This is a genomic window from Acidithiobacillus ferriphilus (assembly GCF_028215975.1).
Lineage (GTDB): Bacteria > Pseudomonadota > Gammaproteobacteria > Acidithiobacillales > Acidithiobacillaceae > Acidithiobacillus > Acidithiobacillus ferriphilus.
The window spans coordinates 2,246,747-2,302,422 of record NZ_CP116458.1 but is presented as its reverse complement, the minus strand read 5'-3'; the positions used below and the strand labels follow the sequence as shown (position 1 = coordinate 2,302,422).

59 protein-coding genes (2 of these 59 running past the window's edge) are annotated in these 55,676 nt (G+C 58.7%); 30 read left to right on the top strand and 29 right to left on the bottom strand.

Going from position 1 to position 55,676, the window contains the following annotated elements:
- Window positions 1–1,188 carry the 3' portion of a lipid IV(A) 3-deoxy-D-manno-octulosonic acid transferase gene (gene waaA, locus PJU76_RS11555; protein ID WP_271779636.1) on the top strand. It extends 66 nt beyond the left edge of the window, so the window shows 1,188 of its 1,254 coding nt (coding positions 67–1,254); the start codon falls outside the window, past its left edge; its stop codon occupies window positions 1,186–1,188.
- Window positions 1,189–1,193: 5 nt separating this feature from the next.
- On the opposite strand, the gene PJU76_RS11550 is transcribed toward waaA, so the two are convergent.
- From PJU76_RS11550 to PJU76_RS11530, 5 genes are all read right to left on the bottom strand, one after another.
- The gene (locus tag PJU76_RS11550) at window positions 1,194–2,102 is read right to left on the bottom strand and encodes a lysophospholipid acyltransferase family protein (RefSeq protein WP_271779635.1); all 909 of its coding nucleotides are present in this window, start codon (window positions 2,100–2,102) and stop codon (window positions 1,194–1,196) included.
- A 103-nt stretch (window positions 2,103–2,205) separates the two neighbouring features.
- Entirely contained in the window at window positions 2,206–3,363 is a 1,158-nt protein-coding gene (locus PJU76_RS11545; protein WP_271779634.1) for a PatB family C-S lyase, read from the bottom strand.
- Window positions 3,360–5,468: a 5-histidylcysteine sulfoxide synthase gene (gene ovoA / locus PJU76_RS11540; protein WP_271779633.1), complete on the bottom strand. Its 2,109-nt coding sequence runs from the start codon at window positions 5,466–5,468 to the stop codon at window positions 3,360–3,362. Before ovoA ends, PJU76_RS11545 begins: the two co-directional genes overlap by 4 nt.
- 164 nt (window positions 5,469–5,632) lie before the next feature.
- Entirely contained in the window at window positions 5,633–6,130 is a 498-nt protein-coding gene (gene trmL, locus PJU76_RS11535; RefSeq protein ID WP_334212463.1) for a tRNA (uridine(34)/cytosine(34)/5-carboxymethylaminomethyluridine(34)-2'-O)-methyltransferase TrmL, read from the bottom strand.
- Window positions 6,120–6,833: a ComF family protein gene (locus PJU76_RS11530; RefSeq protein ID WP_271779632.1), complete on the bottom strand. Its 714-nt coding sequence runs from the start codon at window positions 6,831–6,833 to the stop codon at window positions 6,120–6,122. The genes trmL and PJU76_RS11530 overlap by 11 nt, the downstream gene beginning before the upstream one ends.
- A 115-nt stretch (window positions 6,834–6,948) precedes the next feature.
- On the opposite strand from PJU76_RS11530, the gene bioF reads away from it, so the two are divergent.
- From bioF to PJU76_RS11475, 11 genes are all read left to right on the top strand, one after another.
- On the top strand, window positions 6,949–8,118 hold the full coding sequence (gene bioF / locus PJU76_RS11525; protein WP_271779631.1) for an 8-amino-7-oxononanoate synthase: 1,170 nt from the start codon (window positions 6,949–6,951) through the stop codon (window positions 8,116–8,118).
- The gene (locus PJU76_RS11520; RefSeq protein ID WP_271779630.1) at window positions 8,115–8,876 is read left to right on the top strand and encodes an alpha/beta fold hydrolase; all 762 of its coding nucleotides are present in this window, start codon (window positions 8,115–8,117) and stop codon (window positions 8,874–8,876) included. The genes bioF and PJU76_RS11520 overlap by 4 nt, the downstream gene beginning before the upstream one ends.
- A complete protein-coding gene (bioC, locus tag PJU76_RS11515) occupies window positions 8,873–9,751 on the top strand; it encodes a malonyl-ACP O-methyltransferase BioC (RefSeq protein ID WP_271779629.1) in 879 nt (292 codons plus the stop codon). The genes PJU76_RS11520 and bioC overlap by 4 nt, the downstream gene beginning before the upstream one ends.
- The gene (bioD, locus tag PJU76_RS11510; RefSeq protein ID WP_271779628.1) at window positions 9,748–10,452 is read left to right on the top strand and encodes a dethiobiotin synthase; all 705 of its coding nucleotides are present in this window, start codon (window positions 9,748–9,750) and stop codon (window positions 10,450–10,452) included. The genes bioC and bioD overlap by 4 nt, the downstream gene beginning before the upstream one ends.
- 116 nt (window positions 10,453–10,568) lie before the next feature.
- Window positions 10,569–11,465: a protease HtpX gene (gene htpX / locus PJU76_RS11505; RefSeq protein WP_271779627.1), complete on the top strand. Its 897-nt coding sequence runs from the start codon at window positions 10,569–10,571 to the stop codon at window positions 11,463–11,465.
- A 46-nt stretch (window positions 11,466–11,511) separates the two neighbouring features.
- Window positions 11,512–12,237: a leucyl/phenylalanyl-tRNA--protein transferase gene (gene aat, locus PJU76_RS11500; protein WP_271779626.1), complete on the top strand. Its 726-nt coding sequence runs from the start codon at window positions 11,512–11,514 to the stop codon at window positions 12,235–12,237.
- Between the two features lie 2 nt (window positions 12,238–12,239).
- Window positions 12,240–12,950: an arginyltransferase gene (locus PJU76_RS11495; protein ID WP_271779625.1), complete on the top strand. Its 711-nt coding sequence runs from the start codon at window positions 12,240–12,242 to the stop codon at window positions 12,948–12,950.
- A complete protein-coding gene (locus PJU76_RS11490; protein WP_271779624.1) occupies window positions 12,947–13,726 on the top strand; it encodes an ABC transporter permease in 780 nt (259 codons plus the stop codon). The genes PJU76_RS11495 and PJU76_RS11490 overlap by 4 nt, the downstream gene beginning before the upstream one ends.
- 7 nt (window positions 13,727–13,733) lie before the next feature.
- Window positions 13,734–14,339: a ribonuclease T gene (gene rnt / locus PJU76_RS11485; RefSeq protein ID WP_271779623.1), complete on the top strand. Its 606-nt coding sequence runs from the start codon at window positions 13,734–13,736 to the stop codon at window positions 14,337–14,339.
- A gap of 30 nt (window positions 14,340–14,369) precedes the next feature.
- Entirely contained in the window at window positions 14,370–15,428 is a 1,059-nt protein-coding gene (locus PJU76_RS11480) for a CDP-6-deoxy-delta-3,4-glucoseen reductase (protein WP_334212462.1), read from the top strand.
- A 62-nt stretch (window positions 15,429–15,490) separates the two neighbouring features.
- Window positions 15,491–15,859, top strand: a complete 369-nt coding sequence (locus PJU76_RS11475) for a hypothetical protein (RefSeq protein WP_271779621.1) — start codon at window positions 15,491–15,493, stop codon at window positions 15,857–15,859.
- 94 nt (window positions 15,860–15,953) lie between these two features.
- On the opposite strand, the gene PJU76_RS11470 is transcribed toward PJU76_RS11475, so the two are convergent.
- On the bottom strand, window positions 15,954–16,250 hold the full coding sequence (locus PJU76_RS11470; RefSeq protein ID WP_271779620.1) for a zinc ribbon domain-containing protein: 297 nt from the start codon (window positions 16,248–16,250) through the stop codon (window positions 15,954–15,956).
- 7 nt (window positions 16,251–16,257) lie between these two features.
- Window positions 16,258–17,196: a hypothetical protein gene (locus PJU76_RS11465; protein WP_271779619.1), complete on the bottom strand. Its 939-nt coding sequence runs from the start codon at window positions 17,194–17,196 to the stop codon at window positions 16,258–16,260.
- Between the two features lie 189 nt (window positions 17,197–17,385).
- Between PJU76_RS11465 and PJU76_RS11460 the strand changes: the two genes are divergently transcribed.
- Together PJU76_RS11460 and argB are read left to right on the top strand one after the other, a co-directional pair.
- The gene (locus tag PJU76_RS11460; protein WP_271779618.1) at window positions 17,386–18,033 is read left to right on the top strand and encodes a TetR/AcrR family transcriptional regulator; all 648 of its coding nucleotides are present in this window, start codon (window positions 17,386–17,388) and stop codon (window positions 18,031–18,033) included.
- Window positions 18,030–18,893 (top strand): acetylglutamate kinase, encoded by an 864-nt coding sequence (gene argB / locus PJU76_RS11455; RefSeq protein ID WP_271779617.1) that lies wholly within the window; start codon window positions 18,030–18,032, stop codon window positions 18,891–18,893. The genes PJU76_RS11460 and argB overlap by 4 nt, the downstream gene beginning before the upstream one ends.
- A 9-nt stretch (window positions 18,894–18,902) precedes the next feature.
- On the opposite strand, the gene PJU76_RS11450 is transcribed toward argB, so the two are convergent.
- A complete protein-coding gene (locus tag PJU76_RS11450; protein WP_271779616.1) occupies window positions 18,903–19,916 on the bottom strand; it encodes an HlyD family secretion protein in 1,014 nt (337 codons plus the stop codon).
- Window positions 19,917–20,154: 238 nt separating this feature from the next.
- On the opposite strand from PJU76_RS11450, the gene PJU76_RS11445 reads away from it, so the two are divergent.
- Window positions 20,155–20,724, top strand: a complete 570-nt coding sequence (locus tag PJU76_RS11445; protein WP_215880127.1) for an acyloxyacyl hydrolase — start codon at window positions 20,155–20,157, stop codon at window positions 20,722–20,724.
- A gap of 41 nt (window positions 20,725–20,765) precedes the next feature.
- On the opposite strand, the gene bioB is transcribed toward PJU76_RS11445, so the two are convergent.
- From bioB to PJU76_RS11420, 5 genes are read right to left on the bottom strand one after another with little or no spacing between them, the layout of a single operon-like run.
- Window positions 20,766–21,716 carry a biotin synthase BioB gene (gene bioB, locus PJU76_RS11440; protein WP_215861233.1) on the bottom strand — a complete coding sequence of 317 codons (951 nt, stop codon included), beginning with the start codon at window positions 21,714–21,716 and terminating at the stop codon, window positions 20,766–20,768.
- The gene (locus PJU76_RS11435) at window positions 21,713–22,063 is read right to left on the bottom strand and encodes a DUF167 domain-containing protein (protein ID WP_271779615.1); all 351 of its coding nucleotides are present in this window, start codon (window positions 22,061–22,063) and stop codon (window positions 21,713–21,715) included. The genes bioB and PJU76_RS11435 overlap by 4 nt, the downstream gene beginning before the upstream one ends.
- Before the next feature lie 27 nt (window positions 22,064–22,090).
- Complete coding sequence (locus PJU76_RS11430) at window positions 22,091–22,369, bottom strand: YggT family protein (RefSeq protein ID WP_064219961.1); 279 nt, start codon at window positions 22,367–22,369, stop codon at window positions 22,091–22,093.
- Window positions 22,366–23,193: a pyrroline-5-carboxylate reductase gene (proC, locus tag PJU76_RS11425; protein WP_215861232.1), complete on the bottom strand. Its 828-nt coding sequence runs from the start codon at window positions 23,191–23,193 to the stop codon at window positions 22,366–22,368. Before proC ends, PJU76_RS11430 begins: the two co-directional genes overlap by 4 nt.
- Window positions 23,190–23,861, bottom strand: coding sequence for a YggS family pyridoxal phosphate-dependent enzyme (locus PJU76_RS11420; RefSeq protein ID WP_271779614.1), 672 nt, complete (start codon window positions 23,859–23,861; stop codon window positions 23,190–23,192). Before PJU76_RS11420 ends, proC begins: the two co-directional genes overlap by 4 nt.
- 97 nt (window positions 23,862–23,958) lie before the next feature.
- Between PJU76_RS11420 and PJU76_RS11415 the strand changes: the two genes are divergently transcribed.
- The 3 genes from PJU76_RS11415 to PJU76_RS11405 are packed head-to-tail and all read left to right on the top strand — an operon-like array spanning window position 23,959 to window position 27,320.
- Window positions 23,959–25,011 (top strand): type IV pilus twitching motility protein PilT, encoded by a 1,053-nt coding sequence (locus tag PJU76_RS11415; RefSeq protein WP_269194872.1) that lies wholly within the window; start codon window positions 23,959–23,961, stop codon window positions 25,009–25,011.
- Between the two features lie 9 nt (window positions 25,012–25,020).
- Complete coding sequence (locus PJU76_RS11410; protein WP_271779613.1) at window positions 25,021–26,151, top strand: PilT/PilU family type 4a pilus ATPase; 1,131 nt, start codon at window positions 25,021–25,023, stop codon at window positions 26,149–26,151.
- Window positions 26,133–27,320, top strand: a complete 1,188-nt coding sequence (locus tag PJU76_RS11405) for a glycosyltransferase (protein WP_271779612.1) — start codon at window positions 26,133–26,135, stop codon at window positions 27,318–27,320. Before PJU76_RS11410 ends, PJU76_RS11405 begins: the two co-directional genes overlap by 19 nt.
- Window positions 27,321–27,554: 234 nt before the next feature.
- Here the strand turns inward: PJU76_RS11405 and PJU76_RS11400 are convergent, their stop codons facing one another.
- The 4 genes from PJU76_RS11400 to trmB form a co-directional block, all read right to left on the bottom strand.
- Window positions 27,555–27,896: a type II toxin-antitoxin system YhaV family toxin gene (locus tag PJU76_RS11400; protein WP_271779611.1), complete on the bottom strand. Its 342-nt coding sequence runs from the start codon at window positions 27,894–27,896 to the stop codon at window positions 27,555–27,557.
- Window positions 27,897–27,994: 98 nt separating this feature from the next.
- Complete coding sequence (locus tag PJU76_RS11395; protein WP_271779610.1) at window positions 27,995–28,546, bottom strand: hypothetical protein; 552 nt, start codon at window positions 28,544–28,546, stop codon at window positions 27,995–27,997.
- 184 nt (window positions 28,547–28,730) lie between these two features.
- The gene (locus PJU76_RS11390; protein WP_271779609.1) at window positions 28,731–28,982 is read right to left on the bottom strand and encodes a hypothetical protein; all 252 of its coding nucleotides are present in this window, start codon (window positions 28,980–28,982) and stop codon (window positions 28,731–28,733) included.
- A gap of 302 nt (window positions 28,983–29,284) precedes the next feature.
- Entirely contained in the window at window positions 29,285–29,968 is a 684-nt protein-coding gene (trmB, locus tag PJU76_RS11385) for a tRNA (guanosine(46)-N7)-methyltransferase TrmB (protein ID WP_271779608.1), read from the bottom strand.
- Window positions 29,969–30,018: 50 nt separating this feature from the next.
- On the opposite strand from trmB, the gene purE reads away from it, so the two are divergent.
- Entirely contained in the window at window positions 30,019–30,516 is a 498-nt protein-coding gene (purE, locus tag PJU76_RS11380) for a 5-(carboxyamino)imidazole ribonucleotide mutase (RefSeq protein ID WP_215849030.1), read from the top strand.
- Window positions 30,513–31,646 (top strand): 5-(carboxyamino)imidazole ribonucleotide synthase, encoded by a 1,134-nt coding sequence (locus PJU76_RS11375; protein ID WP_271779607.1) that lies wholly within the window; start codon window positions 30,513–30,515, stop codon window positions 31,644–31,646. Before purE ends, PJU76_RS11375 begins: the two co-directional genes overlap by 4 nt.
- A 33-nt stretch (window positions 31,647–31,679) precedes the next feature.
- On the opposite strand, the gene PJU76_RS11370 is transcribed toward PJU76_RS11375, so the two are convergent.
- The 3 genes from PJU76_RS11370 to smpB are packed head-to-tail and all read right to left on the bottom strand — an operon-like array spanning window position 31,680 to window position 34,353.
- Window positions 31,680–32,192, bottom strand: a complete 513-nt coding sequence (locus PJU76_RS11370; RefSeq protein ID WP_271779606.1) for a disulfide bond formation protein B — start codon at window positions 32,190–32,192, stop codon at window positions 31,680–31,682.
- Window positions 32,193–32,222: 30 nt separating this feature from the next.
- Window positions 32,223–33,896 (bottom strand): ArnT family glycosyltransferase, encoded by a 1,674-nt coding sequence (locus PJU76_RS11365; protein WP_271779605.1) that lies wholly within the window; start codon window positions 33,894–33,896, stop codon window positions 32,223–32,225.
- Window positions 33,889–34,353: an SsrA-binding protein SmpB gene (gene smpB, locus PJU76_RS11360; RefSeq protein ID WP_064219295.1), complete on the bottom strand. Its 465-nt coding sequence runs from the start codon at window positions 34,351–34,353 to the stop codon at window positions 33,889–33,891. Before smpB ends, PJU76_RS11365 begins: the two co-directional genes overlap by 8 nt.
- A gap of 127 nt (window positions 34,354–34,480) precedes the next feature.
- Here smpB and PJU76_RS11355 point away from each other — a divergent pair, with 127 nt between their 5' ends.
- Together PJU76_RS11355 and PJU76_RS11350 are read left to right on the top strand one after the other, a co-directional pair.
- Window positions 34,481–35,650, top strand: a complete 1,170-nt coding sequence (locus tag PJU76_RS11355) for a phospholipase D-like domain-containing protein (RefSeq protein WP_271779604.1) — start codon at window positions 34,481–34,483, stop codon at window positions 35,648–35,650.
- A 9-nt stretch (window positions 35,651–35,659) separates the two neighbouring features.
- Window positions 35,660–36,124 carry a type II toxin-antitoxin system RatA family toxin gene (locus PJU76_RS11350; protein ID WP_064219297.1) on the top strand — a complete coding sequence of 155 codons (465 nt, stop codon included), beginning with the start codon at window positions 35,660–35,662 and terminating at the stop codon, window positions 36,122–36,124.
- A gap of 16 nt (window positions 36,125–36,140) precedes the next feature.
- Here PJU76_RS11350 and PJU76_RS11345 read toward each other — a convergent pair whose 3' ends face one another.
- Complete coding sequence (locus PJU76_RS11345; RefSeq protein WP_064219298.1) at window positions 36,141–36,488, bottom strand: outer membrane protein assembly factor BamE; 348 nt, start codon at window positions 36,486–36,488, stop codon at window positions 36,141–36,143.
- 66 nt (window positions 36,489–36,554) lie between these two features.
- On the opposite strand from PJU76_RS11345, the gene fur reads away from it, so the two are divergent.
- Window positions 36,555–37,028, top strand: a complete 474-nt coding sequence (fur, locus tag PJU76_RS11340) for a ferric iron uptake transcriptional regulator (protein ID WP_271779603.1) — start codon at window positions 36,555–36,557, stop codon at window positions 37,026–37,028.
- On the opposite strand, the gene proB is transcribed toward fur, so the two are convergent.
- The 5 genes from proB to PJU76_RS11315 form a co-directional block, all read right to left on the bottom strand.
- On the bottom strand, window positions 37,025–38,155 hold the full coding sequence (gene proB / locus PJU76_RS11335) for a glutamate 5-kinase (protein ID WP_215849024.1): 1,131 nt from the start codon (window positions 38,153–38,155) through the stop codon (window positions 37,025–37,027). The two genes, fur and proB, sit on opposite strands and share 4 nt — an antisense overlap.
- Window positions 38,152–39,276 (bottom strand): Obg family GTPase CgtA, encoded by a 1,125-nt coding sequence (cgtA, locus tag PJU76_RS11330; RefSeq protein WP_064219301.1) that lies wholly within the window; start codon window positions 39,274–39,276, stop codon window positions 38,152–38,154. The genes proB and cgtA overlap by 4 nt, the downstream gene beginning before the upstream one ends.
- Window positions 39,277–39,331: 55 nt before the next feature.
- Window positions 39,332–39,592 (bottom strand): 50S ribosomal protein L27, encoded by a 261-nt coding sequence (gene rpmA, locus PJU76_RS11325; protein ID WP_009565803.1) that lies wholly within the window; start codon window positions 39,590–39,592, stop codon window positions 39,332–39,334.
- Between the two features lie 11 nt (window positions 39,593–39,603).
- Window positions 39,604–39,915 (bottom strand): 50S ribosomal protein L21, encoded by a 312-nt coding sequence (rplU, locus tag PJU76_RS11320; RefSeq protein ID WP_064219302.1) that lies wholly within the window; start codon window positions 39,913–39,915, stop codon window positions 39,604–39,606.
- A gap of 69 nt (window positions 39,916–39,984) precedes the next feature.
- Window positions 39,985–40,422 carry a YaiI/YqxD family protein gene (locus tag PJU76_RS11315; RefSeq protein WP_215891950.1) on the bottom strand — a complete coding sequence of 146 codons (438 nt, stop codon included), beginning with the start codon at window positions 40,420–40,422 and terminating at the stop codon, window positions 39,985–39,987.
- A gap of 167 nt (window positions 40,423–40,589) precedes the next feature.
- On the opposite strand from PJU76_RS11315, the gene PJU76_RS11310 reads away from it, so the two are divergent.
- The 7 genes from PJU76_RS11310 to PJU76_RS11280 all read left to right on the top strand — a co-directional run bounded on the left by PJU76_RS11310 (window position 40,590) and on the right by PJU76_RS11280 (window position 51,917).
- Window positions 40,590–43,733, top strand: coding sequence for a type I restriction endonuclease subunit R (locus tag PJU76_RS11310; RefSeq protein WP_271779602.1), 3,144 nt, complete (start codon window positions 40,590–40,592; stop codon window positions 43,731–43,733).
- On the top strand, window positions 43,723–44,952 hold the full coding sequence (locus PJU76_RS11305) for a restriction endonuclease subunit S (RefSeq protein WP_271779601.1): 1,230 nt from the start codon (window positions 43,723–43,725) through the stop codon (window positions 44,950–44,952). Before PJU76_RS11310 ends, PJU76_RS11305 begins: the two co-directional genes overlap by 11 nt.
- The gene (locus PJU76_RS11300) at window positions 44,949–45,737 is read left to right on the top strand and encodes a hypothetical protein (RefSeq protein WP_271779600.1); all 789 of its coding nucleotides are present in this window, start codon (window positions 44,949–44,951) and stop codon (window positions 45,735–45,737) included. The genes PJU76_RS11305 and PJU76_RS11300 overlap by 4 nt, the downstream gene beginning before the upstream one ends.
- Window positions 45,734–48,898: a DEAD/DEAH box helicase gene (locus PJU76_RS11295; protein WP_271779599.1), complete on the top strand. Its 3,165-nt coding sequence runs from the start codon at window positions 45,734–45,736 to the stop codon at window positions 48,896–48,898. The genes PJU76_RS11300 and PJU76_RS11295 overlap by 4 nt, the downstream gene beginning before the upstream one ends.
- 90 nt (window positions 48,899–48,988) lie before the next feature.
- The gene (locus PJU76_RS11290) at window positions 48,989–49,258 is read left to right on the top strand and encodes a hypothetical protein (protein WP_271779598.1); all 270 of its coding nucleotides are present in this window, start codon (window positions 48,989–48,991) and stop codon (window positions 49,256–49,258) included.
- Window positions 49,255–50,298, top strand: a complete 1,044-nt coding sequence (locus tag PJU76_RS11285; RefSeq protein WP_271779597.1) for a PDDEXK nuclease domain-containing protein — start codon at window positions 49,255–49,257, stop codon at window positions 50,296–50,298. Before PJU76_RS11290 ends, PJU76_RS11285 begins: the two co-directional genes overlap by 4 nt.
- On the top strand, window positions 50,295–51,917 hold the full coding sequence (locus PJU76_RS11280; RefSeq protein ID WP_271779596.1) for a type I restriction-modification system subunit M: 1,623 nt from the start codon (window positions 50,295–50,297) through the stop codon (window positions 51,915–51,917). Before PJU76_RS11285 ends, PJU76_RS11280 begins: the two co-directional genes overlap by 4 nt.
- Before the next feature lie 174 nt (window positions 51,918–52,091).
- Here the strand turns inward: PJU76_RS11280 and PJU76_RS11275 are convergent, their stop codons facing one another.
- The 3 genes from PJU76_RS11275 to metE form a co-directional block, all read right to left on the bottom strand.
- Window positions 52,092–53,642, bottom strand: a complete 1,551-nt coding sequence (locus PJU76_RS11275; protein ID WP_271779595.1) for a SulP family inorganic anion transporter — start codon at window positions 53,640–53,642, stop codon at window positions 52,092–52,094.
- A 9-nt stretch (window positions 53,643–53,651) separates the two neighbouring features.
- Window positions 53,652–54,281, bottom strand: a complete 630-nt coding sequence (locus PJU76_RS11270) for a carbonic anhydrase (protein WP_064219309.1) — start codon at window positions 54,279–54,281, stop codon at window positions 53,652–53,654.
- Window positions 54,282–54,444: 163 nt separating this feature from the next.
- Window positions 54,445–55,676: the 3' portion of a 5-methyltetrahydropteroyltriglutamate--homocysteine S-methyltransferase gene (metE, locus tag PJU76_RS11265; RefSeq protein ID WP_271779594.1), read on the bottom strand. The gene runs 1,123 nt beyond the window's last position; 1,232 of the gene's 2,355 nt are visible here — the last part of the coding sequence; the start codon falls outside the window, past its right edge — the gene reads right to left on this strand; it ends in the stop codon at window positions 54,445–54,447.

Sequence of the window (55,676 nt, the reverse complement as noted above, 5' to 3'; positions counted from 1 at the left end):
CTCTGGCGGGCCTGGCGACGACCTGCCTACCGGGAGCGCTGGTGGGAGCGTTTCGGTTGGGGGCCGCGCCGTTCGGATCGGCCCATCTGGATTCATGCGGTGAGTGTGGGGGAGACCATTGCGGCGATTCCCCTGGTGCGGGCTTTGCAGGCACGTTATCCGGAGGTGCCCATTCTGATGACCAGCACAACGCCGACGGGAGCTGCTGTAGTCAGTCAGCGTTTGGGTACGGAAGTGCTGCAGTATTACCTGCCCTATGACCTGTCCGGGGCGGTCACGCGCTTTTTGCGCCGCCAGCGACCGCGTCTGGGAATCATCATGGAAACGGAGATCTGGCCCAATCTCTGTCATGCGGCCAGCCGCGAGGGCGTGCCCCTGATGCTGGTCAATGCCCGGCTCTCGCAGCGCTCGCTTCGGGGTTACGCCCGTTTCCGGACGCTCTTTGCCCCCGCATTGGCCAGTATGAACGCCATTGCGGCCCAGAGTTCGGAGGATGCGGCGGCTTTTCGCCGCCTGGGGGCAAAGCATGTGGTGGTGACCGGTAATATCAAATATGACCTGCCGGAACCCGTCGCCGCGCGGGAGCATGGGCGCCAGTGGCAGCAGCGTTTCGCTGGGCGGCCGGTCTGGGTATTCGCTTCTACGCATGCCGGTGAGGAGCAGTTGGCGCTGGCGGCGCTGGAAGACTTGCAGCGTCAATGGCCGGATCTGCTGCTGGTGCTGATTCCCCGTCATCCCTCGCGGCGACTGGAGGTGATGGCACGGATGCAGGCAAAGGGGGTGTCCTTTGCCTTGCGCTCGCGTGCTGAGGACGTGGGCGCGCGCGCGGTTTTTCTGATAGATACACTGGGTGAGGTGATGGACTTCTACGCGGCGGCAGATGTGGTGACCATCGGTGGCAGTTTTGTGCCGGCGGGGGGGCATAATCCCTTGGAGGCTGCAGCACTGGCCCGCCCGGTTACCTTCGGCCCGTATATGGATAATTTTAAGGGCATCACCCAGGATTTGCTGGCGGCCAACGCTGCGGTTCAGATTCTGGATGTCGAGGCCCTGGTAGCGCAGTTGGGGGCGTGGTTGACTACCCGGGAGCCAGCGACAGAGATGGGCGACCGGGCCTTGGCGTTTCTGCAGCAGCAGCGTGGCGCGCTGGGGCGTACTTTTGCCTTGCTAGATCGTATTGTTCCGTAGGCATTTTAATAGGGGTAGTCCCAGCCTTCCGGCTGATCCTTGAAACGACGATGAACCCACCAGTATTGTTCAGGGGCTTTGCGGATGGCGGTCTCCAGTGCGACATTCATCGCCGTGGCATCCGTCTCCGCATCGCCGCTCGGGAAAGATTCAGGCATAGGCACAATCTCGATGCGAAAACCCTCACCGTCCGGTAGCCGATAGGCAAAGAGTCCGAACACCGGGCTTCCGCGCCGCGCCGCCAGCCGGCCCAGCAAAGGTGTCGTGCAGGCAGGACGGCCAAAGAACGGGGCATAATCCCCTTCGCGCGGATCGACGTTCTGATCCGGAAGAATGCCGATTACTTTTCCTTGCTGCAGTGCGTGGAGCAGGGGGCGGATACCCCCCTCCTTGGGGACCAGTTGCGCACCGCTGCGCCCGCGGCCAGCCACAATGCGTGCGTTGACGGCCGGATTGCGGGTTTCCATGTAGAGTACGGTTACCGGCCAGCGTTGCCCGATGTAGAGCACCGCGGCTTCCCAGGCCCCGAGGTGCGCGGTGAAGAGAATAACCCCACGTCCTTTGGCTAAAGCGGCGTCCACCAGATCGTCCCCACGCACTTCGCGGATCAGTCCGAGGGCGCGGGGCAAGGGCCAGTACCACAGTGGTCCCAACTCCAGGGCCGCCTGGCCCAGTGCCCGGAAATGCGCGCGCCGCAGGGCATGCCGCTGGGCCAAACCCATCATGGGGAAAGCAATGGCGAGGTTGGCGTCCACCACCCTGCGCGCCCGTGTCATACTGAGCCGCACCAGATCACCGAGCATCGCACCGAGAGCCGCACGCCAACGCCGCGGCAGGTAACCCGCCCCGCGCAGAATGCCCGCTGCCAGCGAGGCTACTGTCTTTTGCCGCAGACTTACCTGTACCTCAGCCACTTTCCCCTGGTCTCCTCCATTCTGTGGCAGGTATTGTAGGGCAGGGCGGGGCGTTCGGATACCATTGTTCGCATGGTATTGCCCGCGAAGAGGCTCTCCCGGACTACCGGTGCAGCGCCCGCCGCAGGCGGTCCAGGCCTTCCTCCAGCACGCTCCGCGGTGCAGCGAAATTCAGTCGCACAAAACCTTCGCCGCCCGGCCCGAAACTGGGGCCGGGATTGAGGCCGAGACCTGCTTGCAACAGGCGCCGCGCCAGCACGGCGTCGTCGCCGTAAGGGTGCACATCCAGCCAGGCCAGATAGCCGAACTCCGGTTGCCGGTAGCCGACTTCGGGTAATTTTTCGGCCAGAAAATCGGCGATGAGGCGGGCATTATTGCTCAGATACTGGCGCAATGCGGCCTGCCACTCCGCACCGTGTCGCCAGGCGCTGGTCATGGCGGTCAGGGCGAAGAGGTTGGTGTGCTGAATCTGGCTGCGCTGGACTTCATTCAGAAAGGCGCGACGCAGCCCAGTATCGGGGATGACGCTGACTCCGCCACCCAGTCCCGCCAGATTGAAGCTTTTGCCGGCAGAGGTCAGGAGGATCGCGCGCGGGAAGCGGCTGGGGAGGGGGCGGTGCGGATGCTGGCTGAGGTCGGCATGAATTTCATCGCTGACGATCACGCAGCCCGCTTCAGCGCAGAGAGTACCCAGTCGTTGCAGCTCTTCCGGTGTCCAGACCCGCCCCACCGGATTGTGGGGCGAGCAGAGGAAAAGCAGTTTCGCCCGCTGGACGGCGATTTCCAGGACATCCCAATTCATGCGGTAATGGCCGGTGTCATCCGCGATCAGCGGGGCCAGCAGCAATTCCCGCCCGTTGTCCTCCACTGCGGTCATGAACGGCGGATAAATGGGAGGCATGACGATGATTGCCTCGCCCGGTCTGGTGAAGGCGCGCACGGCTGCGTAAAGAGCAGGAACGACACCGCTGATACAGGCGAGCGCGTCGCTTTCCGGCCGCCAGTTATGGCGTCTGGCCAGCCAGTCGGCGGCGGCCTGCAACATGGTTCCTTCGTTGCCCGGATAACCGAAAACGGGGTGATTCAGGCGTTCCTGCAAATCGGCCATGACCGTGTCGGGTGCGGCGAAATCCATATCTGCCACCCACATGGGCAGCACTTCAGCGCCAAAACGTTCTGCCGCACCATCCCATTTGAGGCATCCGGTTCCGCGTCGTGGCATGACCCGGTCGAAGTCGACGCTGTTCTGTGCCGCGCTCACAAGCGCTCCCAGATGGTCACCTGCGCGATACTATGCTGATATTTGCGCGCCGTTTCGCGGATGACAAAGGACAAATCCTGCGGGCTGTCATCGCGCAGACGGAATGCTCCGGACAAAATTTCACGCAGGGCGTCGAAGGTGCTCAGATTCTCCCCATCCCGTTTGAAACCGCCGAGCCATTCCGTCCGCGCGGTATGTTCTTCCAGCCAGGTATAGGGTGAAGTGATGACCAATAAACCGCCGGGAAGGATGCGGTCGGCAATGTCCTCCAGAAATTTGCGGGGATGGTGCAGGCGGTCAATGAGGTTGGCTGCCACCACCAGATCATAATCCCGATACAAAGGCTTCAGATTGCAGGCGTCGGCCTGGAAGAAGTGGACCCGGTCCGCCGTCCCGGTCAGGCCCAGGGTGGCGAGGTCCGCCGTTTGATAGCTTTGCAGTTCACCCTCTTCGGTCAGCGTGTAGGAGAAGTGCCCGCGCTCGCGCAGTTGCACGCCTACGCTGATGAAGCGTGCCGAGAAGTCGAGGCCGGTGACCTCGGGGCAGTGCTTTGCCAGTTCAAAACTACCACGGCCTACGGCACAACCGATGTCCAGAGCGCGACGCAAAGGCCTGCCGGCCATAGCCTCCACCGCGATCCCTACGACCTTCGCCGCAAAATTGGCCACCCCATAGTATTCGCGCCCATAATGAAATTCCGCATACTGGGAGACTAGGGCGTCACTCTCATAGACCGGTATCTCAGGCAGCGCATTGGGCGAGGCCACATAACGGAATCCCGCGTGCTGGAAGAAATGGCGGCGGAAGGCATAGCGGGCTTCCTGCTGCGTTTCGTTGCCGAGACTGATGAATGAGCCGCCCTTGATGAGATTGTGCTGCTGGTCGAAGGTGGGCACTGTGAAGTCATCATAAAGTGGATGCACCTCGAAACCGGGAAAGGGATAGATGGGTGTCGCGGTCCATTGCCAGACGTTGCCGACCACATCGTAGAAATCCCCCTGTTTGAATTGATCCACGGGGCAGGGCGAGCAGCCTGCGGCGAGTCCGATATTGCCAGGCACCGCGTCGTCCCAGGCATCACTGTCCGCCAACACGCAGAAATCACGCAAACGCCGCCATTCATCCTCGCTGGGCAGGCGCAGGTTCTGACCGGTCCGGGCCGATTTCCAGCGGCAGAAGGCATCGGCCTCCAGCGCATTCACCTCCACCGGCCAGCTCCACGGTAGGGGTCGCTCCTCCGCGATCAGGCGCAGCCGCCAGGTGCCCTGATCCGGGACCCAGAAAGTCGGGTGCCGGGCCTGGCTGAAGCGGCGCCAGCGATCTCCCTCCGCGGTCCACCAGCGACTCTCGCTGTAGCCATCCTGCTCCACGAAGGCCAGGAACTCCTGATTGCTCACCAAAAAACGGGAGGCATGAAAGGGCTGCAACGCCGCTTGATGAAGGCCATATTCATTATCCCAGCCATAACGAGGATCGGCGCGTTCTTTGCCCAGACGAACGGTGCCGCCGGCCACGGCCTGCAGGATATTATCCGGCGCGGCTCCTGCGGGGGTCCAGGAATGGAAGGCTTCCACAGGCCGGACGCGGGACAGAGGCAATTGCCGCATGAGCACCGAACTGGTCTCCAGATGGATGTTTTCATGCTCAATTCCCATGAGGATCACCCACCACGGTGAATCCCAGGTGATGGGCAGGGACAGGGGCATCTCGCGGATCAGACCGTCCACCAGTTCCCGCACCCGCTGCCGGTACTGACGGACGTCGTCGACGGAGGGCCAGTCGTAGTGGGTTTCGTCCAGGTCGTCCCAGGACATTTCATCGACGCCGACCGCAAAAACGGACTCTAAACGTGGATCGAGGTGCTGTCCGATCAGTCCGGCTACCTGGAGTTTGTTTACATAGAAGGTGGCGCTATGACCGAAATAAAAGATCAGAGGATGACGCAGGGGAATGGCCTTTTCATACCACGCCGCCGGTTCTGCCAGGTGATCGAAAAGCTGTTCATACAGCGAAAAGGTCTCGTGAAAGATCCTGCGGATCTCTTCTCGCTTCTGCTCAGCATGCTCGCCGTCGAGACGGAGCGCAGCGATACGTGTACGCGCCATGGATTCCCCTTCTGTACGTTCTTGGTGTCTTGGTGAGCCAGTTTAACACAAGATACCGTCCGGTCGGATGCGTGGGAAGGGGCGGTGTCAACTGTGGGCGACGGTTGAGGCGATATATCGCCAGTAAATACCTGCGGCAGTTACCATCTGATTCACGTGCTGATTCACGTGCCGCCACGGTAATCCATTTGCCGCCAAGCCTCGAAGACCGCGACAGCACAGGCGTTGGACAGATTCAGGCTGCGCTGGCCGGGGCGCATGGGCTGGCGCAGTACCTGCGTAGCGGGCAGGCTGTCCAGAAGGCTGGCAGGCAAGCCGCGGGTCTCCGGGCCGAAAAGCAGCGCATCGCCGGGCTGGTACGCGACGTCGTGATAAAGCTGCGTTCCCTTGGTGCTGAATGCAAAGACGCGCGCATTGTCTAAAAGTGCCCGGCAGGCTGCCCAGTCCGCATGGCGATGCACCTGCGCGAACTCGTGATAATCCAGCCCGGCGCGGCGCAGGCGGCGGTCGTCCCAGGCAAAACCCAAGGGTTCCACAAGGTGCAGGGTGGCTCCGGTGTTGGCGCAGAGGCGAATGACATTGCCGGTGTTGGGAGGAATTTCCGGCTCATACAGGATGACGTGCAAAAATGGCTCAGGCGCCAACGGACTCTCAGAGGGCACGGGCGAGCACCCAGATGTCAACGCGCTGTACGCCGGCGTCCCGCAGGGTGCTGGCAATCTGCGCGGCAGTGGTTCCGGTCGTGAGCACGTCATCGACGATGGCGACGTGATCCGGAACGCGCCCGCGCAAGGCGAAGGCCGCCTCCAGATTGTCCCGTCGGGCGGTTGCGCTCAGTCCGAGTTGGTGGCCGGTATTGCGGCGACGTTGCAGCACTCCGGGGATGACCGGGATTCTCCAGCGTTTGCCCCAGTGACGGGCGAGCAGCATGGATTGGTTGTAACCACGTTCGCGCAGGCGCTGGCGATGCAGAGGCACGGGCAGCAGCGCGTCCGGGCGGGACGGCGGATGCCCGCCCCAGGCACTGGCCCACGCATCGGCCAGTGGCCTGGTCCAGTCCAGACGCTGCTGAAACTTCCACGCGATGATGGCGGTGTTCAGGGGTTCGGCATAGATAAACGGGGTATGGACATGGTCATAGGTGGGGGCTTCCACCGAGCAGGCCGGGCAGTCCCCGTTGTCTGACAAAGGTAGCGCGCAATAACTGCAACGCTCGGCGGGCAGTCGCGGCCAGTCGCCGAAACAACCGGCACAGAGCGGGACACCGGGCGCGGCACAGGCGCGACAGCATTCCGGAAATAGCCAGTGGCTGAAGTGCCCCACTGCGTCGGGTAGCCGATACAAGTGTGAAAGGATCCGTTGCAAGAAGTTCCTTTGCTTAAGTTAAAGCCGTTTGGCAACGCCAGTCGTTGTCACCGGATCTGATTCTCTCGCCTCCGCCCTCCATTGACAAGGCGCAGGCCTCTCCCTATAAGAAGCTATGCATAGCGAACGGGAAGAATCATGGCGCGCTGAATTGTCCGCCTTGCGTGCGCAGGACCTCTGGCGGGAGTTGCAGGTTCTGCAACCTGCGCCGGAGCGTGGGCCGCCCACTTTTGTGGGGGCGCAGGGCGAACCGCTCTTGTCCTTTGCCAGTAATGATTATCTGGGTCTGAGTGCAGAACCGGCCTTACGTGACGCCGCCATCGCCGAAATCCAGCAGGGCGGGGTAGGGGCTGGTGCGGCGCCGCTGCTCGGTGGCGAGCGGCCCGCCCATGCGGCGCTGGCAGACGCCCTGGCCCGCTGGCTGGGGGTGGAGGCGGTGCTGCTCTTTGGTAGCGGTTATCTGGCCAATCTGGGGGTCATCTCCGCGCTGGTCGGACGCGGTGATCGCGTCTATGCCGACCGTCTCAATCACGCCTCGCTGGTGGATGGGGCGCGCCTCTCAGGCGCGCGCCTGCATCGCTACCGGCATGGCGACATGACGCATCTGGCGCAATGGCTGGAACGCGGCGGCCGGGGACAGGCCTGGATCATCACTGACGGGGTGTTCAGCATGGATGGCGATATCGTCCCGCTCCCTGAACTCGCCACCCTGGCGCGGCAATATGATGCAGGGATCATCCTCGACGAAGCCCATGCTTTTGGGGTGCTGGGGTTGGAGGGAAAAGGTACGGTGGCGCACTGGAACATGAAGCTCCATGAGGTAGACGTCATCATGGGCACTCTGGGTAAGGCCTTCGGTGTTTATGGTGCCTTCGTGGCTGGCAGTCAGGACTTGGTGGATCTCCTGCGCAATCGCGCCCGCAGCTTCATCTATCATACCGCCCTGCCCTCGGCCTTGGCGGTTGCCGCCTTCGCCGCACTGGATCTTCTCCGGTATGGCGATGCCCGGCGCGAGCGCCTGACGCAGCACCGGCAGCATCTGCGTGCGCAAGTGCCCGACGCTCCCTGGCTGGCCAGCGAGACACCTATTCAGGGCCTCTTGCTGGGCGATGCGCGGCGGGCGCTGGCTGTCAGTGCCCAATTGCGCACCGCCGGCCTCTACTGCCCGGCGGTGCGGCCACCGACGGTGCCTGCCGATAGCGCGCGCCTGCGTATCACCCTCAGCGCGGCGCACAGCCACGATGATATCGAGCTTCTGGCTGCCGCGCTCCGGGGCATCTTATGAGTTGGGCGCGTCAGGTCAGTGGTCAGGGGCGCCCGTTGGTGTTGCTCCACGGCTGGGGGATGGAAAGTCGGGTCTTCGCTTCCTGGCGGCCCTTCCTGGATGCGCATTTCACCTGTATCAGCTACGATCTGCCCGGTCACGGGCAGACACCCTGTGCGCCCTCCGGCCTGGCTTGGTCAGGCAGTCTGGAAGGTCTCCGCCAGATGCTTGTCCAGGAGGCCCCCAAGCCCCTGTTGCTCGGCTGGTCCCTCGGGGGTTTATTGGCCTTGGGCATCGCTTTGCAGCACCCTGAATTGCTGGATGGACTGGTGCTGGTATCCAGCTCCCCCGCCTTTTGTCAGCGCCCCGACTGGTTCCCGGCCATCCCTGCCGCGACTCTGGAGGATTTCGCTCAACGCCTGCGCGAAGACCCGCAGGGTACCCGGCGGCGTTTCCTTGCCCTGCAGGTGTTGAACGATCCACAGGGACGCCGCGCTCTGGAAGGCCTGAGTGCCTGGCCTATGCCGGATCAGCGCTGCCTTGCCGATGGGCTGGGGCTGTTGCGGGAGGTGGACTTGCGCGCGCAATTGACGGCGCTGCCCATGCCGGTGCAACTCCTGCACGGGCGACAGGACCGTATTGTGCCCATCGGTGCCGCCGACTATCTCCACACGCGGTTGTCTGGCAGTCGGATCACCCGGTTAGGGCAGGCAGGCCACGCCCCTTTTCTGGCGCAGCCGCAAGCCTGTACCCAGGCGTTGCTGGAGACCTGGGGATGAGTTCCGAAAACCCTGCCTTCCACATGGAAAAAGGTGCCGTGCGGCGGGCCTTTGAGCAGGCCGCAGCGGCGTATGAAGCCAGCGCCGTCTTGCAGGATCGAGTCGGCGCACAGCTCATTGAACGGTTGGACCTCGTCAAACTGGAACCGCAGTGGATACTCGATGTGGGCAGTGGTACCGGTCTGCAAAGCCGCCGTCTCAATCGCCGCTATCCCAAGGCGCGGCTGCTCGCCCTGGATCTGGCGTCGAATATGTTACGGCAGGCTCGACGTCGCAAAGGCTGGCGGCAGCGTCAACATTTTTGTCAGGGCGATGCGGAAAGCCTGCCGCTGGCGACGGCCACCATCGACCTGCTCTACGCCAATATGTCCATTCAGTGGTGCAATGATCTGGATCAAGTGCTGCGCGAGTTTGCCCGGGTGTTGCGCCCTGGGGGGCTGCTGATGTTCAGCACCCTCGGTCCTGACACGCTGAAAGAACTGCGTCAGGCCTTCGCGGCGGTGGATGAACGTCCCCACGTCAGTCATTTTATCGATATGCATGATATTGGTGATGCCTTGGTGCGTCAGGGCTACGAAATGCCGGTGTTGGATGTGGAATGCTATCAGCTCACCTATGCGACGGTGGATGATCTCCTCCGCGACCTGCGTAACATCGGTGCCACCAATGCCGCTTCAGGGCGCGCCCGCGGTCTGCTTACTCCGCGCCGTCTGCAGGTGCTGCGCCAAGCCTATGAGCGTCTGCGCGCCGATGGTCGGCTGCCGGCCACCTATGAAGTCGTCTATGGGCATGCCTGGAGCAGCGGCTCGCTTGCCTTTTCGCGCGCAGACGGCAGTGTCGCCATCCCCTTGACCCAACTGCGCCGCCGCCCGTGACGCGGGAACAGCGATCGCAAGGCCAACAAGCGCGCCCTGCGCGCGGAATTTTTATTACCGGCACCGACACGGGCGTCGGCAAAACTGCCGTCACGGCGGCATTGGCCCGCCTCTGCGCCAGTCACGGCATGCGAGTTGCGGCCCTCAAACCCGTTGTCTCGGGGGCCGAGGCCGACGGTACCTGGGAGGACGTGGAAATTTTGCGCGCCGCCAGCCAGCCCCCGCGCAGTATTGCCGAAACCAACCTCTACGCCTTCGACCCGCCGCTGGCCCCCCACTGGGCGGCGCGGCAAGTGGGCGTCACCCTGGATCGTGGGCGTATCGCAGCCTTCGTCCGGGCGCAATCCGTGGCGATGGACTGCGTACTGGTGGAGGGCGCGGGTGGGTTTCTCGTGCCGTTGGGTGCTGACTGGGGCTTTGCAGAACTGGCTGAGGACCTGCGTTTCCCGGTGCTGCTGGTGGTGGGCTTGCGGCTGGGGGCCATCAACCATGCCCTGCTGAGTGTCGAGGCCATCCGCGCACGGGGGCTGCCCTTCGCCGGATGGGTGGCGAACACCCCGAATCTTGCGGTCGCAGAGGGTACCTTGGAGACCTTGCAACAGTGTTTACCGGGGCCTTGCCTGGGGGTGTTGCCTTATATACCGCACTGGTCCGCCGCCGTTCTAAGTCCTTATCTGTCTCTTTCGGCGTCCTTATATTGATGTTAGACTGACTCCGCATTGTCAAAAAAACATTAAAGACAATCAGCCGCGATGTCGGGATGAAAATTCACGGCCTCGCGGGAGGGGTCAAGATATTCTGATGGAGCGTGCGTGTCATGAAGTCATTCAAGAGCATATTGCTGTTGGTGGTGACAAACCTGCTGATATTTGTCAGCCTGTCGATCAGTTTTGCCATTCTGGTTAATTTTGTTCTACCCTTGTTTGGGGTGGATCTGCGTGGCTCGGTGAGCAACACGGACCTGCTCTGGGCGTTGGTGATCGGTTTTGGCGGCGCCTTTATTTCGCTGCTGATGTCGAAACATCTGGCGCGTGCGGGGCTGCAGATGCAACGTATCGACACACCGCAGTCGGCCAAGGAGCATTTGGTGTACGACTCGGTTGCGCAGTTCGCCAATCGCCTGGGCATCCGCATGCCGGAAGTCTGGATGTATTGGAATGATGAGCCTAATGCCTTCGCTACCGGACCGGGCCGCAATCATAGCATGGTTGCGGTAAGCAGTGGTCTGGTCAACTTGCTCGGCGACAATGAGGTGCAGGCGGTGTTGGCCCATGAGATGGGGCACGTATACAATGGCGATATGGTCAGTACCACTTTACTGCAAGGCTTGATGAATACGTTTGTATTCTGGCTGTCCATGTTGGCCGCGCGGCAGTTTGATGACCGGCCCATGATCGCGTTTATGGTGTCCATAGTCTTGCAGATTGGCCTGTCTTTCCTAGCGCTGATTCCTATCACCTGGTTTTCGCGCCGCCGGGAGTTTGCGGCAGATCGTTTTGCTGCCGAACAGGTGGGTGTGGCCCCGATGGTTTCGGCGCTGCAAAAACTGCATCAGCGGGCGGACGCCATGCATGTGGTGCATGACGTGGTGCGCGATCCCATGGCGACAGCTTACATTTCCGGAAGCTGGCGCGGTTGGTTTGCTACGCATCCCAGCCTGGAAGCGCGGGTGGCGGCCCTGCAAGCACTTCAAAACGGGTATAGTTACCGATAGTTGGTACCGCAATGGGGGGGTTGGTCTTTGATGCAGGCAGGAGGCAGTGCAGTTGCGCCCTGAAGGCGTATGTCCGGTCCTCCTGCGCGATTACGACCGATCAGCCCCTTTTCCCGACCCGGAGCAGGCCGACGGCAATCTGATCGCCATCGGTGGAGATTTATCTCGGGAGCGTCTGCTCAGGGCCTACGCGCAGGGCATTTTCCCTTGGTTTGCTAAGGAAGACCCCATTCTCTGGTGGTGCCCTGATCCCCGTGCTGTCCTGGAACCCTCGGCGGTACATATTAGCCGCAGTTTACGCAAGTCGGCCCGTAACGGGGATTGGCAATACCACATGGACAGCGACTTTGTCGGTGTTATCGACTTATGTGCGGAGCCGCGCGCCGGGCAGAGCGGCACCTGGATTACTCCGGCGGTACGTGCCGCCTATCTGGATCTGTTTGCTGCCGGAGCGGCGCACTCTTTAGAAGTCTATCAGCGGGACCGGCTGGTCGGCGGGCTCTACGGCGTCGCCCTCGGCGGGCTCTTTTTCGGGGAGTCCATGTTCAGTCGGGTGCCCGATGCCTCCAAGCTGGCCCTTGTCCTGCTAGCGCGTCATCTCCAGCACTGGGGCTTTGGCCTGATCGATACCCAGTTCATCACCCCACATCTGCAAAGCATGGGTGCGCGTGAATGGACACGCAGCGCTTTCTTGCAAGCGCTTGCCGATCTGTGCACCCAACACCCACAAGCTGACTGGAAAATCTCCTTATCTTTGCACGAGATGTTTTAGTCATGGCCTTCTATATATCCGCTTTGCAGAAATGTCCCTACTTGCCGGACCAGGAAGAACTTTTGGTGCTCAGCGACCCCCGCGAGATGGTGGGCAATGTCCAATATGACCAGCTCTTGCAAAAAGGATTTCGGCGCAATGGCTCGGTGGCCTACCGCCCGATGTGTCCGCAATGCGATGCCTGCATTTCCGTGCGTATACCCGTCGCGGAGTTTCAGCCGGATCGTGGCCAGCGCCGCACCTGGGGGCGGAACCAGGGAATTCAAATACGTGAACAGGCCCCGCAATGGGATGCCGCCCACGCTCGCCTCTTCGCCGAATATCAGAGCTGGCGGCATCCAGGGGGAGGCATGGATGAACACGCGGATCGTCTGTACCGGGAAATGATTGTCGAAACTGGTGGCGTTGATGCCCGCCTGCTGGTCTTTGAGCAGGACGATCACCTGCTAGCGGTGGCACTGGTGGATGTGCTGGACGGTGGTGTATCTGCGGTTTACACTTTTTACACGCCGGATCTGCCGCAACGTGGCCTGGGTATTTTCGCTATTCTCAGTCAGATTGAATGGACCAGGAAACAGCGCCTGCCCTACCTTTATCTTGGTTATTGGGTCGCCAGCAGCCCGAAAATGGACTATAAAAAGCGCTTTCGCCCCCTGGAGGGCTTTGTGGCGGGTGACTGGCGTCTGCTGTCAGCGGCACGGAAGCGCGAATGAACAATGCCGCACCAGATATTTTCAGCACCTTATCGCCGTGGACCATAGTGGGGGTGATGGGCCTTTTGGGCAGCGCCTGGGCTTTGTCCGCCTGGCAGCGTCTCGGTGTAGGCAAGGAACTTCTCTGGGCTGCGGCGCGGGCGACGATTCAATTAGGGATCATGGGGTTTTTGCTGGGTTGGCTGTTTCGCCAGCACCAACCGTTTTTGCTGGTACTTTTCTTGGTGATCATGATCCTGATGGCCGGTCGTTTCAACCGTAAGCGCGGTGCCGGTATCCCTCATGCCTACTGGATCGGGGTGATCAGCATTACGGTGGCGACTGTGGTCACCCTCGGTTGGATGCTCATGTCCGGGTTGGTTTTTTGGCGCGGCGAATCATTCGTCCCCATTGGTGGTATGATTATTGGCAACGCGATGAACGCGGTGTCGCTGGCGCTTAATCGTTTGCGCAGCGAGGTGGGCCAGCGCGAGGATATGTTGCTGGCTATGTTGGCCCTCGGCGCCAACCATCGCCAGGCCATGCGTAGTCTGTATAGTAGCGTTGTGCGCAGCTCGTTGATCCCGACTATCGACAGCCTGAAAAGTGTTGGCATGATTCATATTCCAGGAATTACCGCAGGTATGATTCTGGCCGGTATGGCGCCACTCACTGCGGTATCCATGCAATTGGTAGTGATGGTGATGTTGACTGCGTCGGTAACCTTAAGTGTCTCCACCGCGGTGCTGTTGGCCGCGCCACACGCCCTGGTTTTTTCTCAACGTATTGAGGAGTAATACTCTAATGGCGGCTTTAGCCGGACGTTTTCGCGGCTTTTTGCCGGTGGTGGTCGACGTGGAAACGGCGGGATTTGATCCTGATCGTAATGCTTTGTTAGAAGTGGCTGCGATTATCATCGGCGGCGAAGTAGGGCAGTTACGGCCGGTAGCCGCTCACCACTTTCATGTGCAACCCTTTGCCGGGGCCGTGCTTGATCCGGCGGCATTGGCATTCACCGGTATTGATCCATTTCAGCCACTGCGCGGTGCGATTTCCGAGGAAGAGGCCTTGCGCGGGATCTTCAGGCCGGTGCGCACGGCTGTAAAGGCTGCCCAATGTCGGCGTGCCATTCTTGTGGGCCACAATGCCTCTTTTGACCTGTCGTTTATCAAAGCAGCAGAAAAGCGAACGGGCGTTAAAAACAATCCCTTTCATCTTTTCAGTACTTTTGACACCGTCAGTCTGGCCGGTTTGGCCTATGGTGAGACCGTGCTGGCCAAGGCCGTTATGGCCGCCGGTCTGGACTGGGACCACACCCAGGCGCATTCAGCACTCTATGATGCGCGCCAAACGGCGGAATTATTTTGCCGGATTGTGAATCGCTATGATCTCAACCGGGAGTACCCCTGAAGCAGGGCATTATGCCGCGCATCTGTTAGAATGCCCCTAAAATATTTTAAATTTTTACGAAAGGAAGTGCGTATGCCTTACCATCTGCATATCGAACCCAGTGGCCACGAGATGGGTTGCGACCATGATGAAACTATCCTGGAGGCCGCTCTACGGCATGGTTTTAACATCCCCTATGGCTGTCGCAATGGCACCTGTGCGACCTGCAAGGGACGTATTCTCAGCGGCGAAGTGGATTACGGGAAGGTGGAAGAAAAAGTATTGTCGGCTGCGGAGAAGGCGTCGGGTTTGGCGCTCTTCTGTCAGGCAACGCCCTTGTCCGATGTAATCATAGAAGTCCGGGAGATCGGCGCCGCCAAGGATATCCAGATTAAAACCCTACCGTCGCGGGTGGCTAAAATAGTGGATTTAGCACCTGATGTGCGTGCTCTCTTTCTAAAGATTCCGACTACAGAGCGCCTGCAGTTCCTTCCTGGGCAGTACATCGACATCCTTCTGAAAGATGGCGGCAGACGGAGCTTTTCCCTCGCCAATGTACCCGGCGATGATGCATTGTTAGAACTGCACATTAAAAAGGTGCCTGGTGGCGCCTTTACCGGGCATGTTTTTGGTGCCTTAAAAGAAAAGGACATACTGCGCTTTGAAGGCCCATTAGGCACTTTCTTTATTCGTCAGGAATCCACTCGTCCTTTGTTGATGGTTGCCACTGGCACAGGCTTTGCGCCTATTAAGGGTATGCTCGAGTCGCTCTTCGCGCAGGGCTCGACACGACCTATCCATTTTTATTGGGGTGTACGCCATGCAGAAGATTTTTATTGCCACGATTTACTGAGTGAATGGCAGTCGCGCCATGACCATTTTCAGGTAACCCGGATGGTATCACGCCCGGACGCCTCCTGGTCGGGAGCCACTGGTTATGTTACCGCACAAGTCATTCATGATTTTCCAGACGCGAGCGCAATCGACGCTTATATTTGCGGGCATCCAGATATGGTGTTTTCCTTATCCGATGCTTTACAGGGGGCAGGATTGAATCCGGAACATATTTTTGCCGATGCATTTGTATTTGCCAAAGCAAAAACAAGCTGACATAATTATTGCATTGGTGATTTTTTCCGCCATGGCAACCTAATTTCAAGGAGTGATCGAGCATGGAAGCGCAAGCAAAGAAACGTCACCGCCGTACCTCAGAAGAGCGTTTGGCGGATTTAGAAGAGAAGCAACGACAGACAGAAATGCGGTTGCGTGAGCAGTTGGCAAAATTCGAGCAACAGAAGCGAAGTTTGCAGGAAAACCCACGCGCACGTCGTGAGCGTGAAGCACAACGGCGGTCATTGATGGACCGCATTTCTCGTCTGGTGCCTGATTGGGAGCCTGCGCAGATTCTTGCGGCTATCGCCGAAGTTCGTGGTCGCGTGGGTGACGATAGCCATTTGCTGGGTGAGTTGGATGATCGTGGAAACGCGCTCATGCAGGAGCTGAAGCCTCGTCGTGGCCGACGTCCCCGTTCCGCGATTTAATCCCCGATCTGAGCAGCTTTTTAAGTACCAGAAGCCTCCGAAGTGGTGAACTGCGGAGGCTTCTTAATATACAACATTACCCTATTACCCTCCCCTAACGCCTTTTGCATCTCCGCCAACGGGCCAGCGTCGGTACGCGGTGCGCCATGTAAGCGCGGATATACCATGGGTTATTGCGGTTGCGCATCAGTTGACGGACACGGTGTTGCATGGCGTCCAGCGTTAGTTCCGGCTCCTTGAATTGCCCCGTCTCATAGCAGTAGCTACAGTAACAAGTGCTATGACTGCCGTCAGTCTCCGTCCCCCCGCCTTGGGGATCAAACTGTAGCGGCATACCGCAACTCTGGCAGCGGTTTTTCTCAATTTCCAGTAGACGTATACATTTTTTCATGACGAAATTAGACATCCTCCGGTGCTATCAGTTCAAGAGCCTCAATATAGATATGCGCTATACCCAGCAGGAACACTACATTAGGGAGAATAAAAACCAGCGCACTGGCCAGGCCGACCCCCATGCTGAGCCCCGCGCTATATAAGGAGGTGTTTGTTGCCACCGGCTGCACAAGTATTTCACCGCTGATGAGTCTGTCGCCAGACAGCGCCCCCAGCATTTGCCAGAACATGTCTGCGCTGCGGATGATTTCCGTGGCCAGCACAGGGGTGGCAGCCGTTAGTGCCATGCTGTATCCAGTGTAGAGAATCACCGCGATGATGATTCCCATACCAGTTGCCAACGCGGCGAGCAGCAGCATCATCAGCAGAATAGAACCTGGTTTATTGCGGGCGATGGCGATGGTATGACGGAGTGAGTTGCCTACGCTTTCACCGTGCCATAAAGCGGGTCCGGAGAGATTGAAGACAATAATGGCGAGGACAAAAACAATGGCGTTTACCAGCATGCTGGCAGGGAAGAGCGGGACAAAAAGCATCGCGCCAATCCCTGGTATCTTGCAAGCGAGAAATCCCAATACTTCTACGACAAAAATACCCAAGAGCAAAAGACTTTCAATAATCAGCAGCCCCAGCAGGCGCGGCAGCGCCCGTATACCAAAGCGGAGACTCTTCACTATTCCCGGCAATGGGTCACCGCGCGCCTCGTGCAGTAGAATACCGCCGGCGCCCAGGTAGCCAACACCAAAGCTGACCAGCAGAATAATCACCCCAATAGTGGGGCCAGCCCATCCCCCAGGCCATTGTGCGAAGAGTTCCAGACCAGACATGCCCAGGAAAACGGCGATGACGTACACCAGAATGGGTTGCCATAAGGTAATGCCGCGCAGCGCCCGCAATAATAAAGCGAAAGACAGATCTCCCTGGCTGGGAGTGTGGGTAAACATGTGTGGTTTTCCTTAGTCGACACCTGTGGTGTCTAGAATAGCAAATTGCAGGCGGATGGTGGATAACTATCGGCCCTTGTCCATAGGGGGACAATTACCATGGGTGGTGCTACACTGCCCGGATATTGACCGATTGGTCGGGCATTGTGCAACTGTGGTCGCCATATGCAGATTGGAGGCGGAGGGCTCATGGGGGATTTGCCACTGGTAATCGAAGGGGAGGGACGACAGCGGATTTTAGCGGCCGCTGAAAAACTTTTCTCCGATAAGGCATTTGATGCCGTCTCCATGAACGCCATCGCTTTGCAGGCGGGTATCAGCAAAGCCAATATCTATCATTATTTTCCCAACAAGGATGCGCTCTATCTTGCGGTATTGCGTGCGGCCAGCCAAAGTTTGCGGACATTGCTCAATGATGCGGTCGACGCCCACGGAGCCGTGGTGGATGTGCTCCGGCATTTCGCGCGCGGCCATCTCCAGGCACTGTTAGACCGACCGGAATGGGTGCGTCTGGTATGGCGGGAAATTCTCGAAAAAGGGGCGTCCAGAGCACAGGAGTTCGCCGAACAGGGCTTTGCTGATGTATTTTCGGCACTGGTCGCAGTGCTCGAGACCGGTCAGTCCCGGGGTGAACTGCGGGTGGATTTTGACCCGGCGCTAGTGGCAACCCTGCTGTTGGGTGCGAATGTTTTCTTTTTCCAGTCCCGCGATATCCTCCGTCATTATCCACCCGTCACTTTTGCCGACGATCCCGCAGGATATGACGCTGGAATTGTGGAAATTCTTTTGCGTGGACTGATTCCAGCGTCTTCGGTAGATACGACGAGTACACGATGAACTCTATGCACAATGATCCCCACTTGCAGGCGCATATATTGGTAGAGGCGTTGCCTTACATGCAGCGTTTCCATGGTCGTACCATCGTCATCAAATATGGCGGCAATGCCATGACCGAAACCCAGCTCCAGGAGCGGTTTGCTTACGATGTGACTCTGATGAAACAGGTGGGTATGAATCCAGTGGTGGTACATGGCGGCGGACCGCAGATCGGCGCCATGCTGGGGCGGCTCGGGGTGCAGACTCATTTTGTGGATGGCATGCGCGTGACTGATGCGGCCACCATGGAGGTGGTGGAAATGGTGCTCGGCGGGCGCGTTAACAAGGAGATCGTGCAGGCCATCAACCGGGCGGGTGGACGGGCGGTGGGGTTGACGGGAAAGGATGGTGGATTGCTGCACGCTCGTCCTTTGCGCCGCAACGATGTTGATCTCGGTTTGGTGGGTGAGGTGGCACGGGTGAACCCGGATGTTATCCGACTGCTGGATCAGGGCGAATTCATCCCGGTGGTGGCGCCGATTGGTGTAGGCCCCCAGGGGGAATCCTACAATATCAATGCAGATTTGGTGGCAGGCGCTCTCGCCGCGACGCTGAAGGCCGAGAAACTGATTCTGATGACCAACGTCGCCGGAGTGCTGGATCAGGACGGACGGCTGCGCACGCATTTGGAAGCCGCTGAGGTGGACCGGATGATTGCCGATGGCCATATTTATGGCGGCATGTTACCCAAGATTCAGTGCTGTCTGGATGCGGTGGTCGCCGGGGTCCACGCCGCGCATATCATTGATGGTCGGGTACCCCATGCACTGTTGCTGGAGATATTCACCGACGCGGGTGTGGGCACGTTGATCTCTGATTAATATCTGTTTTCAGAGGAATGGCCGCAGTGCCTTGACCCAACGCGGTGCTCCGCCCGTATCCACCGTTACCGACACGCTGGTACCGATCCGGAGCGGGAACTTGGGGTCCGGGTTGGTGATGAGGACCCGCACGGGCACGCGTTGCGTCACCTTGACCCAGTTACCCGTAGCATTTTCCGGGGGCAGCAGAGAGAAGGCGTTGCCCGCGCCGCCACTCAGGCTCACTACCCTTCCTTTGAAGCGATGGTTAGGGTACATATCAATGGTGACTTCTGCAGTCTGGCCAGGATGTACCCGGTGGAGATCGGTTTCCTTGTAGTTGGCCTCAACCCAGTATTCCGCATTGCCAATCAGGGGGAACAAATCTTGATTGACATTGACCACGTCGCCCACATGGATATTATCCACTTTACTGACGACCCCGGTGATGGGCGCGTAGAGGGTGGTTTCGGAAAGGTACATCTTCGCGGTGCTGACCGCCGCCTTGGCGGCGGTGATCCGAGCGGCGTTGAGTTCTTGCTGTGCCCGTCTTTCCGCCAGGGCAGACTGATCAGCGGCCAAGCGCGCTCCGGCACTTTGCGCGGCGGTCAACTGATTGTCTGCCTGCTGCGCAGACAGGTATTTCTGCGCCGCCAATGCCGCCGCGCGTTGTGCGTTGCGCAGGGCATTCTGATAATTGACCTGGTCGGCGCTGATATTGGCCTGCGCTCCGGCAATGTTGGCCCGAATGGCGGCGGTCTGCCTTTCCGCCTGCGTCAATTCAGCCTCTGCCTTCTGCAGAGCGTAGCGATAGGCCCGCGGGTCCACTTTGACCAGAGGCTGTCCAGCCTGCACGACCTGATTATCATGTACAAAAATAGCGACGATATGCCCTGTTACCCGCGGCGCAATGTCCACGACATGAGCATGTACATAAGCATCGTCCGTGTTGGGGTAGTAATCAGCAATCTGGAAGTAGGCGTAGGCGCTAAAAGCAACGACGATGATGATGATCAGAACCGGAAGGCGTTTGAGCCAGCGCATATGTATTCCTTGTTGCAATTCAGGCAGCCGAGTGACGCTCCGGACCTGTTTCTGAAAGTCGATTCATGCGAAGAACTCATTTAACATAAGGTCTTGCGCGTAATATCTGTGTGGCTCAGAGTGGTCATAATTTTTTGACACGTATGCCGAGCGAACGCATACTGACCGTTCGGTTTATACCATAACGCAAACGATTCCTGTCGGCAAGGCGGTCGATGTGTCTCTAATAGGAGTGGTCATGAAGCAAGATATGAGAGTCTGGGTAGGGATTATGGGTAGCGCTGCACTGGGTGTCTTGGTGACCGGGTCGGCGCAGGCAGGTGATACAGGATTGCATGTGATTCAGGGCGGTCCTGCTTATTTCAGTGCCGGCATTGGTGCCTTTAATGCGGCGGGTGTTAAACCCGGTCCCGGACATCGCGGTAATGCGACCCTTCCCGAACTCGATCTGGAATACCAGTCTGCCTCCAAATTATTTGGCATCGGTGCGTTGTGGGGGATTGTCGCTAATACCAATGGCGGCTTCATGGGTTATACCGGCTTGTACTCGGACGTCGCCTGGAATCACTGGGTGCTGACGCCAGTGCTCGGCATAGGCGGGTATAATCGGGGGCGGGGCAAATATCTGGATGGCGTCTTCCAGTTCCGCCTGGAGTTGAGTCTGGCCTATCAGTTTGCGAATCAATCACGATTTGGGCTTAAAATCGCCCATATTTCAAACGCATATATCGCCCAGGAGGATCCTGGTGAAGATGAGATCATGCTGGATTACTCTATCCCCTTGTCTTTTGGCGACCACTCCTCCTGAGATAAAGCAGGGTCTGCCCGGGCTCGTCTTGGCGTGGGTGATCAGGTGTCGCTCCTGTGCAGCCCCAGTCGGTTGAACAGCGACTGGTCGTGGCCCATGCTGGCGTTATCTGTCGTCAGCAGGCGATCCCCAAGGAAAATACTGTTGGCACCGGCCAGGAAGGCGAGCGCTTGCAATTCATCGCTCATGGCCCCGCGCCCGGCGGAGAGTCGTACATAGGCCTTGGGAAAGAGTATGCGAGCGACGGCAATAGTGCGCACAAACTCGAAGCCATCAATGGGTTCGGCCGCTTCCAGCGGAGTGCCGGGAACGGGAACCAGGGCGTTGATAGGGATGCTCTCCGGGGCTTGCGGCAGATGTGCCAGTATCTGCAGCATACGTGCCCGGTCACGGCGGGATTCACCCATGCCGAGGATGCCGCCGCTGCAAATCTTGATGCCGGCGCTACGCACCGTCTCCAGTGTATCGAGGCGATCCTGATAGCTGCGGGTGTGGATGACCTCGCCGTAAAACTCGGGTGAGGTGTCGAGATTGTGGTTGTAGTAGTCGAGGCCGGCATCCTGTAAGCGTTCTGCCTGCCCGGGCTTGAGCATGCCCAGCGTGACGCAGCTTTCCAGGCCATATTCTTTGACCACGCCAATCATGGCGGCGACTTTTTCGATGTCCTTGTCGTGAGGCGCGCGCCAGGCGGCCCCCATGCACAGGCGTTGGGCCCCGTTGGCCTTGGCCTCCTGTGCGGCCGCGCGAACCTGCTCGAGGTCCATGAGGGCTTCTGCCTTGAGCGCCGTCTGGTGATGGGCGCTTTGTGAACAGTAGCCACAATCCTCAGGGCAACCACCTGTCTTGATGGACAGGAGGGTGGAGCACTGGATGGCATTTGGATCAAAGTGTAGCCGATGCACCTTTTGCGCCTCAAAAATCAGATCGTTGAAGGGGCTGGCATAGATTTCGAGTATGGCATCAAGAGTCTGGGATGGTGCGGTGGTGTTCATCGGTCGTCCCTGTTGAGAGCAGGTGGGTGAGAGGATTCCGCGTATTTTCTGAGTTGGGCCTGAACATCGGCAGACGCCGCGCGGATGCGCAGTGTTTTGTCTCGCGCGCTCTCGCCCTGCACCAAGGTAATCTGCGATCCTTTGAGGTGTAGGGTAGCACAGAGGAAGGCGGAAAGGGCAGTGTTGGCAGCGCCCTCCACGGGCCGGGCGCGCAGACGGATCCTGAGGGCATCGCCGTGGCATCCGCTGATGGCATCGGTTTTGGCACCCGGCTGTACCCGGACGCGTAGATACAGATCGCCACCCTGTACGCGCAGGTATGGGGGTGGTGCTTCTATGGGTGTCATATGCCGCCGCAGCCTGCTGGAAATGGGTTAGCCGCCCAAATTGAGGATGGCATTGACCAGCAGACCTTTGAGCAACTCGATGAGGAGCATGGCCACCAACGGACTGAGATCAATGCCCCCCAGTGGCGGTATGATCCGTTGTAGCGGATAAAGAATGGGGCCGGTTACCCGCTCGAGGAACTGGACGATCGGCTTGCGCGGATCGGGCTGTACCCAGGACAGGACGGCGCGGATGAGAATGGCCCAGAACAGCAGGGTCAGGACAAGGCTGGTAAGGCGTGCTGCTATAATACTCAGTTCGATCATGGTACATCCTTTTTGGCGCCGCCCAGAGCGCGGCTGCGCTCGGCCGCGGCGGCCAGGGCCCGCTGCGCCAGTGGCCGCAGATGCTCTTCCCAGGCGGCTAAACCCGCTGCCGTGGTGCCACCCGGACTGGTGACCTGATGGCGTAACTCGGTTGGACTGAGCACGCTGGCAGCAGCCATTTGCGCGGTCCCGAGCACGGTCTGTAAGGCGAGGGCGCGGGCGGTGGGCCGGTCCAGGCCCTGCAGCACGGCGGCATCTTCGAGCGCCTCCAGAAACAGCAAGACGTAGGCGGGGCCGCTTCCGGAAAGTGCGGTAACGGCATCCATCAGTGACTCATCACTCAGCCAGTAAATCTGGCCCACGCTGGACATGATGGTTGCGGCGGTCTGACGTTGTGCGGTGTTCACCGAATCGCGGGCGTAAAGGGCGGTTGCTCCGGCACCCACCTGCGCCGGGGTGTTGGGCATGCTGCGTACGATGGCGCTCCCGGCATCCAGCTCGGCGGCGATGCGCGCACTGCCGACGCCCGCGGCGACGGAGAGAAAGAGCACCCCGGCATCGGCAAAGGCCTGTCGCCACAGCGCAAGCACCGACGAGATTTGCTTCGGCTTGGCGGCATAGATGACCACGCTGTTGGTCGGCAAACGTTGCGCTGCCGCTGGCAGGCTGCGAATACCGAACTCTTCCGCAAGCGCATCACGGTGCACGGTGCTGGGGGCGTGAACTTGAATCTGCTCACCCGTAACGCCTTGAAGCCGCAGGCCGGCGATGAGCGCGCGTGCCATGTTGCCGGCACCAATGAAGACGATATTCTGAGTAATCATAAGGACTCCTGGGTACGTGCCCCGAAGAGGATGGTCCCAAGACGGATCTCGGTGGCGCCGTGTCGCAGGGCTTGGGGGTAGTCTGCCGAAGTGCCCATGGAGAGGGTGTCCAGATCGGCATGGACCGGGGTTTGTTGCAGCGTGAGGAAAAGTTCTGCCATCCGGCGGAAGTCGGCGTCTGCCTGCCCCGGTTGTGGGTGAACCAGGGCCATCAGGCCGCGCAGCCGTAGATGGGATAATCGGGAAATGGCGAGGGCCAATTCGGGAACTTCTTCCGGGACGCAACCCCCTTTGCTGTCTTCCGCGCTGATGGCGACTTCAATAAGCACGTTTAACGGCGCCACCATGCCCGTGCGCGCGGTATTGAGTCGTTCAGCGATGAGCGGGCGGTCTACACTCTCCACCCAGTCAAAATGCCGAGCCAATGCGGTAGTCTTGTTGCGCTGGATGCGGCCGATGAAGTGCCAGACGATGCCATCCAGATCTTTCAGCGCCATTTGCTTGTCCAGGGCTTCCTGCAGATAGTTTTCGCCGAAGTGACGGAGGCCGAGTACATAGGCGCGACGCAGTGTCTCTGCCGCGACACCCTTGCTGGCGGCGAGCAGACGTTGCGGCGGACGATTGGTAATCTCACGTTGCACATGGGCTAGGCGTTCGGCGAGGGGCATCGGTCTCCGGCAGAGGTGGGCGAAATGGTCAATGTCGACTATAGTAACGCGCAATAGCCTTTGGTCCCAAATCACGGGACGTTTCTTTGGGAGCTGCATGATGGACATTTCAGAACTGCTTGCTTTCGCGGTGAAAAACAATGCTTCGGACACGCATATCTCGGCGGGTTTGTCGCCCATGCTGCGGATCAACGGCGATATCCGCCCTCTCAATGTCGAGGCGCAGGACAGAAAGGCCGTACATGGCATGATTTACGACATCATGAATGATTCCCAGCGGAAGGGGTATGAGGAAAATCTGGAAATCGACTTTGCCTATGAACTGCCCGGCGTGGCGCGTTTTCGGGTTAACGCCTTCAACCAGGACCGTGGGCCCGCGGCGGCGTTCCGGACGATTCCCGCCAAGGTGCTGAGTCTGGAAGATCTCAATGCACCCAAGTCTTTTATGGAGATCATCAACGTACCGCGCGGACTGGTGCTGGTCACCGGACCGACGGGGTCGGGTAAATCAACGACGCTGGCAGCGATGGTGGATCATATCAATGCGAACCGCGCCGACCATATTATCACCATTGAAGATCCCATCGAGTTTTTGCACACTCCCAAGAAGTGTCTCGTCAACCAGCGCGAGGTAGGCGCCAACACCCATTCCTTTGAACATGCCCTGCGCTCAGCCTTACGTGAAGATCCGGATATTATTCTGGTGGGCGAATTGCGTGACTTGGAGACCATGCGCCTGGCTCTGACTGCGGCGGAAACGGGCCATATCGTGTTTGCGACGCTGCATACCAGTTCGGCGCCGAAAACCATCGACCGTATTGTCGACTCCTTTCCTGGGGGGGAAAAGGATATGGTTCGCGCGATGCTGTCAGAATCCCTGCGCGCGGTTATTTCTCAGACCCTGCTCAAAACGGCCGATGGTAAAGGCCGAGTCGCCGCGCATGAAATTATGATTGCCACACCGGCCATCCGAAACCTCATTCGCGAAAATAAGGTGGCGCAGATGTACTCGGTGATCCAGACCGGACAAAATCAGGGTATGCAAACTCTCGACCAGTGCCTTGCCGACCTGGTGCGTGCCCACAAAGTAACCCGCGAAGATGCCTTGCGTAGGGTTCAGAACAAAGACAGCTTTATGAATGTGGCCTGAGGATAATTTATGTCTGTGCTGGATGATCTGCTGGTCTTGATGGTGGAAAAAAATGGCTCTGACCTTTACCTCACCGTAGGCTCGCCGCCGGTCATGAAAATTGACGGGAAGGCGGTTTCGTTAGGGACCGAGATGCTGAAGCCGAGTCAGGTGCTGAATCTGGCCAAAGAAATTCTGGGCATGGAGCGCTTGCAGGAATTCCAGCGGGAAAAAGAAATTAATATGGCCATCTCTGCGCCCGGGATTGGGCGTTTCCGGGTCAATGGCTTTTTTCAGCGCGGTGAACTGAGCTTTGTCTTGCGCGCCATCAAGACGCAAATTCCCAGCCTGGAACAGCTCAGGCTGCCGCCCATACTGAAAGACCTGGCCATGACTTCCCGGGGCCTGGTGCTCTTCGTCGGGGCTACCGGCTCTGGTAAAAGTACCTCTCTGGCGTCGATGATTCAGTATCGCAATCAGAATGCGGCGGGCCATATTCTCACGATTGAGGACCCCATTGAATTTCTTCACAAGAATGCGATGTCTATCGTTAATCAACGCGAAGTGGGTATAGATACCCTGAATTACGAGCGGGCGCTGGAGAACGCCTTGCGTGAGGCGCCAGATGTTATTCTGATCGGCGAAGTGCGTAGTCGTGATACCATGGATCATGCCATGGCGTATGCAGAAACCGGACACTTGTGTATGTCGACCTTACATGCGAACAATGCTAATCAGGCCATTGAACGTATCATCAACTTTTTCCCGGAGGACCGTAAAAAACAATTGTTGATGGATCTTTCACTCAATTTGCGCGCCGTGGTCTCACAACGCCTGTTGCCGATCAAGGGGCAGAGCGGGCGAGTCGCCGCTATAGAGGTGCTGATCAATACCCCGGCCATTGCCGATTTGATCTACAAGGGTGAAGTGGGCTTGCTGAAAGACGCCATGGCGCGGACGAATGATGTGGGTATGCAGACGTTTGATCAGAGCCTGCGACAACTGTTTATGGATGGGCTGGTGGAATATGAAGACGCCCTGCGCGGCGCCGATTCGCAGAATGACCTGCGCCTTGCCATCAAGCAGGAGTGCATGCGGCGTGGCGTAGAGGACCCTGGTGCCAGTACTTCTGCAGAAGGGCAGTGGCGCATTCAGTCTTGAGTGGCTGGTGGGTTCTGTTGGCCGCGTGGTCAGCCTTGCTGGTCTGGTTGATACTGCTCTTTGGGCGGGGCGCCTTTTGGCGGGCAGATCAGCGTCTTCCCCTTAGCGAAAACGGCGCGCAGCGTACTTGGCCGGAAGTTACCGCTGTGGTGCCTGCGCGTAATGAGGCAGAGGGTATTGGTGACTGTGTAAGTGCTCTATTAAGGCAGGATTACCCCGGTGTGCTGCACGTCATCGTGGTGGACGACCAGAGCAGCGACGGCACCGCGGAGCGTGCCCGGGAAGCGGCATGTCGGGTGGATGCTGCTTCCCGTTTGGAGGTGTTGCGAGGTGCGCCGCTGCCGGAAAACTGGGCGGGTAAAGTCTGGGCCATGGCCCAGGGGGTGAATGCGGCAGGCCTGGTGCCGCTGCTCTGGTTCACCGACGGCGATATTGTTCATGGGCAGGATGTTCTGCAACGCCTTGTCACACAGGTGGAGGATCAAGACCGGTCACTGGTCTCTCTGATGGTGATGCTCTCTTGTCGCAGTTTTTGGGAGCGTCTGCTGATTCCGCCCTTCATCTTCTTCTTTCAGATGCTGTATCCCTTTCCCTGGGTCAATAACCCGCGCCGGGCGCTGGCTGGCGCTGCCGGAGGGTGTATGCTGCTGCGGCGGGAGAGCCTCGAAAAGGCGGGTGGGTTCGCTGCCATGCGCGGGGCGCTCATAGATGACTGCACGTTAGCGGCTTTAGTGAAGCCCCATGGAGCTATCTGGCTGGGTCTGGGAACGGAGAGCTACAGTCTGCGTGATTACCAGCGGCTTGGCGAAATATGGCGGATGGTGGCGCGTTCCGCCTATGTGCAACTGCAGTTCAGCCCCTGGCGCTTGCTGGGGGCGACATTAGGGATGATTTTTCTTTATGTCTGGCCGGTAGGGGTGCTGCTGTTTGGTCTTTGGACGGGAAATATCTGGTTGGTGTTGCCCGCGCTGCTGGCCTGCATGCTGATGTTGACGGCCTATCTGCCCTCCCTGCGTCTTTATGCGCTGAATCCGTTGTGGATGTTCAGCTTGCCCCTTGCCGCCCTGCTCTACACGCTCATGACGTTGGATTCTGCCCGTCGTCATTACGGTGGCCGGGGTGGCGCATGGAAGGGGCGGCATTACGGTGTGCCCGGAGAGAAACAGTAAACACTCGGATTAAAGAACACCAGTTATGATCATCTCGCTGGTCGTAATAAAACTGCCCCGATGATTTGCGGTATATTCATCTGACTGTTCTGGAACAAAACCAGCGGGCGCGAACCTTGTACCGATCACTGGTATGTATCTCAGTATGGGACCGACTGTTGCACATGTTGCTAACCAATCAGCATTGCTCATGGCCAAGCTGACTGGCTTGCCGTGAGTAGGGATGCCCAGTCATCAGGCGGACCTCCCTTGTTCCAGCATTTTCCGAAATACAGCGTAGGGACCGGACTTGCTGCCGGCGGAGCGCATGGTCTGTTCATCATTGACCCACGCATAGACAATAATTCGCGTTCTGGAGTCATAGCGAAAGAACAGCCGGAACCTGCGCCCAATCTTGACTCGGCGCCAGTGACGGTAATCCTGGCCCATTGTATTGTCCTGTCGGTACTCATCCAGCCCCGGATCTAAGGGCACGATCTCTAGGATCAAGTGACTCAGTGCGCGGTAGAGTTTGACGTTGGCATTCGCTTCTCTGTCAAGGCCGCGCGAGGACAGCAGAAGACTGATTGCGGTCATTCAGCAGCGGAAAGCAAATGGCATCATCCGACCCATACCGGACTGGACGGTCAAGGACACTTTACTGACGTGCTTAGGTAATCAATTGCCGTATCCGTTCAGGTGTTCGACGGCCCCGAGTGTTGTCGGTAAAACCGAATATGCATTGCCCCTTTCATTTTCGGATTGCCTTCCATAAATTTTTTCAAAATTGATTCGGGGGTGTGCTCTGGCCATAAATAGTTTATTAAGTGAACGTGTGCACCGTGCTTGAAGTGGTTGTCGTAGGGATTTAAGTCTCGGTTATCGAAATAAAAAAATTGCCAGTTGCGATGGTCTCGGCTATAGAAAAGATGTCCCACAAGATAACGACGGTCGTGGAGCATCTGAAGCCACTTCTTCATAGCCCTAGTTTTATCCTTATCGGGTGGCCCGATGCTGAGGTCGGGCATAGCTGAACTATCTTCTGGCGTAAGCTCCCAATTCTTTGGAAGAATATCGCGATACGATATCGCGTGAGTCCATGGCAGTACCGGAGCTTGGCATACACGAATAAACTCGGCAAACGCATTCTCAGTGATTATTGTCCTCTTGCAGAGCTTCTTAAGCTCGCCCTTGTTTGTCGCCGTAACGATCCTCAAAATTGCGTCTATCATAGTGGCATTGTCCACTAGCATGTCCTGATTCACTGTATGGCTAAGTATTGCACCGCCGAACGTCGGCTGCAGAGCATGATGCGAACATTCGATTCACCACCTAAACGGCCGATGAATGACCAGACCTGTCCAAAAGCAGCCCTCTCCATGCTGCTTATGAAGCTCCGCTTCCGCTGCTGGGATGAAGTAAGGAGCGATTTCATTCTGCCTCTAAGGCGGATTTGGCTCTTTTTACCAACTCGTCTGGCCCTGAAAGTTGAATGGAGAGATGATGTAAGTCTGTTCCAACCACTTCTACTATTAACCTTTTACCATTCAGTTCGTGCGGGATTCCCGATAACTGTTTACGGATACCGTCTTTAATGGACTCTATTGCTAGTTTTTCTAACTCATCACGGAAGTTGTCAGATGTCAGCGGTCTACCATTTATCGTCATTTTTATATCAATCATTTCTCTCTCCAACAATAGGTCTCAGCAGCTCAAGGTGAATTCTACGGCATTCATAACTGATGTCTTGATTCTAATCCAATTTACCCAGAATTTGAACGACCGCTCCCGCTGCATACTTGCCATCGGAAAGCTCACCCGGAGGCAGAGAATCCGCGAGACGCCAGGATGTTATTTTTTGTCGGGGAAAGCCGTTAGGCAATCGCGCTATAACGATCCAGGATGAAACATTAATTTTTCTGTAGTTGGCAAGAATGCTGCGCTCGCGCATGAGGCAATGCCAATTGCCGGAATGTCGTGGGTGCTCACGCGAGGCGTCGATAACAGAGATCATGGACCGCATGCCCCAGTCGCTGTCCGCGGCGCTCAAAGCGGGTAAGGATGCGGTTGTCGGGGCGGGGGGCGTAACCGGCGTCGGGCTGGGTATTCTGCAGGCCTGGGGTGGCATTGAGAATGGCCAGCATCTGTTCGGCATAATCTGCCCAGTCTGTGGCCATCTGCAACTCGCCGCCGGGTACCAGCAGGCGGCATAGTAGCGCAGCGAAATCCGGCTGAATGAGACGGCGTTTTTGCTGTCGTTTTTTCGGCCAGGGATCGGGGAACTGGATGATGATGCATTGCAGCAGAGCTTCGGGCAGAGTCTGCAGCCAGGTAACCACATCATCATGAACAATGCGGACGTTGTCCGTCCCGGTTTCCAGCAGTTGCAGCAGCAGAGACCCGACGCCGGGGGTGTGTACCTCGGCACCGAGGCAGCCCCAGCCCGGTCTTTGCCGGGCGATAGCGGCCAGATGTTCACCGTTACCGAAACCTATTTCCAGCAACAGCGGTCTCTGGCCCTTCCAGGGGTCCTGCCAGATGGCATGGGCGTCCACCTGCCAGGCGGGTAAGTGCTCGGCCACGGCGCGCGCCTGGGCAGCGGTGATACGGCCTTGGCGCAGCACAAAACTGCGAATGGGGGGATGACCGACCTTGAGAGCTTCTTCCATGACAGGCATTATAACCTGTTTAGCGTTAGGTCCTAGAGAGGAGGGCGGGCATGGAACACCCCTTGGTTGGTGTGGTGATGGGTAGCGACAGCGACTGGGAAGTCATGCGCGCTGCGGTAGAGCAATTGCGGGCGCTGGCGATTCCCTGTGAACGGCGTGTCGTCTCCGCACACCGCACGCCGGATCTACTTTTTGAATATGCCACCAGCGCCATGTCGCGGGGACTGCGCTGCATTATCGCCGGTGCTGGGGGCGCGGCGCACCTGCCCGGCATGTTGGCATCCAAGACCATGGTGCCGGTGCTGGGCGTGCCCGTGCCGTCCAAACATTTGCAAGGCATGGATTCCCTGCTTTCCATCGTGCAAATGCCCAAGGGTGTGCCGGTGGCGACCTTTGCTATCGGCACGGCGGGGGCGGCCAACGCCGGTCTGTTTGCCGCGGCGATACTGGCGGGCGCCGATGCGGAGCTGGCTCAGCGCTTGCAGGATTTCCGGACGCGGCAGGCGGCGGCAGTCATGGCGACGACCCTGCCGGAGATTGCCCTTTGATTTTGCCTGGCGCCACGCTGGGAATACTGGGTGGTGGACAGCTCGGGCAAATGTTCTGCCTTGCCGCCCGGCGTATGGGGTATGACGTCTGGGTGCTGGATCCCGACCGTGATTGTCCGGCCGCTGCAGTGGCGGACCGGCACCTCTGTGCGGCTTACGAAGACGAAATCGCTTTACAGGCATTGACCGATGCTTGTGCGGCGGTCACCACAGAATTCGAGAATGTGCCGCTGATTGCTCTGGAACGTATTGCCCGGAAGGTGCCGCTGCGCCCAGGTGCCAGGGCGGTGGCTATTGCTCAGGATCGCGCCCAGGAAAAGGCTTTCTTCCGCGATCTGGGTTTGGCCATTGCGCCTTTTGCGCTGCTGCGCAGTAGCGCTGATCTGGCAGGCGCTGCGGCTACCGTAACTTTCCCGGCCATTCTCAAAACCACCCGTTTTGGTTACGACGGGAAGGGACAGGTGGAGCTTGCTTCCCCGGAGGACCTGCCCGGTGCCTGGACGGCCATGGGGGGAGCGGATGCGGTGTTGGAGGCGCGTGTTGCCCTGGCGCAGGAAATTTCTGTCGTTCTGGCCCGCGCTGCCGATGGCATGATGGTTTTTTATCCCATCGCCGAAAATGTCCATCACCGGGGTGTTCTCGACCTGAGCAGTGTCCCGGCGCGCACGACGGATGAGCTACAGGATCTCGCCCGGCGCAGCGCCGCGCGTATTGCCGAGGCGTTGGATTATGTGGGCGTGCTCGCGGTCGAATTTTTTGTGGATAAGGCGGGGCAATTGCTGGTCAATGAGATGGCGCCACGTCCCCACAACAGCGGTCATTTCACCATAGATGCTTGTGTGCACAGTCAGTTTGACCAGCAGGTCCGGACCCTCTGTGCCTTACCTCTCGGGGATACCCGCCTGATCAGCCCGGTGGTGATGATGAATCTGTTGGGTGATCTTTGGGAAAGTGGCGCCCCGGACTGGGATGCACTACTGCGCCATCCACAGCTCAAGCTGTATCTGTATGGTAAGAAGCAAGCCCGGTCACGGCGTAAAATGGGGCATGTGAATGCGCTCGCTATGGATACCGGACGCGCCATCGCCATTCTCGAAACCTTGCGCTGCGATTGGCACTGGCCACGCTGACGGAAACTGCATAATCGTTGTGGTGGCAGAGGCCTAGCGTTTCCCAAGGCGTCCGGCAAGCCATTGTGCGAGCCAGAGTAATACGGCGCAGATGAGGAAAAAGACCAGACTCCAGTGGGTGATGGGCCATCCGGCCAAGGTGCGGGCACCGGCGGCGGCGCAGGAAGCGTGTCCGGAGAGCGTCGAGGCGAAGTCCTTACCCCAAGACCCGAAGCCGTGCTCACCCGGAAGGAGGTGCACGGCTGCGCATCTCTCCACCCGGTGGGTTGCTACTGCGGCGAGATGCCACTGCCATCCGGCAAGGCCAGCTCCCGCTAAGGCATAGGCACTGGCCAGCAGCCATAATCCGCGCTGCGCCGCGCCCGTCCAGAAGAGCCCCAGCACGACGATGACCAGCACGGCGAGGTTGGCCAGGCGCTGATATACACAGAGGCTACAGGGCGTGTAGTCCATGGCAAATTGTAACCAGAGTGCCAGCGCAAATGCGCTTGTTGCAGCTAGCACCACCAGTACGGCGATCAGTGAAGGTAAATGCCTGGGATTCATGATGCGTTCAGTAAATCTCCTCGTTGCGTGTTATCGGGTAAAGCAAACCTTGTGTGAAGAGCTTCGAATACGTAGTAGAGCGATGTACTTCCGGCTATAGAGCTCATAACCCGAGTAGAGTTCATGAACGCGTAGCGTCTTGGGTAAATGTGCGCGTATCGCGGGTATATCCTGGGCGGAAAGGGCGAGATAGGCCGTACCCTGACCATCGGCCACCACGCGATTGAGCTCTTGCAGGTTTTTCAACTGATGTACCGGCATGGCGCCGCGTCCGCCGTAGAACAGAAAACTGGGCTCGAACCATCGCCAGGTGGCGATGGCGTAGGGTTCTGTGCCCTCGCTGGCACGGATCATGCGGCCCATGGTCGCGGAGGGTTTTAGGGTATCCAGGGCCGGCACTGCCAGGAGCATCAAGCAAGCAGTAATTGCCACCGCCCCGGCGCCCAGACTGCTGATGACCGGCAGCAGCAAGCCGCGCCAGGCGAAGAGTAGGGCTAGCAACGCCGCAATAATATAAGGAAAACCCAGAGCGGCCATTATATCGCCGAGGGGCGGAATTCGTTCCGGTACCAGCCAGGCTCCCAGCACCACCAATGCCACACCCACCAGAAATAACGCCCCGAGTGACAGGAATACACCCCGGCGGCTGAGTGGTTGCGTCTGGTTGAGGGCTGCATAAAGGCGTGCTGCAATGAGAACAAAGAGGGCCGGATAAGCCTCCCAGACATAATTGGGGAGCTTGGTGGCACCAAGGCTGAAGAAAGCGACCCAGGTAATGGCCCAGACCAGCATAAAGGCATCCGCGGGCGTTTGTCGTAGCAGTGTACCCCGCCGCCGCCAGAGTTCGGCGAAGGTCTGTGGTAGAAAGACCGTCCAGGGCAGTAGCGCCAGCGCAATGGTAAACAGATAGTAATAAACGGGTCCATGATGCCCCTGCATGGCGACGGCGTAGCGATTAACATTCTGCTGATCAACGAACAGCCAGTCCCAGACCCAGTGGGTTTCAACACCCACTGCCAGGTACCAGGGCAGGGTGATGACCAGAAAGAGCGGAATCCCCCAGACCAGATGTCCATTGCGCCAGAGGCTTGGCAACTCCCGGCGCAGCAACAGAAAAATCACGATGATAAGGCCGGGCAGGAGGAAACCGATGGGGCCTTTAGCCAGGGTCGCTAACCCCATCGCACCACAGGCGATCAGAGTACCGCGACGTTCTTCCTCCGGATAGAGATAACCCCGCAGATAGGAAATCAGAGCGATCGCGACGAAAAGAATCAGCAGCGAGTCAGGTACAGCGGCCCGGAAGATAATCTGACTATGCAGGGCGGTGGCGGTCAGCAAGCCCGCCAATAGTGCAGTCTGGTCCCCGTACAGTCGGCGTAAAGCGAGGGCCAGATAGAACACCAGCAACGCCCCCATAGCCACCGAGCCGATGCGCAAGCCCCAACTGTTCATTCCCAGCAGTCGTACTCCGGCCCACATCAGCCAGTAGTTGAGGATAGGCTTGTCCGGGCGTAGCGCTGCGCTGAAAGTGGGTACTACCAGATTGTGATGCAGCATCATTTCTTTCAGGGCCTGAGCATTGTTGGGTTCATCAACGTCCCAGAGGCTGGCATCTCCGGTATGAAAGGCAAAAAGCCAGAAGGCGAAAAGGAAGAGAAGCAGCGCCTGGAAGACAAACGTCCCCCGTCGCGGTTCAGACATCCCGCGCCCCGCCCTTCATGATGCGCGCCTTGTCCCGTTGCCACTCCCGATCTTTGACCGTGGCGCGTTTGTCATGCTCCTGCTTGCCTTTCACCAGCGCGATCTCTACTTTGGCCCGACCCTGTTTCCAGTACATGGCGAGGGGCACGATCGTAAAACCTTTGCGCTCGACGCTGCCGATCATGCGATTAATCTGTTCTCTATGCATCAGCAGCTTGCGTGTGCGGGTCGGATCGGGATTTATATGGGTGCTGGCGGTGAGCAGTGGGCTGATGTGCGCGCCCAACAACCATAACTCCCCATTTTTGATAATGATGTAGCTGTCCTTGAGATTGAGACGGTTGGCGCGCAACGACTTTACTTCCCAGCCCTGCAAGACCATGCCGGCCTCAAAGCGCTCTTCGATAAAGTACTCGTGTTTCGCCTCGCGATTGAGGGCGATGGTGCTGCTGCTCATCCTGCTACTCCCCTGCCGGTCAACTGTGTATTGTACGGGAAAAGACCGCGCGGCAGAAAGCCAGGATTGACTTTGCTGCGCTTCCTGTAGAAGGTGAACGATTTGTACTGGCGCGGAGTCCGAAGACGTGTCGAAGTCATTGCCCAAACGTTTTGCGCCCTATCGCCAAAGGCATTGGGAGTCTTTTGCCGAAGCCGTGCTGCTGAGCGAAATGTCGACTATTACCGAATGGCTGGAGCTGTGCCTGCTGGATGCGCATGCCGAGATTCTCTTTGAGAACTATATTTTTGTCGAAGGCGTTTGGCCCGAGCGCGTCTTGCGTATCCTCTGTGATAAGGCGGTGGCGGGAGTACGGGTCTACATCACTCTGGATGCTTTGGGCAGCAGCGGTTTCCCGAGCCGTTGGGTGACTGAGTTGCGCGCCGCTGGCGCCCATTTACACTGGTACCACCGCCTACAACTCAAGGGGCTGGAAAAAAGGCTGCGACGCAGCCATCGACGTGTCGTGGTGGTGGATGGCCAGTGGGCCGCGGTTGGCGGTTTTGCGATTTCCGATGTCTGGATCGGCGGCGCGCCAGGTATGGTGCCGTATCGTGAGATGCTCTTTGCCTGTCGCGGCAATTTAGCGGAGCAAAGCCGCCAGATTTTTTTTCGTCACCGTCCAGAGGCCCTTCCGTCCTTGGATGCGACCGCGTTTTCCCAACCTGATGCCCGGTGGTGGGGGCAGGGCCGATTTTTAGAGGGCACGCCGCCGGGCAGTCTCGCTGTGCGTCGCCGTCTGTTGGCCGCCATCCGTGCGGCGCGCAGCAGTGTCTGGATAGCCACCCCTTACTTTAACCCGGATCCGATCATCCTGCGTGCCATCTACCGTGCCGTGCAGCGTGGTGTGGATGTCCGGCTCCTGCTGGCCGGCCGGATCACCGACCATCCACTTTTGCGATTCGGAATTCAGGCGTATTATCAAAAGCTGATGCGCAGGGGGGTGCATGTTTACGAATATGAAGGCGCCTTTCTGCATGCGAAATATCTGTTGGTGGACGGTTCCTGGGCGTCGATCGGCTCCGCTAATTTTGATTTTCTGAGTTTGTGGTTCAATCATGAACTCAACTTGGAATTACGCGCTCCGCTTGCCGCGCTTTTGCTGCGCACCTTGTTTTTACGCGAGTTCGCCCAAGCGCGGGAAATCGACCCGGAGCCTTGGCGCAGGCGCCCCCGTTGGCGACGAATCATCGAATGGTTTTGGGCGCAACTGGATCGTTGGGTGCAGGCGCATGCACTGGGTCAGCGCCGTTATTGAGAGGGTTTCATGCATCATATTTGTAAAACCGCCGTGCTGCCTTATAGCGCTGCGCAAATTTTTGCCCTGATAGAGGATGTTCGTGCCTATCCGCAATTTTTACCCTGGTGTGGACGGACCCGGATCATCCAGTCGAAAGACGAAGAAGTGGTCGCCGAGATCACCATCTCCCACGGTGCTTTCGGCAAGTCCTTCACCACAAGAAACCGCTATCAGCGGCCCAAGCTGGCAGAGCTGCGACTGGTGAATGGTCCCTTCCGTTTTCTGGAAGGGCTCTGGCAGTTGGAGCCGGATGCCAGAGGTACCAAAGTAACGCTGGATATGCGCTTCGAGTTCGCTTCACGATTGGTGGGTGCCCTTCTGGAGCCCATCTTCAAACATGCGGCGGAAACGATGGTGCAACGCTTTGCCCAACGCGCGCGGGTTGTTTATGGTCAGCCGGACGCCCTGGAAGTGCAAAAGCCGGACGGCTAGGCGCCGTCCGGCCAGATTAAGAGGTGGTGCCTGCGGTCGGTGAGGCGGTGCTTTGTGCATCTCCATGTATGCTGATCAGCTTCCCGTCCTTACCAAAAAACACCCGCACCTTGCGGACTTTCGTGGCACCATAGGCGGGCTTGAGGCTGTAGGCGTAAATCCACTGATGCGGATGCCAGGGATCCTGCAGGAGCGGTGAGCCGAGAATGCTACGTACCTGCAACATATCCATACCGGGGTGCAGATCGGCTAGTTCTTTAGCGGTGATGATGTTGCCTTGCTGTACATTGACGCGATAAATACTACAGGCGCCGAGCAACAGAGCACAGAAAGTAAGCAGAGTAATTAGGCGGAAGCTTCTCATGGTCCTTGTCTTAGGCGTCAGGTGCAACTATCCTAAACCATTACGCATGGCCATTGCTACGAGCGAATGAACTACGAACGAACAAACAGCGATGAATTGAAGCGAGCCGGCCTCAAGGCAACCTTGCCCAGGCTGAAGATACTCCGCATCTTCGAGGACAGCGACACCCGCCATCTGACTGCGGAAGAAATTTATCGACAGTTGCTGGGGGCCGGTGAAGAGGTGGGTCTGGCCACGGTATATCGTGTGCTTACCCAGTTTGAAATGGCCGGATTGGTGCGAAGGCATCACTTCGAGGGCGATAAGGCGATTTTTGAGCTCAACGAAACGGGGCACCACGATCATATGGTCTGCACGGCCTGCGGCAAGGTGCTGGAGTTTTTCGATGAGGCGCTGGAAGCGCGGCAGCAGGAAATCGCTGCGAATCAGGGCTTCTTTATCAGCGATCATAGCCTTTATCTCTATGGTACCTGTCGTGGTATGCAGGATGTAGGGATTTGTTCGCTGCGGGATGAATTGCCCGGAGGCCGTACGAGTTAGCTGCTGTCGCTGCTGAGCACCAGGTTGTCGCGGTGGATGATCTCAATCTCATCCACATCGCCGAACAAGGTATTCAGCGCTTTGCTGCCCTTGCCCAGACGCAGCAAAACCTCCTGCCTTGCGAAGTTCACTAAGCCACGGGCTACTTCCTGGCCTTCCGGATCAACGCAGCACAGCAGGTCGCCGCGTTGAAAATCGCCCTCGACGGCGGTGATGCCGACCGGGAGCAAGCTGCTGCCCCTTTCCCGGAGTACCCGTGCGGCGCCTGCGTCCAGATGGAGTGTTCCGGTCGGGCGTAGTTGCCCCGCCAGCCAGCGTTTGCGGGCCGCCAGTTTGGCTACGCCCGGACGGAAGTACGTTCCTATCTCCTCCCCGGCCCACAGGCGTAACAGTACGTTTTCAGTGTTGCCTGGGGCGATAAGGGTGGCGGCACCAGACTGGGCAGCGCGGCTCGCCGCCCGTACTTTGGTGATCATGCCCCCGCTCCCCAGCGCTGTCCCGGCACCACCCGCCATTCGCAGCAGTTCGGGATCTCCGGCTTGTACTTCCGTGAGCAGGCGGGCATCAGGATCGTGGCGCGGGTCTTTATTATAAAGTCCCGCCTGATCAGTCAGAATTACCAGTAGGTCGGCCTCCAGTAAATTGGCGACCATGGCTGCCAGCGTGTCATTATCGCCAAAGCGGATTTCGGCACTGGCAATCGCGTCATTTTCATTGATGATGGGAACTACGCCCATCTCCAGCAAAATGCGCAGAGTGGCGCGGGCGTTGAGATAACGCTGGCGATCTCGCAAATCTTCATGGGTAAGCAGGACTTGGCTGCCATGCACGCCGCCGCGGCGCAAGAAGTCTTCATAGACCTGGATAAGTGCCGCCTGACCAACGCTGGCAGCCGCCTGCAGTTGGTGCAGGGCGGTAGGGCGGACTTGCCAGCCGAGGCGCTCCATGCCGGCAGCCACCGCGCCGGAGGAGACGAGAACAATCTCGGTGCCATTGCGGCGGAGTACCAATATTTGTGTGACCCAGGCTTCAATAGCGGCGAGATCCAAGCCCTGGCCATTATTGGTGAGCAGGCTGCTGCCGATCTTGATGACCCAGCGCTGCGCGGTTTTCAGGTCGCGATTCACGCCTCGTTCTCTTCCCAGTCGGCGTCAAGGTCGTCTCCTTGCCAGTCCTCCAAGACCTCGTATTCGTCACTTTCGTCACTCCAGTCCTCGGACTGCTTGGGATCGGGGGCAGGAGGCAGGTCGGGGAGGGCTTGCCAGATGGCATATACCAAGGTCTCACATCCGGCACCACTGGCGGCCGAGATCAGAAAGGCGGGGCCTTGCCATTGCAGCGCTTCGCGAATTTGCTGAAAGCGTGCCGCCGCCTCATCTTCCGGAAAGAGATCCGACTTGTTGACCACCAACCAGCGCGGCTGCTGGGCCAGGGCCGGACTATAGGCGGCCAGCTCCGCTTCCAGCGCACGGATATTGGTTGCCGGATCGCTCCCATCGACGGGGGCCATATCCACCAAATGCAGGAGCAGACGGGTACGGCTGAGGTGTTTGAGAAAGCGGGTGCCCAGCCCGGCGCCTTCGGAGGCACCCGGAATGAGGCCGGGAATGTCGGCGAGTACAAAAGACTCGTGGGTGGCGACGCGGACGACGCCGAGATTGGGATAGAGGGTAGTGAAGGGATAGTCTGCCACTTTGGGACGGGCGGCACTGACAGCCCGGATAAGAGTGCTTTTACCTGCATTAGGCAGACCCAGCAGTCCGACATCGGCGAGCAGGCGCAACTCCAGGCGCAGGTTTCGCTCCTCGCCTGCAGCGCCTTTCTCAAACTGACGGGGCGCACGGTTGGTACTCGATTTATACGACAGATTACCATGCCCGCCGCGGCCACTCTGGGCGACCAATAGCCGTTCGCCTTCGGTACGCAGGTCACCGAGCAATTCGCGGGTGTCGTCGTCATACACCAGGGTGCCGACCGGGACTTTGATCTCCAGGTCGTGGCCAGCGCGGCCCGTCATCTGGCGCCCGGCGCCGCCGTGACCATTTTCGGCACGATAGCGGCGCTGGTAGCGGAAGTCGATGAGGGTGTTGAGGCTGGCCTGAGCTACCAGATAAACACCGCCGCCGCGTCCGCCATCGCCGCCATCGGGGCCGCCGAAAGGAATAAACTTCTCGCGGCGAAAACTCACCGATCCATGGCCGCCGTTACCGGAGGCCACATGAATGCGTACTTCGTCAATAAATTTCATAGAAAAACCCCACTCCCGCAGAAACGGGGCGGGGTCCCTCTGGACAGAGGCCTGCTTAGGCCGCTGAAACGACGCTGACGGTGCGCACCTGACGCGGACCCTTGCGCTCGAACTTCACGACACCCTCGGCGGTGGCAAAGAGCGTATGGTCTTTGCCGATGCCGACGTTGGCGCCTGGATAAAACTGGGTGCCACGCTGACGAATAATGATGTTGCCGCTGATGACTTCCTGTCCAGCGTAGCGCTTGACGCCCAGACGCTTGGATTCGGAATCGCGGCCGTTACGGGAGGAACCTCCAGCCTTCTTATGTGCCATGATTGTGCTCCTTAGGCTTCAATGCCGGTGATGCGGACTTCGGTAAAATACTGACGATGGCCCTGCTGCTTGCGGTAATGCTTGCGCCGGCGCATCTTGAAAATATGTACCTTTTTGGCGCGACCCTGGCTGAGTACGGTGGCCTTCACCGCGGCACCCTCCACCAGGGGGCGGCCTACCTGGACATCACTGCCGACGCCGACCATGAGGACACGGTCCAGTGCGAGTTCGGCACCGGGCTCTACTTCCATTCTTTCGAGCCGGAGCTTGTCGCCCACTGCCACCCGATACTGTTTGCCACCATTCTCAATGACCGCGTACATCACAAACCTCCAACAAGGGTTTCGCCGATACTGCCCGGAAAAGTTCGCAAGGATAGCGTTATCAGTCTATTAACGCAAGAGGAAATCCAGAGCGTTGGCAAAGGCCTGGCGGTCGGCTTGGCTCAGGGTGGCGGGGCCGCCGGTACGCACGCCGGAATCCCGAAGCTGTTCCATCATGTCCCGTATCCGCAGGCGTTCGTGGATGGTTTCGGGGGAATACCGCTCGCCGCGCGGGCTGAGGGCATGGCCATTTTTTTCAAGTACGGCAGCAGCCAGAGGGATATCCGCAGTGATCACCAGATCGCCCGCTTCAATGCGGCGCACGATTTCATCGTCGGCCACATCAAAGCCTCCCGGCACTACCACACTGCGAATATGAGCAGATTGGGGCACGTGCAGGGGCTGATTGGCGACCAGAGTCAGGGGCAGTTTCAGACGCGTACTGGCGCGAAACAGAATTTCCTTGATGACATTGGGGCAGGCGTCGGCATCGACCCAGATATGCATGGAAGCACTCGGAAATGTTGGAGGAATGGACCTTGGCACAGACGGGGCTAGCTGGCAATGCCAGCATCTCGTCACGTAAGCGACCAACCACTTAACGGAAAACGGCAAAATTTTGTCCTTTAAGCCCGGCAGCGTAGAATGCACAAAAACATGCCGCCGGAGAACGCATGAAACCGGAAAACCGCGCCCGGAAACAGATCGATGCCCCAGACACCTACAGTCGGCCCTCTGATGCCCCGGGCTCCGTAGTCCGGGAGGACACCATCGAATACGGCTTCATCGGCAAACTCCAGGGCCTCAAGTACGACTATCGCGAAGACATCCGCGACCGCGCCGCGTTGGAGAAAAACTTCCGCGAAAAATTCGAGGCCCTGAACCGCGTCCGCCTCACGGATACCGAGTTCGCCCGTCTGCTCGATGAAATCGTCACCCCGGATGTCTTCACCGCTGCCAAGACCCTACGCAGCATCAATGCCTTCAGCCGCGACGACGGCACGCCGCTGAACTACACGCTGGTGAACCTCAGGGATTGGTGCAAAAACCATTTCGAGGTCATCAACCAGCTCCGCATCAACACGGACAACAGCCACCACCGCTACGACGTCATTCTGCTCATCAACGGCGTGCCCTGTGTGCAGATCGAGCTCAAGACCCTCGGCGTGAATCCGCGCCGGGCCATGGAGCAGATCGTCGAATACAAGCACGACCCCGGCAACGGCTACACCAAGACGCTGCTCTGCTTCATGCAGCTGTTCATCGTCAGCAACCGCGACCGCACCTACTACTTCGCCAACAACAACGCCCGCCACTTCGCTTTCAATGCCGACGAGCGCTTCCTGCCTGTCTATGAGTTCGCGGACGAGGACAACAACAAGATCACCCAACTCGACGCCTTCGCCGAGCGCTTCCTGAAAAAGTGCGACCTCGGCCGCACCATCAGCCGCTACATGGTGCTGCTCGCCGGGGAACAGAAGCTCATGATCATGCGGCCCTACCAGGTCTATGCCGTGCAGCACATGGTGAAGTGCATCGACGAAGACAACGGCAACGGCTACATCTGGCACACCACCGGCAGCGGCAAGACGCTCACCTCCTTCAAAGCCGCCACGCTGCTGAAGGAAAACGACCACATCCACAAATGCGTCTTCGTCGTGGACCGCAAGGACCTCGACCGCCAGACGCGGGAAGAATTCAACAAGTTCCAGGAAGGCTGCGTCGAGGAAAACACCAACACCGCCGCCCTCGTGCGCCGCCTGCTTTCCGAGGACTACGCCGACAAGGTCATCGTCACCACCATCCAGAAGCTCGGTCTCGCGCTGGACGAAAACAGCAAGCGGAACAAGCAGCGCACCAAAAACGGCCAGGCCACCTACAAGGAGCAGCTCGAAGCGCTGAAGGACAAGCGCATGGTCTTCATCTTCGACGAGTGCCACCGCTCGCAGTTTGGCGAGAACCACAAGGCCATCAAAGCGTTCTTCCCCAAGGCCCAGCTCTTCGGCTTCACCGGCACGCCCATTTTTGACGCCAACGCTTCGCAGCAGAAGATTGAAGACACCACGGCTTCCATGCGCACCACGCAGGACCTCTTCCAGAAGCAGCTCCACGCCTACACGATTACCCATGCGATTGAGGACGACAACGTCCTGCGCTTCCACATTGATTACTTCAAGCCCGAGGGAAACAACCCGCCCAAACCCGGCGAGCCTATCGCGAAGAAGGCCGTCATTGAAGCCATTCTTTCCAAGCACGATGCCGCCACCGGTGGACGCCGCTTCAATGCCATCCTCGCCACCGCGTCCATCAATGACGCCATCGAGTACCACGCGTTGTTCAAGACCATGCAGGCGGAGAAACAAGCCGCCGATCCCGATTTCAAACCGCTGAACATCGCCTGTGTCTTTTCTCCGCCTGCACAGCTCGCGGAGAATCCCGAAAGCAAAAAGGACATCGAACAGCTCTCCGAAGACCTACCTCAAGAGCAGGAAGACAACAAGGTCGAGCCAGAAGCGAAGAAGAAGGCGCTTGAAGCCATCCTCGCCGACTACAACACCCGCTACGGCACCAACCACCGCCTCAGCGAGTTCGATCTCTACTACCAGGATGTGCAAAAGCGCATCAAAGACCAGCAGTGGCCGAATGCCGACTACCCCCCGGCGCAGAAGATCGACATCACCATCGTGGTAGATATGCTGCTCACCGGTTTCGATTCCAAGTTCCTGAACACGCTCTACGTGGACAAGAAGCTCAAGCATCACGGCTTGATCCAGGCCTTCTCCCGCACTAATCGCGTGCTTACCAGTATTCAGGCACCAGACAAACAGCCCCATGGCACAAAACCTTTCGGAAACATCCTCGATTTCCGCCAACAACAAGATTCGGTAGACGCCGCCATCGCCCTGTTCTCTGGGGAAAAAACCGGTGAGCAGGTGCGGGAAATCTGGCTGGTGGACAAGGCGCCTGTCGTGATCCAGAAGCTGGAGGCCGCCGTGCAGACACTGGACGACTTCATGAAATCCCAGGGCCTGGCCTGCACACCTTCCGCCGTCGCCAATTTGAAGGGCGACGAGGCCCGCGCCGCCTTCATCACCCACTTCAAGGAAGTCCAGCGGCTCAAGACCCAGCTCGACCAATACACCGACCTCACCGGGGAAAACAAAGCCACCATCGAACAGGTGCTGCCCGAGGAAGCCCTGCGCGGCTTCAAAGGCCAGTATCTGGAAACCGCCAAAAAGCTCAGAGAGCAGCAGGGCAAGGGCGGCGACAAGTCCGGCTCCAACGACCCCACAGAACAAATTGACCAGCTCGACTTCGAGTTCGTCCTCTTCGCCTCTGCCGTCATTGATTACGACTACATCATGGGCCTCATCGCCAAGTTCTCGCAGAAAGGCCCGGGCAAGTCGAAGATGACCCGTGAGGAACTCATCGGCCTCATCAGCGCCGATGCCAAGTTCACGAACGAGCGCGACGACATCGCCGAATACATCGGCACGCTCAAGGCGGGCGAGGGCCTCTCCGAGGCCGCCATCCGCGAGGGCTACACCCGCTTCAAGGCGGAGAAGAACGCCAAGGAACTCGCTGCCATCGCCGCGCGGCACGGCCTCGCCACCGCCGCCCTGCAAACCTTTGTGGACGGCATCCTCGACCGCATGATCTTCGATGGCGAGCACCTCAGCGACCTCATGGCCCCGCTCGACCTCGGCTGGAAAGCCCGCACCCAGGCTGAACTCGCCCTCATGGGCGACCTCCACCCCCTCCTCACCAAACGCGCCGGGGGCCGCGACATCTCAGGACTCAGCGCCTATGACCAGTAAGACTGCAGCCACCGCCACGAAGGAAGAGGCAATGCCCGCGCTGGTGCCGAAGCTGCGGTTTCCGGAGTTTCGGGAGGCCGAGGGATGGGATGTCGATCCGCTCGGAGACGTGGCGGATTTCGTGAACGAGAAAATTCCTCTCGAACAAGTTGCGTTAGAAAACTACGTCAGTACCGAGAACATCCTGCCGGACTACGGCGGAGTCGCCAGAGCTTCAAAACTGCCGACAACGGCATCGGTGACGCGGTTTAAGCCAAATGACACCTTGGTCTCCAACATCCGCCCGTATTTGAAGAAGGTCTGGGTCGCAGACAAAGAAGGTGGTGCATCGAACGATGTCATCGTCATCAGAGCGAAGCAGAGATTGCTACCGCAATACTTCTCTTGCCTGCTGAAAAACGATGCCTTCATCGACTACGTGATGACAGGTGCAAAGGGCGTGAAGATGCCGAGGGGCGATGTTGCATCAATGAAGGCGTATCCCGTGCTCTACCCCTCCAAACCCGAACAACAAAAAATCGCCGAGTGCCTGAGTTCGGTGGACGAGCTGATGGCCGCGCAAGCGCGGAAAGTGGACGCGCTCAAGACCTATAAAAAAGGGCTGATGCAGCAGCTTTTCCCCCGCGAAGGCGAAACCCAACCCCGCCTCCGCTTCCCTGAATTCCAAAACGCCGGGGAGTGGGAGGTCAAAGCGATTGGTGATGTCTTCAGGGTCACGCGCGGTGAAGTCCTTTCGATGACCTTGGTCAAAGATGAGGCTTCAAACGAAGCACCTTTTCCCGTCTATTCGTCTCAGACCAAGAACAAGGGCTTGGCAGGCTACTACTCTGAGTATCTCTACGAGGGCGCTATTACTTGGACGACAGACGGTGCCAATGCTGGCGATGTCAATTTCCGGCCCGGAAAGTTCTACTGCACGAATGTTTGCGGGGTTTTGATCAACACGCATGGTTATGCCAACGCCTGCGTCGCTGCCCTGCTTAACAGCGTTACTCGGAGTCACGTTTCTTACGTGGGCAATCCAAAGCTGATGAATGGCGTGATGGCGAAGATCGAAATCCCGTTCCCGCCGTTAGCCGAACAACAACGCATCGCGTCGTGCCTGAGCAGCCTCGACGCCCTGATCGCCGCCGAAACCCAAAAGCTCGAAGCCCTCAAGACCCACAAGAAAGGCCTGATGCAGCAGCTTTTCCCAGTGCTCAATGAGGTGGAGGGATGACCTGGCAAACCGCCTACCAGTCGGCACAAGGTTGCGTCTCGTGGCAGGGTGCGCGCGCGCACGAAGGTGACGAATTCAATGCCCTTCTGCAAGGACGGGTCGCTGCACGCCTTAATGATATGGAAGGCGGTGAGGCATTCACCGGACACTTGCGGGGTTTAAGTCTGACCGGCATGGGCCAAACCGCACTGGAAGAGGTGTTGGCCGCCGAGGTGCCGGAGACGCGCGATTGGGCGGCAGGCGAGGCGCTCGCCGAGGCGGTGCTGGAAGCACACCATGACGTGGTACTGCCCTGGAACACCGAGCGTGACAAGCGCAATCCCTTCGCCTCCCTGCCGGGGGCAGATATCGTGGGCTTTCAGCGCGATGGCGGAACTCACAGGCTGGCCTTGGGCGAGGTCAAGTGCTCGTCCGAGGTGACGTCGCCGCCGCAGGTGATGAGCGGCAGAAGCGGTGGTTTGACTCACCAGATCGACAATCTCGCCAGCAACCTTGGCACGATCTGCCAGTTGCTCAAATGGCTGTTGCCGCGCGTGAAGCACACGGCTCATGAACCTGCCTTTAATGCGGCATGTACCCGCTTCTTCAATTCCGAGCGGCGCGATCTGGCGCTGTTCGGAATTTTGGTGCGTGACCAGGAGGTGCGAGAGTCCGACTTGCAGGCACGGGGCCAACAACTGGCGGACCGCCTGCAAGCCCCGACGCATTGCTGCCTCATCGCCCTCTATCTGCCTTGGCCCATTGCGCAACTGCCGCAGGCCATCGGTCAGGGAGGTGCAGCATGAACCACTGGCTGCTCGATGCAATGGCAGAACGACGCAGCTTTGCACTGCGTGAGGCCGATCGCGTGCAGTTCCATCGGGAGATGGGGCGCGAGGTACCCACCTTTGATCATGCGTTGCTGCGTGAGATGGCGTCCGCGCTGGAAATCGCCGTGCTCGACCTGAAGGTGGACCGCTTGGCCGATGAGCCCGAGCAGTTGGCATTGTCGCGCCAGGCGGCGGCAGACGCCTTCCGGCTGTTGCGCATGCTGCCCTTGCCCGCCGAACCAATAGCAGCGAGTACTCATCTGCTACGCGCATCGGTACTGGCCGTGTTGGGTGATCGCGGCGCCGATGCCGCGCGCTGGCTGCGCACACTGGACGAGGCGGGGCATTGGCCCGCCTTGCCGCTGGATGCGCGCAACTGGGGTGAACGCTGTCGAGCCACCCTCACCGATGTCTGGTTGCGGCTGGTGCGGAAAAGAGGTTGGAGTGACCGCGATGCGGTGCTTGAGCGCGTGGCGGCGCTGCGTAGCGCGCAGGAGGAATTTGAGCGTGACTATCTGCACAGCTTCTCACCGCTGGAAGCCAAGCGCAGTGCGCTTGAACTGATTGGGATCTACCACCTGGCCAAGGCAGCGGACGTACTGGCCCACTACATCACTGACGGCGTGGTGGACGGCAGTTATCAGGTGCAGCCCCTGCTGGATAGTCACTTCGACCGGGCAGTCGATGCCTGTGATACCGCGCAGCTCGTAGAGTTGGGGCCGATGACGCGACTGCTGGCCCGCGCCTCTGCACAAATGGTGGACAACGCCCTGTGGACGGTGACTCGGAAAGTGAATTCCCGCGTGACCGACTTCGTGCGCGAGCTAGTGAAGCGCGGACGCGGCGACCGCGCCTTGTTCGACGTGTTGCCCCCACAGCGCCGCACTTTGGCCGAGCGTGGCCTGCTTGGTTCCAGTCGACAGGCTGTGGTGGTGAGTCTGCCGACTTCTAGCGGCAAGACCCTCATTGCCCAGTTCCGCATGTTGCAGGCGCTAAATCAGTTCGAGGATCGCAAAGGCTGGGTAGCCTATCTCGCGCCCAGTCGGGCGCTGGTCAATCAGGTCACGCGACAACTGCGCCGCGATTTCCAGCCACTGGGGCTGATGGTGGAGCGAGTCAGCCCGGCCATGGAGATCGACGGCATCGAGGCTGGCGTGCTAACGGAAGCGAACGATGAGACGCGTTTCCGAATTCTTGTGGCTACGCCCGAGAAGTTCGACTTGATGCTGCGCCAGGGTTGGGAGGACAAAATCGGGCGTCCGCTGACCCTGGTGGTAGTGGATGAGGCGCACACCATTCAGGACAAGGTGCGCGGTCTGCGCCTGGAGTTGCTGCTGGCAACCATCAACCGGGAGTGCCGGGACGCGCAGTTCCTGCTGCTCACGCCCTTCATTCAAAACGCTCGCGAGGTGGCGCGCTGGCTCGGCGGCCAAAATGCGGAGGACATCAGTCTGGGAGTTGACTGGCAACCCAACGATCGAGCTATCGGTATCGTCAGCCCGGTGGACGACGGTTCTGGGAACGGACGGAGCCGGGATTACCGCTTGGATTTCGAGACGGTGCACACCACGCGCCCGTCCATCATGCTGGACGAAGCCTTTTCGCTGGGCAAGGATCAAGCGCTGGCCAAGACTCTTTCGAACGCGAGGGACATAGGTACGTTGGCCGCGATGACTGCGCGCAAGCTCATGGCGCGGGGGCCTGTCATCGCCATGCACAGCCGGCCAGATTACGTCTGGAAGCTTGCCGAGAGACTTAAAACCGGGCAGGCCGGTGCTGTGTCGGATGATGTGCGATTCGTACAGGAGTATGTAGCGGCCGAACTGGGGGCGCAATTCCCCTTGGTTGATTTGCTCGCCCATCGCATCGGTGTGCACCATGGCGGCTTGCCGGAAGAAATCCGCATGCTGATGGAGTGGCTGTTCGAAAAGGGGCGGCTTGATGTGTTGGCAGCCACCACGACTATCGCCCAGGGCGTTAACTTCCCTGTCAGCGGCGTGGTAATGGCCGCCACGCAATACACCCACGGGCAAACCATGCCCCCGGAAGATTTCTGGAATATCGCTGGCCGCGCTGGTCGTGTGTCCCAGGGGCAACTAGGGGTGGTGGCCTTGGTGGCCAAAGATGCAGGCGAAGTGGCACAACGACGCGAATTCATCAACAGCAACACTGGTGACCTGAATTCTGCCCTGATTCAATTGGCGCAGGCTGCATCTGGTGAGTTGACTGATCTTGGAAGAATTGTTTACAGCCACCCGGAGTGGTCGAGCTTCTTGCAATATCTCGTTCACACCTATCGGCAAATGGGTACGCCGTCCAATTTTGTCGATCAGATCGAGCAAGTGCTGCGCGGCACGCTTGGCTTCGAGAAGCTGCGCGCTACTGATAGCCTGCTCGCCCGTCGTTTGCTTGATGGGATTCGAACCTATGTCGATTACATCGCCAGCCCGCAACAACCATTGAAGCTGGTGGACAGCACCGGATTCTCATTGCAGAGCATCAAGACTGTGCTGACGCATAAAGGCAACATTGGGCCGGATTCGTGGGATCGTGAGCGTCTGTTCCGCGATGGCGATCACACCTTGCAAGACATGATGGGCGTGTTGTTGCGGGTTCCTGAGTTGCGTGAGAATTTGGAAACTGTTCTGGGCGGCAGGGCACCGGATGGGAACAAGCTCGCGCTCATCCTCAAGGACTGGGTCAATGGTGAGGAGATCACCACTATCGCCGCCCGCCATTTCCGCAAAGAGGGTGACGATGAGGTGACGGCACTCACCAAATGCGGGCAGAACCTCTTCGGAAAGCTCACGCAGACTTCTTCCTGGGGCCTGAACGCACTGTTGGCGATTACAGCATCCGACCTCTCAGACGAAGAACGCGCCCGGCTGACCAATCTACCGTCGCAGGTATTTTATGGAGTGGCTGGTGATGAAGCCATCGCCTTGCGATTACTCGGCGTGCCGCGTCGGGCGGCGATGCCACTGGCTAGGGTATTGAACTTGGATGCCTTGGCGTCTCTGCCGACAATTCGCCAGCGTCTCGCCGCGCTGACTGAACGGGACTGGCAGCAGGCCTTGGGGTCAGTCGGTAGTACCTATCGCAAGGCTTGGCAAATTATGGACGGGACAGTGGACTAATGGGTAACTGCTCGAACAAATTGGCTAGGCTCAAGTCCCGTAAAAAGATCTGTTGCAGCAGCTTCTCCTATCCCAAGGGGAGGTTGCAGCATGAATGACCTGATTCTCTACACAACCGAGGACGGGCGCAGCCAGATCAAGCTGCGGGCGCAGGAGCAGACCGTCTGGTTGACGCAGTTGGAGATGGCGGAACTCTTCGATGCCACGAAACAGAACATCTCCCTGCACCTGAAGAACGTCTTCGAGGACGGGGAGCTGGACACGGCGGCAACTGTCAAGGAATCCTTGACAGTTCAAGTTGGGGTAGGCCGCACGGCAGTTACCAAGGAATCCTCGGTAGCTCAGACGGACCAGCCATGAGTGAACTGGCCACTTTTCACGCAGACATCAAGGCCATCCTGGAGCAGGCGCGCAACAAGGCGCGGTCGGCGGTGAACGCGGCCATGGTGGAGGCCTATTGGCTGATCGGTCAGCGCATCGTGCAAGAGGAGCAGCGGGGCAGCAGCCGTGCCGTCTATGGCGAGCGACTGCTGGCCAACCTGTCCCGGGCGCTTTCGGCCAGTTTGGGCAAGGGCTTTTCGTATGCCAACTTGCGCAACTTCCGGCAGTTTTACCTGACCTATCCTGATCAGGCGTTTTGCTACACAGCGTGTAGCAAATTGAGCTGGAGCCACAACCGGCTGATCATGCGGGAGGAAGACCCCAAGGCCAGGGCCTACTACTTGGCCGAGAGCGTCTCTCAGCAATGGACCGTGCGCCAGTTGGAACGCAACCTCCAGAGCCGCAGTTTTCAGCGTCTGTTGTCGTCACGAGGCGAGGCCAAAACCGGCAGCGAAACGATCCTTGAACCGCTGGATGACTTCATCAAAGACCCCTACGTGCTGGAGTTCTTGCAGTTGCCGGAATCGGGCCAGTTCAAAGAGAGCGACCTGGAACAGGCCATCATCGACGAGCTACAGAAATTCCTGCTGGAGCTGGGCAAGGGCTTTTCGTTCGTGGCGCGGCAGATGCGCATCAGCACCGAGACCAGCCACTTCTTTATGGACCTGGTCTTCTACAACTACCTGCTCAAGTGCTTTGTCATCATCGATTTGAAAACAGGCAAGCTCACCCACCAGGACATTGGCCAGATGGACATGTATGTGCGCATGTTCGACGACCTGAAGCGCGGTGAGGACGACAACCCCACCATCGGCATCATTCTGTGCGACAGCAAGGATGAAACGATCGTCAAGTACTCGGTGATCCAGGAGAGTCGGCAACTCTTTGCCTCCAAGTACCAGCGCATCTTGCCCACCGAAGCAGAACTGATTGCGGAGATTGAGCGCGAGAAGCGCTTGATCGGGGGGCGTAGCCATGCGCGGCCCCTCACCGACGAACCGGACGAAAACACACCATGACCGAACAAAATCAAAAACAACTGGGCAACACCCTCTGGAGCATCGCCGACCAACTGCGCGGGGCGATGGACGCGGACGACTTCCGCGACTACATGCTGTCCTTCCTCTTCCTGCGCTACCTCTCCGACAACTATGAGACGGCGGCGAAAAAGGAACTGGGACGGGATTACCCCGATGTGGGCGGCGACACCCGCAAGGTGCCGCTGGCGCTCTGGTATGCCAACAACGTGGACGACATCCCGGCGTTCGAGAAGCAGATGCGGCGCAAGGTGCATTACGTCATTCAGCCCGCGCACCTCTGGAACAGCATCGCCAACCTGGCCCGCACCCAGAACGCGGACCTGCTGAACACGCTGCAAGCGGGATTCAAATACATCGAGACGGAATCCTTCGAGAGCACTTTCCAGGGCCTGTTCTCGGAGATCGATCTGAGTTCCCCCAAGCTGGGCAAGACCTACGCCGACCGAAACGCCAAGCTCTGCATCATCATCCAGAAGATCGCCGAAGGGCTGGCGGAGTTCTCCACCGACATCGACGCGCTGGGCGATGCCTATGAATACCTGATCGGCCAGTTTGCCGCGGGCTCGGGCAAGAAGGCGGGCGAGTTCTACACCCCGCAGCAGATTTCCGACATCCTCTCCGCCATCGTCACGCTGGACAGCCAGGAACCGAAGACCGGCACGAAGAAGCGGCTGGAAAGCGTGCTGGACTTCGCCTGCGGCTCCGGCTCGCTGCTGCTCAACGTCCGCAAGAAGGTGAACAAGGCCGGCGGCACCATTGGCAAGATTTACGGGCAAGAGAAGAACATCACCACCTACAACCTCGCCCGCATGAACATGCTGCTGCACGGGGTGAAGGACACGGAGTTCGAGATCTTCCACGGCGATACCCTGCTCAACGAGTGGGACATGATGCGGGAGCAGAACCCTGCCAGGAAGCCGAGCTTCGACGCCGTCGTCGCCAATCCGCCCTTCAGCTACCGCTGGGAACCCACCGACGCGCTGGCCGACGACGTGCGTTTCAAGAGCCACGGCCTCGCCCCCAGGTCCGCCGCCGACTTCGCCTTCCTGCTGCACGGCTTCCACTTTCTGAAAGACGAAGGCGTGATGGCGATCATCCTGCCGCACGGCGTGCTGTTCCGTGGCGGTGCCGAGGAGCGCATCCGTACCAAGCTGCTCAAGGACGGCCACATCGATACTGTCATAGGCTTGCCTGCGAACCTGTTCTACTCCACCGGCATCCCCGTTTGCATCCTCGTGCTGAAGAAGTGCAAGAAGCCCGACGACGTGCTGTTCATCAACGCCGCTGAGCATTTCGTGAAAGGCAAGCGCCAGAACCAATTGACCAAAGAACACATCAACCGGATTGTCGATACCTACCAGTTCCGCAAGGAAGAGCCGCGCTACGCCCGCCGCGTGGACATGGCGGAGATCGAGAAGAACGACTTTAACCTGAATATCTCCCGCTATATCAGCACGACGGTGGCCGAGGAGGAAATCGACCTCGCGGCGACCCATGTGCGCCTGGTGGACATCGAGCGGGCTATCCAGATCGCGACCGCGAAACACAACGCTTTCCTCAAAGAACTCGGTAAGCCGCTGTTACCGTCGGCGGACTGAAAATTTACATGACTTAGAGTGCGGAGCTTGGCCGCCCGTTTCCCGAACCGTTATTACGGTATTCACGTCAAGCATATTCGGCGGCCGGGCATCGGGAGCCTTGTACATTAGCCGATCAGGTCGGGCGGTGGAACTATCAGGAACTCCGATGGCCTGTTTCCGCACATGTCGGTGTCAGACGGGGGCCTTCAGCACCGGCGCATCAAAGCCCTGTTCGCGCAGTCGGATGCCGCGCAAGGGTGCGGAGCGTTCAAAATCCCTGATCACTTCGAGGACATCGTGATCGATGAAACCCACATGTTCGCCATCCAGTATGACCTCTGCACCCTTGGGCAGCCGCTCCAGGATATGGGAGAGCCGTGCCTTGTTAACAAATGTCACCTCCCGATTCAGCGCAATTTTGTAAGCGGAACCCTCCCGTCCAATCTCAATGGCGCTGTGGTAGTTGGCCTTGAGCACAAAGAACACACCTGCCAGCAGGCCAACGACCACCCCGGTAATGAGACTGCTGAGCAGAATCGCGACAATGGTGATTACAAACGGAAGATACTGAGATTTATCCAGCCTAAACATTCGCTTGAATATACTTGGATGGGCCAGCTTGAAGCCGACGAAAATCAGGATGGAGGCTAACGCAGCCAGCGGAATCCGGTTCATCAGCGTCGCCAGAAACAGTACGGCAAGTAGCAGAAACAGGCCATGTAGAAAGGCACTCGCCTTAGTGCGTGCCCCCGCCGCCACGTTGGCGGTACTGCGCACGATAACCGCCGCCACCGGAAGGCCGCCGATGAGGCCACTGGCGACATTGGCGATGCCCTGACCCAGCAGCTCGCGGTCCAGCGGCGTGCGCCGTTTGTAGGTATCGAGTTTGTCGGCTGCTTCGATAGAAAGCAGGCTTTCGAGGCTCGTTATGAAGGTGAGGGCGACAGCCGTCACCCAGACACTTTTCGATCCGATCATCCCCCAGTCCGGCATTTGCAGCATACCCCGCAAATCTGCGAAGGAGTGAATGATTGGCAGGTTGACCAGATTCTGGCCGCTGACGGCCAGCTCCGGAACGGCGTAGAGCAACAGTGCGTTGAGTAAGGTGCCAAAAACTACCGCCATGAGGGGTCCGGACAGCCAGGTTTGTTTGCGCAACACCGCTACTTTGTCCCAGGTGATCAGGATGGACAGGGTGAGTACGCTGATCAGCAGGGCGCCCCACTCCAAGTGCGCCAGGGCAGCGATGACACCGCTGAAGGTGTTCTCGCCATGGACACTGATAAAGTCCTGACCGCCGAATTCGCCCAGATCAAAACCGATGGCATAGGGAAACTGCTTGAGGATGATAATGATGCCGATAGCCGAGAGAATGCCCTGAATGACGGCGGAAGGGAAAAAATAGGCCACGACGCCCGCACGGACAATACCTAAAACGATCTGAATGCCCCCGGCGATGACCACCGCCAGCAGAAAAGCGGAGAAACTTGGGAGGACCTGCATTGCCACCAGTACCGTGGCGACGATGGCAGGGGTCGGGCCGCTGACGGCCAGATGCGAGCGACTGAACAGCGGGACCAGCAGACCCCCCACTACGCCTGCTATGAGTCCGGAAATGAGGGGCGCGCCGGAGGCCAAGGCAACGCCCAAACACAACGGCATCGCCACCAGTGCCACCACCACCGCCGCAGGCACGTCGGCGCGCAGGTTTTTGAGGGGCGAAAGATTGGCGTTGTTTCCCATCGTTTGTTCTCAGACAAGCCGTTCGAACTGGTGTGCGCTGGCGTTATAGGCCAGCAGGGCGCCTTCTTCCATATCAAAATACCAGCCGTGCAACTGCATCTCACCCCGCACTACGCGGCGACGCACACTGTCGAAGGTCAGCAGGTTTTCCAGGGAAACCAGGATACTGGCTTTTTCGAGGGCGCGCGCCTGTTCTTCGGGGCTGGCATCAGCATATTCCCGCATCACGTCAGAACGGGCATCTCTGGCGATTTCCACCCAGGGGCCGACATACTTGCCTTCAGTGCCGTTCAATAGCGCTTTCATGCCACCGCAATGCGAGTGGCCGTTGATAATGATGTGTTCCACATCCAAGTGACTAACCGCGAAATCCACCGCTGCGCTGGTGCCATGAAGATGGCCGTCTTGCTCTGCCGGAGGAACGAGATTCGCGACGTTGCGCACCACAAAAATGTCTCCGGGCTCGCTGCCGTAGAGTGACGTAGGTGTGACTCGGGAATCGGAACAGCCTATCAGCATGACTTTCGGGCTCTGCCCCTTCTCCACCAGGGTGTCGAAGAAGTCCGGCCGTTTCTCATAATAGCTGTGGCGGAATTCCTTGAAGCCGTCGATCATGGTGTCGATCACGTCGTTATTCATGGCTATCACTTCCTCGTTATCGGATGAAATTCAGAATGAAAGTGTGATCTTGCCCTGGACTTTATCAACAAGTCTCAATAACTATCAAGTTATTTGATAATGTTGGGAAATGGTCACAAAAAAGCCCCCAAAGGGGGCTCTGTGGTGCCGCTTATGACCGGGTTCAGGCGTGACGGGCGCGCACCTGTTTGGCCGCTTCCACCATGTTCTCCAAGGCGGGCGTCACTTCCGCCCATTTGCGGGTTTTCAGACCGCAGTCGGGGTTGATCCACAGGCGTTCGGCGGGTACCACTTTGACCGCCTTTTCCATCAGGTTGACCATTTCTTCCACGCTGGGTACGCGTGGGGAATGGATGTCGTACACGCCGGGTCCAATTTCGTTGGGGTAGTTGAAGGTGGCGAAAGCATCCAGCAACTCCATCTGCGAACGCGATGTCTCGATGGTGATGACATCGGCATCCATGGCCGCGATGGCGGGCAGGATGTCGTTAAACTCTGAATAGCACATGTGCGTATGGATTTGTACGTCATCCGGGGCGACTTGCGCCGAAATGCGGAAAGCGCGTGACGCCCAGTTTAGATACTGTTCCCAGTCCTTACGCTTGAGAGGCAAACCTTCACGGTAGGCGGGTTCGTCGATCTGGATGATACCGATGCCGGCATCGATCAGATCTTTGACCTCGTCACGGATGGCGAGGGCGATCTGCAGTGCGGTGCGCTCACGGGGTTGATCGTCGCGGACAAAGGACCACTGCAGGATAGTTACCGGGCCGGTCAACATGCCCTTCATCGGACGCGGGGTCAGGGACTGAGCGTATGTACTCCAAGCTACCGTCATCGGCGTGGGGCGAGACACGTCGCCGAAAATTAATGGCGGCTTCACGTAGCGCGAGCCATAGCTTTGCACCCAGCCGTGCCGGGTAAAGGCAAAGCCGGATAACTGCTCGCCGAAATATTCGACCATGTCATTGCGTTCCGGCTCACCATGCACGGGTACGTCGATGCCCAAACGCTCCTGTTCCTTCACCACCAGTGCAATTTCTGCTTCCATCGCCTTCTGGTAATCGATGTTGCTCAGTTCACCCTTGCGATTCTGCAAGCGGGCCTTACGAATTTCCGGAGTCTGCGGGAAGCTGCCAATACTGGTGGTGGGGAAGGCGGGCAGCTTGAAACGTGCGCGCTGTGCGGCTTCACGGGCGGGGAAGGGGCTGTGACGCCGACCGTCATCCTGGCCCAAATCCTCCAGACGCTGGGTGACCGCCGGATTGTGGATGCGCGGCGAACTGCGGCGGGAAGCGATGGCGGCACGGGCGGTAGCCAGTTCCTGCGCCACGGACTCCACGCCTTTGTCCAGGGCGCGACCGATAACGGTCACTTCATCGAGCTTCTGCACGG

Coding starts and splice junctions, on each gene's coding strand:
- PJU76_RS11310 (WP_271779602.1), top strand. CDS start 40,590: ATGAAACCGGAAAACCGCGCCCGGAAACAGATCGATGCCCCAGACACC.
- bioB (WP_215861233.1), bottom strand. CDS start 21,716: ATGAACACCACCGCACCATCCCAGACTCTTGATGCCATACTCGAAATC.
- PJU76_RS11480 (WP_334212462.1), top strand. CDS start 14,370: ATGCCCCTAAAATATTTTAAATTTTTACGAAAGGAAGTGCGTATGCCT.
- PJU76_RS11450 (WP_271779616.1), bottom strand. CDS start 19,916: ATGCGCTGGCTCAAACGCCTTCCGGTTCTGATCATCATCATCGTCGTT.
- PJU76_RS11345 (WP_064219298.1), bottom strand. CDS start 36,488: ATGAGAAGCTTCCGCCTAATTACTCTGCTTACTTTCTGTGCTCTGTTG.
- PJU76_RS11280 (WP_271779596.1), top strand. CDS start 50,295: ATGACCGAACAAAATCAAAAACAACTGGGCAACACCCTCTGGAGCATC.
- PJU76_RS11420 (WP_271779614.1), bottom strand. CDS start 23,861: ATGCCCCTCGCCGAACGCCTAGCCCATGTGCAACGTGAGATTACCAAT.
- PJU76_RS11460 (WP_271779618.1), top strand. CDS start 17,386: ATGGGGGATTTGCCACTGGTAATCGAAGGGGAGGGACGACAGCGGATT.
- PJU76_RS11295 (WP_271779599.1), top strand. CDS start 45,734: ATGAACCACTGGCTGCTCGATGCAATGGCAGAACGACGCAGCTTTGCA.
- purE (WP_215849030.1), top strand. CDS start 30,019: ATGGAACACCCCTTGGTTGGTGTGGTGATGGGTAGCGACAGCGACTGG.
- cgtA (WP_064219301.1), bottom strand. CDS start 39,276: ATGAAATTTATTGACGAAGTACGCATTCATGTGGCCTCCGGTAACGGC.
- htpX (WP_271779627.1), top strand. CDS start 10,569: ATGAAGTCATTCAAGAGCATATTGCTGTTGGTGGTGACAAACCTGCTG.
- PJU76_RS11315 (WP_215891950.1), bottom strand. CDS start 40,422: ATGCATATCTGGGTCGATGCCGACGCCTGCCCCAATGTCATCAAGGAA.
- PJU76_RS11400 (WP_271779611.1), bottom strand. CDS start 27,896: ATGACCGCAATCAGTCTTCTGCTGTCCTCGCGCGGCCTTGACAGAGAA.
- PJU76_RS11305 (WP_271779601.1), top strand. CDS start 43,723: ATGACCAGTAAGACTGCAGCCACCGCCACGAAGGAAGAGGCAATGCCC.
- PJU76_RS11495 (WP_271779625.1), top strand. CDS start 12,240: ATGGCCTTCTATATATCCGCTTTGCAGAAATGTCCCTACTTGCCGGAC.
- bioF (WP_271779631.1), top strand. CDS start 6,949: ATGCATAGCGAACGGGAAGAATCATGGCGCGCTGAATTGTCCGCCTTG.
- PJU76_RS11270 (WP_064219309.1), bottom strand. CDS start 54,281: ATGAATAACGACGTGATCGACACCATGATCGACGGCTTCAAGGAATTC.
- trmB (WP_271779608.1), bottom strand. CDS start 29,968: ATGGAAGAAGCTCTCAAGGTCGGTCATCCCCCCATTCGCAGTTTTGTG.
- PJU76_RS11275 (WP_271779595.1), bottom strand. CDS start 53,642: ATGGGAAACAACGCCAATCTTTCGCCCCTCAAAAACCTGCGCGCCGAC.
- rplU (WP_064219302.1), bottom strand. CDS start 39,915: ATGTACGCGGTCATTGAGAATGGTGGCAAACAGTATCGGGTGGCAGTG.
- PJU76_RS11520 (WP_271779630.1), top strand. CDS start 8,115: ATGAGTTGGGCGCGTCAGGTCAGTGGTCAGGGGCGCCCGTTGGTGTTG.
- fur (WP_271779603.1), top strand. CDS start 36,555: ATGAACTACGAACGAACAAACAGCGATGAATTGAAGCGAGCCGGCCTC.
- rnt (WP_271779623.1), top strand. CDS start 13,734: ATGGCGGCTTTAGCCGGACGTTTTCGCGGCTTTTTGCCGGTGGTGGTC.
- PJU76_RS11475 (WP_271779621.1), top strand. CDS start 15,491: ATGGAAGCGCAAGCAAAGAAACGTCACCGCCGTACCTCAGAAGAGCGT.
- bioC (WP_271779629.1), top strand. CDS start 8,873: ATGAGTTCCGAAAACCCTGCCTTCCACATGGAAAAAGGTGCCGTGCGG.
- PJU76_RS11435 (WP_271779615.1), bottom strand. CDS start 22,063: ATGACACCCATAGAAGCACCACCCCCATACCTGCGCGTACAGGGTGGC.
- PJU76_RS11300 (WP_271779600.1), top strand. CDS start 44,949: ATGACCTGGCAAACCGCCTACCAGTCGGCACAAGGTTGCGTCTCGTGG.
- PJU76_RS11370 (WP_271779606.1), bottom strand. CDS start 32,192: ATGAATCCCAGGCATTTACCTTCACTGATCGCCGTACTGGTGGTGCTA.
- PJU76_RS11350 (WP_064219297.1), top strand. CDS start 35,660: ATGCATCATATTTGTAAAACCGCCGTGCTGCCTTATAGCGCTGCGCAA.
- PJU76_RS11465 (WP_271779619.1), bottom strand. CDS start 17,196: ATGTTTACCCACACTCCCAGCCAGGGAGATCTGTCTTTCGCTTTATTA.
- PJU76_RS11285 (WP_271779597.1), top strand. CDS start 49,255: ATGAGTGAACTGGCCACTTTTCACGCAGACATCAAGGCCATCCTGGAG.
- PJU76_RS11445 (WP_215880127.1), top strand. CDS start 20,155: ATGAAGCAAGATATGAGAGTCTGGGTAGGGATTATGGGTAGCGCTGCA.
- ovoA (WP_271779633.1), bottom strand. CDS start 5,468: ATGGCGCGTACACGTATCGCTGCGCTCCGTCTCGACGGCGAGCATGCT.
- smpB (WP_064219295.1), bottom strand. CDS start 34,353: ATGAGCAGCAGCACCATCGCCCTCAATCGCGAGGCGAAACACGAGTAC.
- PJU76_RS11470 (WP_271779620.1), bottom strand. CDS start 16,250: ATGAAAAAATGTATACGTCTACTGGAAATTGAGAAAAACCGCTGCCAG.
- argB (WP_271779617.1), top strand. CDS start 18,030: ATGAACTCTATGCACAATGATCCCCACTTGCAGGCGCATATATTGGTA.
- rpmA (WP_009565803.1), bottom strand. CDS start 39,592: ATGGCACATAAGAAGGCTGGAGGTTCCTCCCGTAACGGCCGCGATTCC.
- PJU76_RS11490 (WP_271779624.1), top strand. CDS start 12,947: ATGAACAATGCCGCACCAGATATTTTCAGCACCTTATCGCCGTGGACC.
- proC (WP_215861232.1), bottom strand. CDS start 23,193: ATGATTACTCAGAATATCGTCTTCATTGGTGCCGGCAACATGGCACGC.
- PJU76_RS11430 (WP_064219961.1), bottom strand. CDS start 22,369: ATGATCGAACTGAGTATTATAGCAGCACGCCTTACCAGCCTTGTCCTG.
- PJU76_RS11415 (WP_269194872.1), top strand. CDS start 23,959: ATGATGGACATTTCAGAACTGCTTGCTTTCGCGGTGAAAAACAATGCT.
- PJU76_RS11365 (WP_271779605.1), bottom strand. CDS start 33,896: ATGTCTGAACCGCGACGGGGGACGTTTGTCTTCCAGGCGCTGCTTCTC.
- PJU76_RS11290 (WP_271779598.1), top strand. CDS start 48,989: ATGAATGACCTGATTCTCTACACAACCGAGGACGGGCGCAGCCAGATC.
- PJU76_RS11390 (WP_271779609.1), bottom strand. CDS start 28,982: ATGATTGATATAAAAATGACGATAAATGGTAGACCGCTGACATCTGAC.
- PJU76_RS11410 (WP_271779613.1), top strand. CDS start 25,021: ATGTCTGTGCTGGATGATCTGCTGGTCTTGATGGTGGAAAAAAATGGC.